Source organism: Paenarthrobacter sp. PPS72, from assembly GCF_048537125.1.
In the GTDB taxonomy this organism is placed as follows: domain Bacteria; phylum Actinomycetota; class Actinomycetes; order Actinomycetales; family Micrococcaceae; genus Arthrobacter; species Arthrobacter nitroguajacolicus_E.
Genome location: NZ_JBLYIE010000041.1, coordinates 1 through 57,671, shown reverse-complemented (window position 1 = coordinate 57,671; position 57,671 = coordinate 1). Strand labels below are relative to the sequence as shown.

General features: G+C 61.2%; 51 protein-coding genes (1 of these 51 running past the window's edge). 34 read left to right on the top strand and 17 right to left on the bottom strand.

All coding sequences use genetic code 11. The features are described 5' to 3' along the window. The 10 genes in view from ACLRGI_RS16905 to ACLRGI_RS16860 are tightly spaced (at most 57 nt apart) and all read left to right on the top strand, a layout consistent with a single transcriptional unit that may run on beyond the window. On the top strand, window positions 1-767 hold the 3' portion of the coding sequence (locus tag ACLRGI_RS16905; protein WP_419202722.1) for a DegT/DnrJ/EryC1/StrS family aminotransferase. Its footprint begins 397 nt before the window's first position; the window shows 767 of its 1,164 coding nt (coding positions 398-1,164); its start codon lies off the left edge, out of view; its stop codon occupies window positions 765-767. Beyond that, window positions 764-1,426, top strand: a complete 663-nt coding sequence (locus ACLRGI_RS16900) for an acetyltransferase (protein WP_419202721.1) — start codon at window positions 764-766, stop codon at window positions 1,424-1,426. Before ACLRGI_RS16905 ends, ACLRGI_RS16900 begins: the two co-directional genes overlap by 4 nt. Next, window positions 1,423-2,613, top strand: a complete 1,191-nt coding sequence (locus ACLRGI_RS16895) for a glycosyltransferase family 4 protein (RefSeq protein WP_419202719.1) — start codon at window positions 1,423-1,425, stop codon at window positions 2,611-2,613. Before ACLRGI_RS16900 ends, ACLRGI_RS16895 begins: the two co-directional genes overlap by 4 nt. Then, entirely contained in the window at window positions 2,610-5,168 is a 2,559-nt protein-coding gene (locus ACLRGI_RS16890; protein WP_419202718.1) for an oligosaccharide flippase family protein, read from the top strand. Before ACLRGI_RS16895 ends, ACLRGI_RS16890 begins: the two co-directional genes overlap by 4 nt. Beyond that, window positions 5,155-6,081 (top strand): DUF6492 family protein, encoded by a 927-nt coding sequence (locus ACLRGI_RS16885; protein WP_419202717.1) that lies wholly within the window; start codon window positions 5,155-5,157, stop codon window positions 6,079-6,081. Before ACLRGI_RS16890 ends, ACLRGI_RS16885 begins: the two co-directional genes overlap by 14 nt. Then, window positions 6,078-7,316 carry a CgeB family protein gene (locus tag ACLRGI_RS16880; protein WP_419202716.1) on the top strand — a complete coding sequence of 413 codons (1,239 nt, stop codon included), beginning with the start codon at window positions 6,078-6,080 and terminating at the stop codon, window positions 7,314-7,316. Before ACLRGI_RS16885 ends, ACLRGI_RS16880 begins: the two co-directional genes overlap by 4 nt. After that, entirely contained in the window at window positions 7,313-8,758 is a 1,446-nt protein-coding gene (locus ACLRGI_RS16875; protein WP_419202715.1) for an O-antigen ligase family protein, read from the top strand. The genes ACLRGI_RS16880 and ACLRGI_RS16875 overlap by 4 nt, the downstream gene beginning before the upstream one ends. Continuing rightward, window positions 8,746-9,624, top strand: a complete 879-nt coding sequence (locus tag ACLRGI_RS16870; RefSeq protein WP_419202714.1) for a chain-length determining protein — start codon at window positions 8,746-8,748, stop codon at window positions 9,622-9,624. Before ACLRGI_RS16875 ends, ACLRGI_RS16870 begins: the two co-directional genes overlap by 13 nt. 57 nt (window positions 9,625-9,681) lie before the next feature. Then, on the top strand, window positions 9,682-10,944 hold the full coding sequence (gene epsE / locus ACLRGI_RS16865; protein ID WP_419202713.1) for an exopolysaccharide biosynthesis GT4 family glycosyltransferase EpsE: 1,263 nt from the start codon (window positions 9,682-9,684) through the stop codon (window positions 10,942-10,944). Further along, a complete protein-coding gene (locus ACLRGI_RS16860; RefSeq protein ID WP_419202712.1) occupies window positions 10,941-12,275 on the top strand; it encodes a hypothetical protein in 1,335 nt (444 codons plus the stop codon). Before epsE ends, ACLRGI_RS16860 begins: the two co-directional genes overlap by 4 nt. Here ACLRGI_RS16860 and ACLRGI_RS16855 read toward each other — a convergent pair whose 3' ends face one another. From ACLRGI_RS16855 to rfbB, 4 genes are all read right to left on the bottom strand, one after another. Then, window positions 12,276-13,112 carry a glycosyltransferase gene (locus tag ACLRGI_RS16855; RefSeq protein ID WP_419202711.1) on the bottom strand — a complete coding sequence of 279 codons (837 nt, stop codon included), beginning with the start codon at window positions 13,110-13,112 and terminating at the stop codon, window positions 12,276-12,278. After that, on the bottom strand, window positions 13,109-15,037 hold the full coding sequence (locus ACLRGI_RS16850; protein WP_419202710.1) for a WecB/TagA/CpsF family glycosyltransferase: 1,929 nt from the start codon (window positions 15,035-15,037) through the stop codon (window positions 13,109-13,111). Before ACLRGI_RS16850 ends, ACLRGI_RS16855 begins: the two co-directional genes overlap by 4 nt. Before the next feature lie 173 nt (window positions 15,038-15,210). Continuing rightward, the gene (locus ACLRGI_RS16845; RefSeq protein WP_419202709.1) at window positions 15,211-16,620 is read right to left on the bottom strand and encodes a sugar nucleotide-binding protein; all 1,410 of its coding nucleotides are present in this window, start codon (window positions 16,618-16,620) and stop codon (window positions 15,211-15,213) included. Window positions 16,621-16,622: 2 nt separating this feature from the next. Continuing rightward, window positions 16,623-17,621 carry a dTDP-glucose 4,6-dehydratase gene (rfbB, locus tag ACLRGI_RS16840; protein ID WP_419202708.1) on the bottom strand — a complete coding sequence of 333 codons (999 nt, stop codon included), beginning with the start codon at window positions 17,619-17,621 and terminating at the stop codon, window positions 16,623-16,625. A gap of 53 nt (window positions 17,622-17,674) precedes the next feature. On the opposite strand from rfbB, the gene rfbA reads away from it, so the two are divergent. Next, window positions 17,675-18,541 carry a glucose-1-phosphate thymidylyltransferase RfbA gene (rfbA, locus tag ACLRGI_RS16835; RefSeq protein ID WP_419202707.1) on the top strand — a complete coding sequence of 289 codons (867 nt, stop codon included), beginning with the start codon at window positions 17,675-17,677 and terminating at the stop codon, window positions 18,539-18,541. Window positions 18,542-18,546: 5 nt separating this feature from the next. Here rfbA and ACLRGI_RS16830 read toward each other — a convergent pair whose 3' ends face one another. Beyond that, window positions 18,547-19,479 carry an aldo/keto reductase gene (locus ACLRGI_RS16830; RefSeq protein WP_419202706.1) on the bottom strand — a complete coding sequence of 311 codons (933 nt, stop codon included), beginning with the start codon at window positions 19,477-19,479 and terminating at the stop codon, window positions 18,547-18,549. 52 nt (window positions 19,480-19,531) lie between these two features. On the opposite strand from ACLRGI_RS16830, the gene ACLRGI_RS16825 reads away from it, so the two are divergent. Continuing rightward, complete coding sequence (locus tag ACLRGI_RS16825; protein ID WP_419202705.1) at window positions 19,532-20,365, top strand: undecaprenyl-diphosphate phosphatase; 834 nt, start codon at window positions 19,532-19,534, stop codon at window positions 20,363-20,365. 15 nt (window positions 20,366-20,380) lie between these two features. Continuing rightward, window positions 20,381-21,658 (top strand): cysteine--1-D-myo-inosityl 2-amino-2-deoxy-alpha-D-glucopyranoside ligase, encoded by a 1,278-nt coding sequence (mshC, locus tag ACLRGI_RS16820; protein ID WP_419202704.1) that lies wholly within the window; start codon window positions 20,381-20,383, stop codon window positions 21,656-21,658. 82 nt (window positions 21,659-21,740) lie between these two features. Here mshC and ACLRGI_RS16815 read toward each other — a convergent pair whose 3' ends face one another. Continuing rightward, on the bottom strand, window positions 21,741-22,646 hold the full coding sequence (locus ACLRGI_RS16815; RefSeq protein ID WP_419202703.1) for a PAC2 family protein: 906 nt from the start codon (window positions 22,644-22,646) through the stop codon (window positions 21,741-21,743). A 30-nt stretch (window positions 22,647-22,676) separates the two neighbouring features. Between ACLRGI_RS16815 and ACLRGI_RS16810 the strand changes: the two genes are divergently transcribed. The 18 genes from ACLRGI_RS16810 (at window position 22,677) to ACLRGI_RS16725 (ending at window position 43,448) form a co-directional block, all read left to right on the top strand. Then, window positions 22,677-23,489 carry an HAD family hydrolase gene (locus ACLRGI_RS16810; RefSeq protein WP_419202702.1) on the top strand — a complete coding sequence of 271 codons (813 nt, stop codon included), beginning with the start codon at window positions 22,677-22,679 and terminating at the stop codon, window positions 23,487-23,489. Then, a complete protein-coding gene (locus ACLRGI_RS16805; protein WP_419202701.1) occupies window positions 23,490-24,656 on the top strand; it encodes a site-2 protease family protein in 1,167 nt (388 codons plus the stop codon). A gap of 117 nt (window positions 24,657-24,773) precedes the next feature. Next, window positions 24,774-25,838, top strand: coding sequence for a tRNA (adenine-N1)-methyltransferase (locus ACLRGI_RS16800; protein ID WP_419202700.1), 1,065 nt, complete (start codon window positions 24,774-24,776; stop codon window positions 25,836-25,838). 97 nt (window positions 25,839-25,935) lie between these two features. After that, complete coding sequence (gene arc, locus ACLRGI_RS16795; RefSeq protein ID WP_419202699.1) at window positions 25,936-27,744, top strand: proteasome ATPase; 1,809 nt, start codon at window positions 25,936-25,938, stop codon at window positions 27,742-27,744. A 50-nt stretch (window positions 27,745-27,794) separates the two neighbouring features. Then, entirely contained in the window at window positions 27,795-29,414 is a 1,620-nt protein-coding gene (gene dop, locus ACLRGI_RS16790) for a depupylase/deamidase Dop (protein ID WP_419202750.1), read from the top strand. A gap of 118 nt (window positions 29,415-29,532) precedes the next feature. Then, on the top strand, window positions 29,533-29,736 hold the full coding sequence (locus ACLRGI_RS16785) for a ubiquitin-like protein Pup (protein ID WP_024816739.1): 204 nt from the start codon (window positions 29,533-29,535) through the stop codon (window positions 29,734-29,736). Between the two features lie 79 nt (window positions 29,737-29,815). Next, window positions 29,816-30,625, top strand: a complete 810-nt coding sequence (gene prcB, locus ACLRGI_RS16780) for a proteasome subunit beta (RefSeq protein ID WP_419202698.1) — start codon at window positions 29,816-29,818, stop codon at window positions 30,623-30,625. Window positions 30,626-30,627: 2 nt separating this feature from the next. Further along, on the top strand, window positions 30,628-31,335 hold the full coding sequence (prcA, locus tag ACLRGI_RS16775; protein WP_419202697.1) for a proteasome subunit alpha: 708 nt from the start codon (window positions 30,628-30,630) through the stop codon (window positions 31,333-31,335). A 1-nt stretch (window position 31,336) separates the two neighbouring features. Continuing rightward, a complete protein-coding gene (gene pafA, locus ACLRGI_RS16770) occupies window positions 31,337-32,701 on the top strand; it encodes a Pup--protein ligase (protein WP_419202696.1) in 1,365 nt (454 codons plus the stop codon). 128 nt (window positions 32,702-32,829) lie between these two features. Beyond that, window positions 32,830-33,762 carry an FKBP-type peptidyl-prolyl cis-trans isomerase gene (locus ACLRGI_RS16765; protein ID WP_419202695.1) on the top strand — a complete coding sequence of 311 codons (933 nt, stop codon included), beginning with the start codon at window positions 32,830-32,832 and terminating at the stop codon, window positions 33,760-33,762. A 68-nt stretch (window positions 33,763-33,830) separates the two neighbouring features. Further along, window positions 33,831-34,226 (top strand): FKBP-type peptidyl-prolyl cis-trans isomerase, encoded by a 396-nt coding sequence (locus ACLRGI_RS16760; protein WP_419202694.1) that lies wholly within the window; start codon window positions 33,831-33,833, stop codon window positions 34,224-34,226. 95 nt (window positions 34,227-34,321) lie between these two features. Further along, window positions 34,322-36,340: a helix-turn-helix transcriptional regulator gene (locus ACLRGI_RS16755; protein ID WP_419202693.1), complete on the top strand. Its 2,019-nt coding sequence runs from the start codon at window positions 34,322-34,324 to the stop codon at window positions 36,338-36,340. Window positions 36,341-36,349: 9 nt separating this feature from the next. Then, window positions 36,350-36,700 (top strand): hypothetical protein, encoded by a 351-nt coding sequence (locus ACLRGI_RS16750; protein WP_419202692.1) that lies wholly within the window; start codon window positions 36,350-36,352, stop codon window positions 36,698-36,700. A 36-nt stretch (window positions 36,701-36,736) separates the two neighbouring features. Continuing rightward, a complete protein-coding gene (tatA, locus tag ACLRGI_RS16745) occupies window positions 36,737-37,006 on the top strand; it encodes a Sec-independent protein translocase subunit TatA (RefSeq protein WP_419202691.1) in 270 nt (89 codons plus the stop codon). A gap of 6 nt (window positions 37,007-37,012) precedes the next feature. Then, complete coding sequence (gene tatC / locus ACLRGI_RS16740) at window positions 37,013-37,849, top strand: twin-arginine translocase subunit TatC (protein ID WP_419202690.1); 837 nt, start codon at window positions 37,013-37,015, stop codon at window positions 37,847-37,849. 24 nt (window positions 37,850-37,873) lie between these two features. Continuing rightward, window positions 37,874-40,849 carry a DEAD/DEAH box helicase gene (locus tag ACLRGI_RS16735; RefSeq protein WP_419202689.1) on the top strand — a complete coding sequence of 992 codons (2,976 nt, stop codon included), beginning with the start codon at window positions 37,874-37,876 and terminating at the stop codon, window positions 40,847-40,849. A 49-nt stretch (window positions 40,850-40,898) separates the two neighbouring features. Continuing rightward, entirely contained in the window at window positions 40,899-42,557 is a 1,659-nt protein-coding gene (locus ACLRGI_RS16730) for an amidohydrolase (protein ID WP_419202688.1), read from the top strand. A 147-nt stretch (window positions 42,558-42,704) separates the two neighbouring features. Then, the gene (locus ACLRGI_RS16725) at window positions 42,705-43,448 is read left to right on the top strand and encodes a polyprenol monophosphomannose synthase (protein WP_419202687.1); all 744 of its coding nucleotides are present in this window, start codon (window positions 42,705-42,707) and stop codon (window positions 43,446-43,448) included. A 99-nt stretch (window positions 43,449-43,547) separates the two neighbouring features. On the opposite strand, the gene ACLRGI_RS16720 is transcribed toward ACLRGI_RS16725, so the two are convergent. The 4 genes from ACLRGI_RS16720 to ACLRGI_RS16705 form a co-directional block, all read right to left on the bottom strand. Continuing rightward, window positions 43,548-43,895, bottom strand: a complete 348-nt coding sequence (locus ACLRGI_RS16720) for an RNA polymerase-binding protein RbpA (protein WP_011774875.1) — start codon at window positions 43,893-43,895, stop codon at window positions 43,548-43,550. Between the two features lie 258 nt (window positions 43,896-44,153). Continuing rightward, window positions 44,154-45,131, bottom strand: a complete 978-nt coding sequence (locus ACLRGI_RS16715; protein ID WP_419202686.1) for an SPFH domain-containing protein — start codon at window positions 45,129-45,131, stop codon at window positions 44,154-44,156. 92 nt (window positions 45,132-45,223) lie between these two features. Beyond that, a complete protein-coding gene (locus tag ACLRGI_RS16710; protein WP_419202749.1) occupies window positions 45,224-45,685 on the bottom strand; it encodes an NfeD family protein in 462 nt (153 codons plus the stop codon). 103 nt (window positions 45,686-45,788) lie between these two features. Further along, on the bottom strand, window positions 45,789-46,637 hold the full coding sequence (locus ACLRGI_RS16705; RefSeq protein ID WP_419202685.1) for a methyltransferase domain-containing protein: 849 nt from the start codon (window positions 46,635-46,637) through the stop codon (window positions 45,789-45,791). A gap of 68 nt (window positions 46,638-46,705) precedes the next feature. On the opposite strand from ACLRGI_RS16705, the gene ACLRGI_RS16700 reads away from it, so the two are divergent. Next, window positions 46,706-48,721, top strand: a complete 2,016-nt coding sequence (locus ACLRGI_RS16700) for a S9 family peptidase (protein ID WP_419202684.1) — start codon at window positions 46,706-46,708, stop codon at window positions 48,719-48,721. A gap of 22 nt (window positions 48,722-48,743) precedes the next feature. Here the strand turns inward: ACLRGI_RS16700 and ACLRGI_RS16695 are convergent, their stop codons facing one another. Beyond that, on the bottom strand, window positions 48,744-49,418 hold the full coding sequence (locus ACLRGI_RS16695) for a peptide deformylase (RefSeq protein WP_419202683.1): 675 nt from the start codon (window positions 49,416-49,418) through the stop codon (window positions 48,744-48,746). A gap of 53 nt (window positions 49,419-49,471) precedes the next feature. Here ACLRGI_RS16695 and ACLRGI_RS16690 point away from each other — a divergent pair, with 53 nt between their 5' ends. Then, window positions 49,472-49,879, top strand: a complete 408-nt coding sequence (locus ACLRGI_RS16690; protein WP_419202682.1) for a nuclear transport factor 2 family protein — start codon at window positions 49,472-49,474, stop codon at window positions 49,877-49,879. A gap of 17 nt (window positions 49,880-49,896) precedes the next feature. On the opposite strand, the gene ACLRGI_RS16685 is transcribed toward ACLRGI_RS16690, so the two are convergent. The 3 genes from ACLRGI_RS16685 to ACLRGI_RS16675 are packed head-to-tail and all read right to left on the bottom strand — an operon-like array spanning window position 49,897 to window position 52,905. Continuing rightward, complete coding sequence (locus tag ACLRGI_RS16685; RefSeq protein WP_419202681.1) at window positions 49,897-51,027, bottom strand: FAD-dependent oxidoreductase; 1,131 nt, start codon at window positions 51,025-51,027, stop codon at window positions 49,897-49,899. Further along, window positions 51,020-51,772, bottom strand: a complete 753-nt coding sequence (locus tag ACLRGI_RS16680; RefSeq protein WP_419202680.1) for a class I SAM-dependent methyltransferase — start codon at window positions 51,770-51,772, stop codon at window positions 51,020-51,022. Before ACLRGI_RS16680 ends, ACLRGI_RS16685 begins: the two co-directional genes overlap by 8 nt. Next, window positions 51,769-52,905 (bottom strand): type III polyketide synthase, encoded by a 1,137-nt coding sequence (locus tag ACLRGI_RS16675; RefSeq protein ID WP_419202679.1) that lies wholly within the window; start codon window positions 52,903-52,905, stop codon window positions 51,769-51,771. The genes ACLRGI_RS16680 and ACLRGI_RS16675 overlap by 4 nt, the downstream gene beginning before the upstream one ends. A 131-nt stretch (window positions 52,906-53,036) precedes the next feature. Between ACLRGI_RS16675 and ACLRGI_RS16670 the strand changes: the two genes are divergently transcribed. Beyond that, a complete protein-coding gene (locus ACLRGI_RS16670) occupies window positions 53,037-55,430 on the top strand; it encodes an ATP-binding cassette domain-containing protein (RefSeq protein WP_419202678.1) in 2,394 nt (797 codons plus the stop codon). Between the two features lie 234 nt (window positions 55,431-55,664). On the opposite strand, the gene ACLRGI_RS16665 is transcribed toward ACLRGI_RS16670, so the two are convergent. The 3 genes from ACLRGI_RS16665 to ACLRGI_RS16655 all read right to left on the bottom strand — a co-directional run bounded on the left by ACLRGI_RS16665 (window position 55,665) and on the right by ACLRGI_RS16655 (window position 57,579). Continuing rightward, window positions 55,665-56,045, bottom strand: a complete 381-nt coding sequence (locus tag ACLRGI_RS16665) for a CPCC family cysteine-rich protein (RefSeq protein ID WP_419202677.1) — start codon at window positions 56,043-56,045, stop codon at window positions 55,665-55,667. A gap of 77 nt (window positions 56,046-56,122) precedes the next feature. Continuing rightward, window positions 56,123-56,842, bottom strand: coding sequence for a hypothetical protein (locus tag ACLRGI_RS16660; protein ID WP_419202676.1), 720 nt, complete (start codon window positions 56,840-56,842; stop codon window positions 56,123-56,125). Between the two features lie 134 nt (window positions 56,843-56,976). After that, entirely contained in the window at window positions 56,977-57,579 is a 603-nt protein-coding gene (locus ACLRGI_RS16655; RefSeq protein ID WP_419202675.1) for a hypothetical protein, read from the bottom strand. Window positions 57,580-57,671: the final 92 nt, after the last annotated feature.

The following is a 57,671-nucleotide window of genomic DNA, read 5'->3' as shown; positions in this document are numbered from 1 at the left end:
CCGTGGACCAGGCCGGAGTCCCTGTTGACCTGGAACCCATTCGGGCCCTCTGCGATCCCCTCGGCATTACGGTGGTGGAAGACGCCGCCTGTGCCATTGGCTCCAGGTACCGTGGACAGCCGGTTGGTTTCAACGCCGAGTTGGCTGCCTGGTCCTTCCACCCACGCAAGATCCTCACCACAGGCGAGGGCGGCATGATCACCACACCACGCCAGGACTACAGTGACAGGGCACGACGCCTCCGCGAACACTCCATGAGTGTTTCAGCCGCAGACCGCCATGCCAGCCTGCTCGCCCCCGCGGAGGAGTACCTCGAGGTCGGGTTCAACTACCGCATGACCGACCTTCAGGCCGCCGTCGGAATCGTCCAACTTGGCCGCCTCAGTGCCGCCGTCCACCGGCGCCGCGAACTTGCCGCTACCTACGCAAACGCCTTTGCAGGAGTGGAAGGACTTCGCCTGGTGGGCGATCCGACGTACGGCCTCAGCAACTTCCAGTCGTGCTGGCTGGAGGTCGGTGAGGCGTTCCCGCTGGAACGGGACGCGCTCATGGCGCGTTTAGCCGCCGACGGTATCTCAGCCCGCCGCGGGATCATGGCTGCGCACCGGCAGCCTGCATACGCAGGCGCGGACACCGGCTCCGCCAAGCTGGATGCCACGGAGTGGTTGACGGATCACACGCTGATATTGCCCCTCTACCACCAATTGGCACTGCGCGATCAGGTTCGTGTCATCGATTCCGTGTTACGTGCGGCGGGAACGCCATGAGCGAGCTACTCCTCATCGCGGCAAGCGGCCTCGCCCGGGAGGTGCTTGCCATGGTCCGCAGCAGCGGGCCCTTCGACGTCATTGGGATTCTCGACGACGACGAAGACAAGCTCGGGCGCGTGGTGGACGGCGCCCATGTCCTCGGTCCCGTCCGGGAAGCAATGAACTACCCCCATGCACTGCTGCTGATCTGCATTGGATCCGGCAGCGGAAGGGAAAGTGTCGTGATGCGGCTCCGCGCATTGGGCCTGGCTGAAGACCGCTACGCCACCGCGATCGATCCGTCCGTGCATGTTCCCGAAGGCTGCATGATTGGGCGGGGAAGCATCCTCCTCGCCCACGTGAGCATGACCGCGTCGGTGACCATCGGCAACCACGTTGTGGCAATGCCCGGGGTTACGTTCACCCATGACGACGTCACCGGCGACTACGCGACGTTCGCCTCCGGAGTGTCGCTCGGCGGCAACGTCCACGTGGGCCGGGCCGCCTACATCGGCATGAATGCCAGCATCCGCGAGCGCCTGACCATCGGCGCGAAAGCCATCATCGGCATGGGCGCCGCTGTCCTTGCCGACGTCCCCGAAGACGAAACCTGGGCCGGTGTACCGGCCAGGGTGATCCGGCGGGGAAACACTCCGGAACTGGAGGGCATCCTGTGAAGCTCCTGGTATATCCCCACGAGTTGGCCATGGGTGGCAGCCAAATCAATGCCATAGAGCTGGCAGCCGCAGTCCGTGATAGCGGCCACGAGGTGGTGGTGTTCGCTACACCTGGTGTCTTGTTGGACAGGGTTGCGGAATTGGGACTTGACTTCATCGAAGCTCCTGTCAGGAGGCACGGTGTGGACCCGGCAACGGTACGGCGGCTTAATCGAGCTGTTAGCCGACGGAGAATCGACATCATCCACAGTTACGAATGGGCTCCTTCCTTAGACGCGTTCTTCGGGCCGGGTTTGGCGCTCGGTACCCCACTGGTGATGACGGTACTGTCGATGGACGTTCCCCGCTTTCTGCCAAAGACGGTTCCACTGATCGTCGGCACCAAAGGTTTGGCGGAGGAGCAGTCCGCGATTCGGCCGGTGGTGCACCTCATGGAACCGCCTGTGGACATTGACTTCAACAAGTCCCGCGGGATGCTCGCAGCCCGGCGGCAGCTGGGGATTGGGGAAAGAGAGCGGGTTGTCGCCGTGGTGGGCCGGCTCACCACCGACCTGGGCAAAGTCCAAGGTGTCCTTGCCGCCATTGGCGTCATGAATAGCTTGGCGGAGAACTTTCCGGTCCTGCTGCTTGTCGCTGGTGACGGGCCAGGCCTCCGTGATGTCCGGTCGTCCGCGAACGCAGTAAATGCTCACCACGGAAAAGTGGTGATCCGGGTCGAAGGGCTGGTCCGGGATCCGCGGCATATTTACGATGCTGCAGACGTAGTCCTCGGCATGGGCAGCTCTGCATTGCGTGCTATGTCATTTGGCAAACCGGTCATCGTGCAGGGAACTGACGGATTCTGGAGCCTGTGCACCCCGGGGAATACGTCACGGTTCCTGCAGGATGGCTGGTACGGAACGGGGAAACAAGAGGACCTGTTGGGTGCCCTTTCACGCCTCCTGGTCGACGAGCAGATGAGGATGGCATTGGGTGCCCACGGAAGGAAGCTGGTAGTAGAAAACTTCAGTTTGAACTCTGCCGCCCGTCGCTTACTGGGCGTCTATGAAAAGGCGGATTACCGTCGGCGGCCGGCCCAAATCGTTGGTGACTACCTGCGAACAGGCTTTGAGGTAGCAAAGTTCCGTGCATCCATTAAGCGGCAAGCCTTATTGCTGGCCGCCTCATCAGTCGGGCCCGCCCAATGACACAGACGCACCCTGAACTCGGCATGCAAGTCAAGCAAGGACTGGCCTGGAGCAGCGTCAGCAACCTCGTCCTGCGTCTGGGGAGCCTCGCTGTTGGCATAGCCTTGGCGCGGCTCCTTAGCCCCGAGCAGTTTGGAGTATTCGCCGTTGCTCTTACCGTGCAGACGGTATTGATGACCATGGCAGATCTTGGCATGAGCGCGGACCTGATCCGTTCCGAGGAACCCGAACGGAAAGCACCCACGGTTGCCACGCTGGGCCTGATTGCCGGAGCAACCCTTGCAGGTGCCATGGCCTTCTCAGCCCAAGGTACCGCGGAGCTCCTCGGCAGTCCTGCAGCCGGCCCAGTCATTGCCGTTATGTCCTGCTCGCTCTTTCTGGCCGGGGCGGGTGTCGTACCCTACGCATCGTTGCAACGCACTTTTGCGCAGCGCAAACTCTTCATCGTCGCGCTGGTTGATTTCACGGTTGGAACGGCCCTGGTCCTCCTCCTGATCATGCTTGGGTGGGGCGTCATGGCGCTTGCTGTCGGGCGCCTTATATCCCAAGCAGTGTCCCTGCTGGTGCAATTCCAGCTGGCCGGCACGCCTTTTCGCCTAGGATTCCACAAATCCTTGGCCCCGGCAATAATCTCGTTCGGCTTCCCGGTGGCAGGCGCCAACCTCTTGTCGTGGGCCCTTTTGAACGTGGACAACGTGGCTATATCCCGGCTCGCAGGTCCGGTGGCTTTGGGGTACTACTTTTTGGCCTTCAATATTTCTACCTGGCCAATGAGTGCACTTGGTCAAGTGGTCCGTTCCGTTGCACTGCCGGCATTCGCCAGGATTTCCAGCGGCAGGCGAAAGGGGAGCTTTGCAACGTTGCTGGGACCCGTGTGGGCCATAGCTTTGCTCGCCGGAGTCATGCTCGCCCTCCTTGCTGCCCCGCTCGTCGAAGTGATCTACGGGGATCGCTGGCTGCCAGCGGCCACGGTACTGGTTTGGCTCGGATTGTTCAGTTCATTACGCGTGGGTTTCGATCTCGCTGCCTCATACCTTCTTGCCCATGGCGCGGCAAGGGCAACCTTGTTCGTTCAGGTCGCCTGGATTGCCACGCTCATTCCAGCACTGGCCCTTGGCGTGCCCCTTGGAGGCATCGTAGGGGCAGGCGCGGCCCATCTGGCCGTCGCGTTGGTTGTCGTAGCACCTGCCTACGCAATTGCACTACACCGAAATGGATCGGACTTACGTTCGGCACTCCACAGCTTGTGGCCGCCGTTCATCGCTGCTGTGCCCGCTTCTGCAGCAGCTGCGGTGACCTCGCTGACATTCGAGGCTCCTGTCGCGGCGCTCTTCGCCGGGGCCGCAGTAGGGGCTGGGACATACTCACTGCTGCTGTGGCGTTGGTTTTCGCTGCGCCTGGGCGAAGTGCGTGCAATGCTGGCCGACGCCGAAGAAGGGCCAGCAAACGGAACGGGTACGCCCGGTCCGCCATCGGTCCCCATGAAGATCACGTGTCGTCCCCACCACCCTCCTTCGGAGGGAGCCACGGTGACAGTGATCATAACGTGCTTCAACTATGGCCGGTTCCTTCGCCAAGCCGTAGAGAGTGCACTCGCCCAAGACGGCGTCACGGTGGAAGTCATCGTCGTTGATGACGCCTCTACCGACGACAGCATCGCCGTTGCCCAAGAACTGGCAGCAAGCTCCCACCAGGTCCGGATACTGCGCCATACAAGTAATCAAGGCCCAGTGACCTCGTTCAACGATGGTGCCGTACTTGCACGAGGCGAGTTTATGGTCAGGCTTGATGCCGACGACGTTCTGACACCAGGATCCCTGCAACGCGCGGTAAACGTTGCACGTGCATATCCCTCTGTGGGCCTGGTGTACGGGCATCCCCTCCATTTCACGACCAGCGAGCTTCCGAGACCGCGGCTCACCACTAAGGCATGGACCGTGTGGCCCGGTCGGGAATGGCTCGAAGACAGGTGCCGGAATGGATTGAATGTCATCACCTCACCTGAGGCATTCATCCGACGATCTGTCCTCCAAACCATCGGCTACCAGGCACATCTCAAGCACACGCACGACATGGAGCTGTGGCTCAGGATCGCTGCCTTTGCCGATGTCGCCTATATACATGGTCCCGATCAGGCATGGCACCGTGAACATGCGGAGAGCCTATCGTCCATGGGGATCGACGAGCTGGAGGATCTCAAAGCCCGGCGATTGGCGTTCGACGAATTGTTCTCAGGCCCTGCAGCAGCTCTTCCCGAGGCGCCCGACTTCAAAGCCAAGGCCCATCGGGCCCTGGCGAACGATGCCCTCGCCCGGGCTTCCCACGAATACGACCGGGGGAGGGGGAGAGCTCACAAGTCCGAGGCCCTGGCAGCGCTCGCCGATGAACTCGTCGATGACCCCGAAGGGCTGGAGGTTTGGAACAAATATGCCAGGCGCCGTGCGTTGGGGCCAGCGCTGGCAAGCCAGCCCCTACGGTCAGGGCCCGCACGCCTGGCTGGCAGGATCCGGCACGAGCTGCAGATGCGGAGGTGGCATAACAGTGGTGTTTTTTAGCCCTCGAAGCGGTCCCGTCAGCGGGTCGCTCGCCGTAGTTACGCCCAGCTACGGACCCGATCTGGAACTCTGCAAGGACCTGAACCGCTCGGTTTTGGCGATGACAGCGGTGGATGTTGTTCACCACATTGTCGTGCCACGGAACGACCGGGGGGACTTCGAAAACCTAGCTGGACCACGGACCCAAATTCACGATGCACGGGAATACCTGCCAAGGACGTTCGTCCACATCCCGTGGCTCAACATGTGGATCAATGCCACACGGCCCTGGCCCCCGATTCGTGGCTGGATTTATCAGCAGATCATCAAACTGGCCGTCTGCGCGTCCCTTGACACCGATGGGGTGTTGCTTCTGGATTCGGACAGCGTACTGGTTCGGCCCACAACCTTGGACGCTTTCAGCGTAGAAGGTGAGGTTTGCATGTATCGAAAGCCACGGGGTGTTGACCACACGCTTCCTGGTCACAGGCAATGGCACATTTCCGGGCGCAAGCTACTGGGATTCCAGACGCCGCCTGCGGACGGCGATCTGACCGACTATATTTGCTGGCCGTGCCTATGGGAACCGCGAGTCGTCCGAGACTTATTGCTCCATATCGAGCGGGCCACCGGATTGGCTTGGCCGACGGCTGTAGGGAGTCAGCTTCACTTCTCCGAGATGATGCTCTACGGCATCTTTGTGGATGAAGTCCTGGGCGGCAAACGGGCGTCCACCACCATGCAGGGCACCGTCCACTCCGCGGAAGCAGCGCTGAGCGGGACTGAGATCCAAGAGTTGCTCCGTTCCGGACCGCAAGACGCCCTTGCTGTCATGCTGTCCGCAAAAGCCCACATTCCGTTGGAAACAAGACGGCGTGAGCTCAAGGAGTTCACAGACTACATCGACAAAACGGACAGGACGTCACAGCCATGAGAACCGGCACCCCTACAGTGCTCCATGCCCTATCCCGGCTCAGGCGCGACGGTTGGACCGGCCTCGGCATGCAGGCTCTACGGAAAGGTGCACGTGCAGCCATCGAAAAGTGGGGCCTTTCTGAACCTGATTTCCCCCTTCGCGAGGAAGACATCACGGATCCCGCCGGACTCGAACAGAACCACCGGTCCTCAGGCAAGACCGGCCCTCTGGTGATCGGCTGGGTATGTACCCCGCCCGGGCCTGGATCGGGAGGCCACACGACCTTCTTCAGGATGGTGAAGGCAATGGAAGACAGCGGACATCGCTGCATTTTATTCCTCTACGATCGCAACGACGATGATGTCTCACGGCACGAATCGCTCGTCCGCCGGCATTGGCCCATGTTGCGCGCAGAGATTCGCAGCGCCACTCGGGGCATGGACGGAGTGGATGCCCTCGTCGCGAGTTCCTGGTCATCGGCGCATGTCCTCGCAGCCCGTTCGCCACAAAACGTCCACCGTTTCTACTTCATTCAGGATTATGAACCCTACTTCTACCCACGCGGTGCCCTTTATGCCTTGGCAGAGGACAGCTATCGGTTCGGGCTCACCACCATAGCGCTGGGCGGCATGATCGGCGCGGTCCTAAAAACCGAACTGGGTCAACTTCCGGTTGCCACGGTTCCCTTTGGCTGCGACACGGAAACCTATCACCTGATTCAAGACGGGCATCCGCGAACGGGGGTGGTCTTCTACGCAAAGAAGAGGGTGGACAGACGTGGATACCTCATGGGCAAGATGGCCCTCGAGGAATTCCACACACTCATGCCCGACCAGGAGATTCATGTTTACGGCGATACCGTCTCCGGCTGGAACATACCTGTCACAAATCACGGGAACCTACCACCGCGGCAGCTCAACGTACTGTACAACCGCACCATAGCAGGGCTCACGATTTCCTTCACCAACGTTTCATTGGTCCCTGGTGAGCTCTTGGCAGCCGGCAACGTCCCCGTGCTCAACGAGTCCTCGTTTTCCGCGCAAGTGCTCAGCGACCCAGACGCTGTCTGGGCACCTGCATCGCCCGGCAGGCTCGCCTTGGCGCTCGCGGCGACAGTCAGCGAGCCTGACATTGAGAAACGGGCGCAGCGAATCGCTCAGCGCTCGCGCCAAGACTGGTCGTCTTCCCAAGCAGCGTTCACTTCCGTTGTGGAATCCGCGTGCGCTCATCGGCAGGAATGGGAATTGACATGACAAGCAGAAGGCCGTTGCATGTTTTCCTGAAAAGGCCAGCTGCCCGGTTTGAGGATCTGGACCTGAACCTGAAGAGCAACAACCATGTTGGTTTGCTGCTGAGAATGGCGGCTTTCGGAGTTTTTTTCTTCCCGTCCAACATGGTGGTAAAGCCGTTGGGGGCCATCGGGACCGTGCCGCTGCTCCTTGCTTTACTTATTCTGGCTGTGTGGCTGTGCTCCGTGCTGTTCGGCCTGCAGAACCCCCTCAGTACACCTCATCCCGGGCGGATCGGGCTGGTCCTGCTGTGGGTAGGGACATGCGTCTCCTACGCGGCACTGTATTCAGGGTATACAGGCGGTAGTTCCGTAACAGCGCGGGCAGCCGCGGACCGCTGGCTCATCTTGCTTCTTGCGAGCGCGGGCATCATTCTCGTCACAGCCGAGGCTGTCCGGACGCTCAACGATGCGATGTCCTTGTCGCGGGCAATCCTCGCTGGAGCGTTCTTTTGCTGCGTTGTGGCCGTCATCCAGTTCTTCTTCAGGGTTAACCCCATGGAGTGGATGCAGGCGGCAATGCCCGGTTTCACGGACAACGGAGGAAACACACCTTTCCAGATGCGCGGTTTCATGATGCGCGTATCCGGCAGCACCTTTCATTCCATTGAGTTGGCCGTGATTTGTTCTATGTTGCTGCCGCTCTCCATCTGGAGGGGAATTTATGACACAAGAGGACGAAAGTGGCTGCATTGGACTGGAACGTCCCTCTTGGTCTTTGCCATAGCATCCACGGTATCCCGCTCCGGGATTCTTGGATTGGCTACAGGCCTTCTTGTGTTCATACCCTTCCTGCCAAGAATCGCCCGCCGTTGGGCTTTGGTCGCGGCGCCCGCCGTAATTGCGGTTCTGTTCCTGGGGGTTCCGGGGCTGGTCGGTACCCTGACGGCATCGTTTACTGCAGGCGAAGATGATCCCTCAATTACGACGCGAACCAATAACTATCCGCGGGTGACTGCCATGTTTGCCGAGCACCCGTTCTTTGGTGTAGGTCCAGGCAACTACATGCCCACCAATGCCATTTACATCCTGGACAACCAGTATTTGAACTCCACTGTAACCATTGGTGTGGTGGGGCTGATTGGCTTGATTGCATACCTGGCAATACCCGGTCTTTCAAGCCTCCTCGCGGCCAAGGCATCACGCATTCCAGCACTCCGCTGCTTTGCGGCTGCCACATCCGCGGCCGGCCTCATCGCCGCTGTCTGCTCCTTGACGTTCGATTCAATGTCTTTCCCCGTCTTTGCCTTGACGTATCCCTTTTTCGTTGGATTGGCGGGAGCGGCATGGATCATGGTTCGACGAGAACTGGAGCTCCGAAAAGAAGTGCCATCAAGAATTGGCAATGGCCCGGTGCCGGCGGGATCTGCACCCAAAAACCCCGAGGGGGAGACATGGATCCAATAGCAGTAATCAAGACCTTATGGCACCACAAAGTATTTGTTCTGCCAGTCTTCTTTCTAACAGCTTTCGCAGCCGTTTATATGTACTCCTATGCCCCCCGCTCGTATGAGGCCATGACGACTTATGCAATCGTGAATCCCAAGATTCCTTCCTCGCAGGAGATCGAGAAGGACCCGGAACTTGGTTTACTTAATACCGACAACCCCTATCTGCGCTCAGCAGATTCATCCCTGATAACCCAAGTCATCACCACAAGGCTGAATGATTCATCCACCAGCACTGCCCTGAATAATGCCGGCTTGAGCACGGACTATAAAGTCGAGCGACCGTCGGCGGCGTTCCTGGTGGAAATAAGTGCCGTTTCAGAGACCGAGGACGTCGCGCTGAATACTGTCCGCACGCTCGGAACACGGCTCGAACAGGAGCTGCGTACCATTCAGACAATCAATGGCGCCTCGGACCAATACTTGTTCACCTCGCTGGTGGTCGCTGTGCCGGATAAAGCGACTGAACAGTTCTCGAGTCGTTTGCGTTCGCTGATTGTTGTCGTGGTAGCAGGGCTAGTACTCACACTGGGGGCAGTCTCGGTGGCACGTTCCGTGGAAGCTGCACGAGCGCGCGCACGAAGTGAGCGCCCGTCGTCCGAGCCCGTCCCGAGGAGGAGCAAGCACTATGGAAGCGAAATTCCGGACCCTAAAAATGGGCAACCTCCTGCCCTCCGCGAAGGAGCGGTTTCGGGACTGGAGACTCTAGTGGAAATTGACCTCCCCTCCGCGGAAAAGGAGCTCCTGCTGCGTCGTGCCCCTCTACGGGAAGCCGCCAATGGGGATGCGGCCAACAAAGTGGCGTCAAAAAGAAGCACTGTTTGACCCAACTAGCCCGTGGCACTGCAACGAAGGCACGACCCCGGCGAAGAAAGGTGGACCATGACTCGTTTCGGCTACTTCGTGCCCGAGTTCCCAGGACAAACTCATGGATTCTTTTGGCGTGAGCTACGCGCACTTAGGCGTTTGGGCCTTGAGCCGGAACCCGTCTCGACCCGCCCGCCCGTACATCCGGCCCTACCGCCTGAATGGGCACGCAATGAACTGGCGGCAACCTACTATTTGACGCCACCTCGGGTAACAACCTTCCTGGGAGGCAGCGCAAGAACCCTTCGCGCCCTTGCCGGCGGGAAGCTGCCTGCCATCGCTCGAAGCGCCTCACCTCCTCGCCATGCAGGCGAACCGGGTAATTCAGGTTCCCGCCTCCACGTTGCAAGGGCGATTGCCCTGTTGTGGGCCGGTGGGGAACTGGCGCGGCACTCAGAAGCCCGTGGTTGGGACCACATCCATGTGCACTCATGTGCCGACGCCGCACAAGTCGCTCTCTTCGCGCATGCGCTCTCCGGCATTTCCTATAGTCTGACGCTCCACGGCCCGCTCAGCGACTATGGGCCCAATCAGTTCCGCAAGTGGCAGAACGCCGATTTCTCCGTTGTCATTACTGAGCCGCTCATGGCCGAAGTGAGGGACGCCCTGGGCGGCCACTTGCCTGACGAATTACGGGTGGCGCCCATGGGCGTGGAGCTTGACTCCTTCTCAAGGTTGACACCTTACGAACCATGGCCAGGCATGGGCGAAGCCCGAATTTTCTGCTGCGGGCGGCTAAATCCCAGCAAAGGTCACTTCGATTTGCTCGAGGCCGTCAAGATCGTTCTAAGTTCCGGCGTTGATGTACGCCTGACTTTGGCCGGTGAGGATGAGCATGGTGGGGATGGCTTTCGTTTGGAGCTTGAGCGTCGCATCCGCGGGCTTGGCCTGGAAAACCATGTACGGCTATTGGGTGCCGTCCCGGAAAGCAGAGTACGGGACGAACTCGCTGTTGCTCACCTTTTTACGCTGGCCAGCCATTCAGAACCCTTGGGAGTCGCCATCATGGAAGCCATGGCCATGGGAGTACCTGTGCTGGCGACGTCCGCAGGCGGTGTCCCGGAGCTGGTGGTGCCCAATGTGAGCGGGGTCTTGGTGGAACCAGGCAACCCCGCGCGGCTTGCAGAGGCAATGATTGCCCTCCTTCGCGATCCCGGCACAGCAACGTCACTTGCTGAACAAGGCCGCTCCCGGATGGCACAAGCTTTCGATGTCCGCACCAGTGCGCTCGTGCTGGCAGAACTGATGGAATCGAGAAGCCGGAGAGGCACAGCATGAAGCCACAAACTGCATGGACCCTGGGAGTAGTTGCCTTGGCAAGCATCATCGTCGCTGTTGCCTCCGTTGGTGGTGGCGTGCCGCCTTCCCCGCCCGGGGCCGGACCAACCGGGGTCGGGCCGCTGCAAAGCACCGCTGCGGCGCCTGTGGTGCTTCGCCAAGTCGACGGGGGCCCCGCCTACTACGACAAGTTCAAGAATGGCCTCCCCGGAGATTCCTCGTATTTTCCTGTCGGTGTCTGGCTCGAGAGTGTTTTGGACAAGGGCAACCTGAGCATGGATGCCGAAGCTGGTATCAACACTTACGTTGAGCTGACGGCCAACTCAAACGTCCAACTAATTCATGAGTCCGGGATGTTCGCAATACCTTCCTTCCCACACGATGCCGCCGCAGGATACACACTCAGCGATGAGGTGGACATGTGGGCCGGCCCCGGCGATGCTCGGTGGACCGGCAATTATCCTGGCCAAGGACCCGTTTGCGCACCGGACGGCACGCCCTGTGGGTACACAATCCAAAAAGAGCGGCGCGCTCTCGCACCCCAAGGAACCATGCTCTACGCAAACTATGGCAAGGGAGTCACCTTCTGGGAATCTGACACGGTAGCCGGCAAATTCATCAACGGTCTCCAGGATGTGGTCTCTGCCGACAACTACTGGTTCACCGATCCCAATATCTGCGGAAAGGGCGAGGGCGGGGCCATTGTGGGCTATACCAGGGAACTGACCAGCGAGGAATGCCGGTTGGCAGCCAACTACGGATGGACCATAGAACGGCTGCGCAAACTTCAGGACCCCTCAGCGATGATTCCGGTCTGGGCGTTCATTGAAAATGGCCACCCATCAGGCGACGTAGACAACACTAAAACGATCACGGGCCCCGAGCTCCGCGCCGCCGCATGGAGCAGTCTCATCCACGGAGCCCGCGGGATCATCTACTTCAACCACAACTTCGGCGGCCCCTGCGTAACCCAACACGTCATAAGGGACTGCGGCAAAGACATAGTCCCCACGCTGACTACAGTGAACAAGCAAATCAAGGACCTCGCCCCTGTCCTCAATGCCCCCTTCCTCGACGGCGCCACCACAGCCACCGGCCCTGTGGACCTCAGCACGAAACTCCACAACGGCAAGGTCTACGTCTTCGCGGGAGCAAACAAGAACACCGGTGGAACCGCAACCTTTACGCTGAAATGCGGCGGAAGCACCGCCGTCGTCATCGACGAAAACCGCACCATCCCCATAGTGGACGGAACCTTCACAGATACCTTCGTCGACGGCAACGCAGTCCACCTCTACAGCATCGAAGGCGGCAGCAGCTGCGGCTACTGACTAACGGCTGCTGTCGTCCCGCTCCCAAGCGGCCACCATGGTGCGTGACACCCCCGGACGACGGCGGCCCGCACCAGCGAAGACCACATAAACGGCGGCGTCGAACGCCGTCAACGGCCCCCGGACCGAGGCAAGCAACTCACGCACAGTGCGTCCAACAGAAGCTCCTCCCGAAACGCGATCCTGCTGCGCGTTGCCCCGATACGTGCGCCGAAGAACGGACAACAAGGCCCGGCATGTCCGTGGTGTCCGGACGACCACGGGTTCGGTAGCCAGCACTGCCTTCTCGTCGGCGGAAAAGAGACGGTCCACATAATAGTCATCACCGGTAAGGGCAGGAAAAGTCCCCAGACGCTCATGCCCTGAAAAACTCAGTGCATACGCCCCTGCACCCCAAAGCCTCTGGGCGTTGCCCGGTATGCGGGTCCGTGCACGGTAATAGGCCTTTACCAAAGCGGAAGCGCCCTGGGTGTCATATCGAAAAGCAGGACGGGCTGCCAACAGGGAGGTACCTTCCAGAGCAGCAAAGACCGCACGAAGGGCGGCGGCGCTGACCTCAATATCAGCGTCCAGGTAGAGGCGCGGCCAACGCTGCGTGGCCCGGTCGGCAGCGTTCAATGCCGCAGTCTTGGATGCCTCCGAGACCTGGACCACATGAACACCCATGCACCGGGACGCAATATCGGCAGTCTCATCCACGCACCCGTTACAGGCCACAACGACATCAACCGTGCCCCACTCGATGACCTCCCTTAGCGCCCCTAGCGTCCTGCCGATAACCCCGGCCTCATTATGCGCCGGAATGATGACTGCACCGGAGGGATGGGACCCGGTCATGGCACGGAGACAGTCGAGCTACGCGTAGCGTGGGGCAGCGTCACCCAACGACGCCGACTCAAAACCGCCAACGCCGCCTCCCGATGACCAGGCTTGTTGATCCGGGCAACCTCCGCGGCCAGCACAACACCCCGGAAGGTCAGCGCCCGGCCACGCCCAAGATACTTGGCCGCATAGCGGACCCGGTTGACCGACATCAAAGCAGTCAACTGCGGCGACGTGCCCGACCCCCCACGCTCATGCGACATTCTGGCACCCGGCTCAAACCAGATGGAAAAGCCGGAATTCCTCAACCTGTGGCAGAAGTCGGTTTCTTCCGAATATAGAAAGAACTGCTCATCCCAGGCACCCACCGCCCTGGCTGCCTCAGCACTGATCAGGAGCGCCGCACCCGTCGCCCAATCAACCCGATGCCCGTGCAGATAACTCTCAGGATCAAAGTCCATCTCCGACAACCACCCAGGTCTGGCCTGCAGATGACTTCCCAACGCCGCGTCACCCAGCGCTCGCAGAACACCGGGTTCCCGGCGCAGCGATGGGTAGACACTGCCGTCGTCGTCCAGAAGGACCGGCACCACCATCCCGGCACCCTGGTGGTTCATACGCTTGAGCATGGCGGACACTGCGCCAGGTTGCACCCGCAGATCCGGGTTCAGGACCAAATAGCTTCCAGCATCCCCGGCTACGGACAACGCTGCGTTGATGCCGCCTGCATACCCGAGGTTTCCTCCCGTTCGAACCACTGTGATGTCGGGATGCAGTGAAAGTTCAAGAAGCGTGCTGTCATCGGGGGAGTTGTCAGCCACCACCACTTTGATGGAAACAGCCTCCGCCTCTTCCCGGAGGCTGTCGACCAGGGGCCCGACGTCGTCCGCGTTGTTGTAAGTGACTACAACGACGGCGACATCGGCCCTCTCGGCAAGCGCGACGAATGATCCCGGAGCCCGGCTGGGCGCAGGCTCCGGGACGGAGCTGGCTTCGATGGCCACAGCCCTTGCCAGGGCACTGCTGGCGGCCGCGTCACGGCTGCTTGCCGTACGTAATTTCACGTAGGCCTCCGGCCCTTCCACCAAGTAGCGGCGGGCCAACCGGCGCGGCTCAAGCATGAGGCGCCAAGCCCATTCGAGGCTATGCGCGCTGGCCCAAGCGGGGGCGCGGCGGACGTGACCGGCCAGGAAGTCCACCACGGCACCGAAGGCCAGCAAGACCTTGGCGCCGGTCAAGTGACCGTATTCGGATATCCACAATTCCTGACGGGGTTTTCCCAAACCCACCACCAACACATCCGGGGCAGCCTCCCGAATCTCGTCGGCGAGCTTGCGGGAAGCTGCGGTGTCGCCCAGCGTGGACCTGGCAGGAGCCCACCATCCCACCACCTTCAGTTCAGGCCGCTCCGCTGCGAACCGCCTCGAGATCAGTTCCTGGGTTTCCTCCGAACCGCCCAGGAAACCAAGGCGCAGTCCCCGCAGAGTTGCGCCATCCAATAGGGGATGAATAAGGTCGCTGCCCGCGAGACGGGGCCATGACTTCGAGGTGAGGCGCGTAGCTTCAGTGGCCAAGGGCGCTCCATCGATCAACGTCAGCCATTCAACCGGCCCCGGCGGGTCCAAAGTGCCCATCCAGCGGCTTCCGGCTCCGAAATGCCTGACGTGGTCCAAATTCGCGGAGCAAACGCCCAAGGGTGGCCCCTCCATGGAACTGGCACGGTCCAGGATTTCCCGAAGCGCAGCGTCGGCGTCCATGAGTTTGACCGGAACCCCACCCAGGCTCACCCAAGGCGCTTCGGACGCGGGCACCTCGGAGCCAACCACACGTGCAGGAGGCTGAAGGCGGAGGGCGCCGGCGGCAACACCGCGTCGCTGGTCAAGGTGGGGGACGGCCCTGTGGAGGAGATCTCCGGCGGGCACAATTTTCGGTAGCAGCATTCTCGGCTCCAGCTCAAGGCATCACCATGTGGCCGACGACCCGAGGCTGCTGCACTGCCTGGATCGTCGGTGGCGGACCTTTGCCGCCGTGTCAACATGTTCACTTGAGTTGTCTCCCGGCCTCCTGCAAGAGGCTGCCGTAGGGCTACTTTAGGACGTTTAGCCGGTCTCCGCTAGAGTTCCAGGCCTCTGAGGTACTCAGCCAGGCGTGGAGTTGCCGCGGGCGGGTCAAAACCGGTGGCGCGGATCCTGGACAGGTCAAGGACACTGCTAGGTGGTCTCGGAGCAGTGTTGGGCTTCGCGTATTCTGCGGTCCTGACGGGTTGTACAAGAAGTGGATCAACACCATAAAAGCCGTAGATGTCGCGGGCTACCTCATACCAGGACTGCGCTTCACCGCTGTTGCTGAGGTTGTACGTCCCATAGGGCGCCCTGCTTCGGAGCAGGTGACGAATGCCCGCAGCGATGTCGGACGCGAAGCTCAACCGTCCCCGTTGGTCATCCACCACTGATGGTGAGGCCCCCTTGACGGCCAGTGTAGCCATGGTTCGAACAAAGTTCTTTCCGGCGCCCACCACCCAGCTGGTCCGCACAATGTAATGCCGGGGCACTGTGCCGGCGGCAAGGTCGCCCGCGGCCTTGCTCTGGCCATAGACCCCCAGGGGACTGGGAAGCTCATCTTCGAAGTGAACTTCTGCTGTGCCGTCGAAAACGTAGTCGCTGGATACATGGACCAATGTCAGTGAATGCTCGACGGCGGCGCGCGCCAAGCGCGAAACGGCAGCTGCGTTGATGCTCCAGGCGGCTGCACGGCCTTCCGGAGATTCGGCGGCATCCACTGCGGTGAACGCGGCCGCGTTGATGATCGTGGAGTAATCGCGCCAGTTGCGTGCCCGGTAGGACGCGTCAGCGGCGATGTCGAACTGCGTGCGATCGGCGAACTCCACCATCGGGTCGCCCGCGAAGGCACTCCGGAGGGCTGTACCCAGCTGGCCGTCCGCTCCAAGGACCAGCGTCCTCCGTCCCCGCATGGGAACAACGTCAGCCAACCGCGGATGCTTCCTGTCCTGTGCAGAGAGTATGGACTTCTCAAGGGGGATCGGCCACCGCACGGCTACGCCTTCATCGGCGAGGTTGAGGAACGTGTACTCCTTCTGTGCCGCCGCGCTCCAGTGATCATTGACCAGGTACGTGTACGCCGTGTCGTCATCCAGCGTTTGGAATGCGTTGCCCACGCCACGGGGGACGAAAACGGCGTCCTGGGGCGTCAGTTCTGCGGTAAACAGTGTTCCGAAAGTCGGGCCCTCGCGCAGGTCGACCCATGCGCCGAAGATCCGGCCGGAGGCCAAGGAAACGAACTTGTCCCAGGGTTCAGCATGAATGCCCCGCACAGTTCCGCGGGCTGCGTTGAAGGAGATGTTGTTCTGTACCGGACCGAAGTCGGGCAGCCCGGCATCCAGCATCTTGGTCCTATGCCAGTTCTCCTTGAACCAACCCCTGCCATCCCCGTGGACAGGCAGCTCAAACAGCAGCAGACCAGGGATGGAGGTGGTCTTTGAGCGCAGCTGCCGTCCCGGTTCCACGCTTAGTGCCCTTGACCGGCGTATTTGGACTCCGTGGCTTCCTTTTGCGGACGCCACCAGCTTTCGTTGTCCCTGTACCACTGCACTGTGTCAGCCAGCCCGGCGTCGAAGTCCGAATAGCGCGGCGTCCAACCGAGCTCGCGTCGAAGCTTGCTTGAATCGATGGCATAACGGAGGTCGTGACCGGGCCGGTCGGTTACCAGGTCATAGGCATCGCGGGCCTGCCCAACAAGGGAAAGCAACATCTCCACTACCTCGCGGTTGGAGCGTTCGCCGTCGGCGCCGATCAGGTAGGTTTCGCCCAAGCGACCACCCTCCAATATGGCCAGGACTGCGGAAGAATGGTCCTCCACATGGATCCAGTCGCGGACGTTCCGTCCGTTGCCATAAAGGCGTGGACGGAAACCGTCAAGGATGTTGGTGATTTGCCGCGGAATGAACTTTTCCACATGTTGGTAAGGCCCGTAGTTGTTGGAACAATTACTGATGGTCGCCTTGAGGCCAAATGAGCGAACCCAGGCGCGCACCAACATGTCAGAGCCCGCTTTCGTGGCGGAATACGGACTTGTGGGACGGTAAACGGAATTCTCCGTGAACCGGTGGGGATCATCCAAGGCGAGGTCTCCATAGACCTCGTCCGTGGAAATGTGATGGAAGCGTGTTCCGCATTTTCGTGCAGCTTCGATCAGGGTGAACGTACCCAGCAGGTTCGTGTCCAGGAAAGGCCGGGGTTCCTCCAACGAATTGTCGTTGTGCGACTCGGCAGCAAAGTGGACAACCGCGTCCACCGAAGATGTCAATACGTCCACCACGGCACTATCGCAAATGTCACCCTCGACAAACTCAAAACGGTCAGCGGGTAGTCCCGACAGCGATTCAATGTTGCCCGCATAAGTCAGTTTGTCCAAGACAGTGACATGGAGACGGGTGTGCTCCATGATGAAGTGAACGAAATTGCATCCGATGAATCCGGCCCCGCCGGTGACAAGGATTCTCTGCATGGCCATAGCGTAACCGTCGAATACGGCGATGCGCAGCGGGAGAGGACAGCTAAATGCGAGGAATTATTCTGGCCGGCGGAACAGGATCCCGGCTCCATCCCATTACGCTCGGAATAAGCAAGCAGTTGGTGCCTGTTTTCGACAAACCGATGATTTATTACCCGCTGTGCACCCTGATGCTGGCTGGCATCCGCGACATCCTGGTCATCACCACCCCCGGCGATTCCGCACAGTTTCGGCGGCTCCTTGGTGATGGTTCCCAGTTCGGCATAAACCTAAGTCACGCAGAACAGCCCACCCCCGACGGCCTCGCCCAAGCCTTCATTCTGGGGGAGCGGCATATCGGTGGCGGCAAGGTGGCTCTGATCCTGGGGGATAACATTTTCAACGGTCCCGGCATGGGCAACCAGCTACGCCACTATGCCGATGTGGACGGCGGTGCAATCTTCGGATACTGGGTCAAGGACCCGTCCGCCTACGGCGTGGTGGAATTCGACGACGACGGGATGGCCGTCTCCATCGAAGAAAAGCCTGTAGCTCCCAGGAGCAACTATGCAGTTCCCGGGCTCTACTTTTATGACAACAACGTGGTTGCCATGGCCAAGGACCTGGAACCGTCTCCGCGGGGGGAGCTGGAGATCACCGATATCAACAGAAAATACATGGAGCTTGGTCGACTGCATGTGCAGAAGTTCCCGCGGGGGACCGCTTGGCTGGACACGGGCACATTCAGCGACCTGAACGATGCGTCAAACTATGTTCGCACCACTGAAAACCGGCAGGGGTTGAAAATCGGTGCCCCGGAGGAGGTCGCCTGGCGAATGGGTTACCTCAGCGATGATGAGCTCCGCCAGCAGGCTTCCAAGTTGGCTAAGAGCGGCTATGGCAGCTACCTGTTGGACATCCTGGACCGCCGATGAGCGAACTACGCTGCTGAAACGTCCTCCAGGGCTCGCGCAATCTCAGCCGGCAGAACCGTCAATTGAGCGTCCAGGAGTTCCTTGAGCTGAACGGCGTTCCTGGGGCCAATGATGGTAGTCGCGACACCCGGCCGGGAAAGCAACCAGCTGAGGGACACGTCCATAGGTGTCCGGCCCAGTCCGCGGGCTGCCATTGCCACAGCCTCCACCACACGGGATGCCTTCGACTCGAGATACGGCTCGATGTAACCAGCCAAGCGACCCTGCGCGGCACGGGAGTCGGCAGGGATTTGGCCACGGTATTTGCCGCTGAGTACTCCACGGCCCAAAGGCGCCCATGCCATCAGCCCCAGCCCGGCGTCTTCGACTGCAGGGATGAGTTCTTCCTCGGCTTTGCGTTGAACCAGGGAGTATTCGGACTGGTTGGCCACGAGAGTGAAGCCGGCCACGGCCGCTGCCTTGGCCGTCTGCCAGCCGTTGTAATTGGAGATACCTACGTAGCGGGCCCGTCCGCTTCGCTGGGCCAGTTCCAACGCTGAAAGAGTCTCGTCCAAGGGGACGTTCGGATCCCACTCGTGGGCGAACCATATATCGATGTAGTCGGTGCCGAGCCTGGCGAGGCTGGCATCAAGAGCTGACAGCATCGCCCCTCGGGAAGCGTTGACGCTGCGCCTGGAGTCCGAGGACGACACGCCGGCCTTAGTGGAAATCACAATCTCGGAGCGGGCCACCACATCGCCCAGCATGGATCCCAACATAGCCTCAGCCCGGCCTTGCGCGTAAGACGCTGCCGTGTCCACGACGGTACCGCCGGCGGCAACGAATCCGCGGAGTAGTTCGGCAGCGTCGTGCTCGTCTGTCTCCTGGGCCCAGGACATGGTTCCAAGGGACAAAGAAGACACACGGAATCCACTGTTTCCGACATAACGCTGCTGCATAGAAGTTAGCTTACGGGGAGTTAGAGGACTTCATGACGTAGGGTCTATTCACGTGAACTGGATAGAAGCTGCCTTGCTGGGCCTGGTGCAGGGCCTCACCGAATTCCTCCCGATTTCCTCGAGCGCGCACCTGCGGATTGTTGGCTCATTCCTTCCGAATGCCGCAGACCCCGGTGCTGCCTTCACGGCCATTACGCAGTTGGGAACTGAAACCGCCGTAATCGTCTATTTCTGGCGTGACATTGTGAGGATCGTCCGGGCGTGGTTCGGCTCCCTCACGGGCAAGGTGGAACGCAACAATCCGGATGCCCGCATGGGGTGGCTGGTCATCCTGGGCAGCCTGCCCATCATCGTCCTGGGCTTGTTGTTCCAAGACCAGATCGAGTCGGTGTTGCGCAGCATGTGGATCGTTGCCACCATGCTGATTGTGTTCGGCATGATCCTTGCTGTTGCCGATGCCATTGGCCGGCAGGAGAGGGATCTCACGCAACTGACCTACAAGCACGGCATCCTCTACGGCTTCGCGCAGGCCATGGCCTTGATCCCCGGTGTCTCACGTTCCGGCGGCACCATCACAGCCGGCCTCCTCATGGGGTACACCCGTGAAGCAGCAGCCCGATACTCCTTCCTGCTCGCCATACCAGCTGTGTTCGGCAGTGGTCTTTATCAGCTCTACAAAACAGTGACGAACGAAGGCCTTGCCGGTCCCTACGGTCTTCCGGAGACTGCGCTGGCCACGGTGATCGCTTTCGTGGTGGGTTACATCATCATTGGCTGGTTCCTCAAGTTCGTCTCCACCCGCAGCTACCGGCTCTTCGTTTGGTATCGGATCCTGCTGGGCTTGGCCTTGTATGTCCTGCTCGGTTTCAATGTCATCAGTGCCTAGCACTAAGGTTGAGTCGTGAAATCGTGGACCTCCCGCCCTGTTCCTGAGCTGCCCGGCAGCCTGCCGCAACTACGGCTGTATGACACAGCCCTGGGCCGTGTGGTGGACGTTGAGAGACAGCCGGAGCAATCGATGTACGTCTGCGGCATCACTCCGTATGACGCTACGCACATGGGGCATGCAGCCAGTTATGTGGCCTTCGACCTCCTGAACCGCGCCTGGCGGGACGCCGGCGTCCGTGTGTCGTACGTCCAGAACGTCACGGATATAGATGATCCCCTCCTGGAGCGTGCCACAGCCACTGGCGTGGACTGGCGCGAACTGGCCCAGAGCCAGATCGAGCTGTTCCAGACAGACATGGACGCGTTGAACGTCCTCGCTCCAAACCACTACATCGGCGCTGTCGAGGCCATCCCGGACATCGTGCCCGCCATCGAGCAGCTTATTGCGGACGGTGTGGCCTATCGCGTTGACGGCTCCGAGGGCGAACCCGACGGCGATGTCTACTACGACGTCGAGACGGCCGGCAAACGCTCAGACGCCACCGATGCCTGGACGCTGGGTGACATCTCAGGTCTGGGTGAAAAGGAAATGCTGGAGCTTTTCGCTGAGCGCGGTGGCGACCCCGCGAGACCGGGTAAGCGCCATGCCCTGGATCCCTTGCTGTGGCGCGTCGCACGTGACGGCGAACCCAGCTGGCCCGGAGCTACCTTGGGTGATGGCCGGCCAGGCTGGCATATCGAATGTACGGTGATCGCTCAGAAGTACCTTCCGGCCCCCTTCACTGTTCAGGGTGGCGGCTCGGATCTGGTTTTCCCGCATCATGAAATGGGAGCCGGCCACGCCTATTCCTTGTCCGGCGTCCCGCTCGCCCGCCACTATTCGCACGCTGGCATGGTGGGGTTGGACGGCGAGAAAATGAGCAAGTCCAAGGGCAACCTGGTTCTTGTCTCAAAGCTGCGTGCTGCCGGTGAAGAACCTGCGGCCATCCGCCTTGCCATCCTTGCCCACCACTACCGATCGGACTGGTCCTGGACCGATCCGGAATTTGCCGAAGCCAAGGAGCGGCTCACGCGGTGGCGTGCCGCCTTGAATCATGCACCTGCTGGATCCTCTGCAGCCCTGATAACAGCCATGCGTCACGAACTCGCCAATGACCTCAACGCTCCCGGCGCGATTGCCGCCGTCGACGCCTGGGCTGAGAAAGCTGTTCGCTCCGGTGCGGAGAAGTCAGCGCATGACACGGCCCTCGTTACCGACGCCATCGATGCCTTGCTTGGGGTTGAGCTCTAAGCCACCCGCAAAAACCAGCAACGGCCCTGACACGATGTCAGGGCCGTTGCTGTTCTCGCCGACGCTAAGCCAAGCGACGACTCTAGGGACGTTCTTTGCCGCGGCGCTTTAGGTACCGCTCAAACTCGCGGGCAATGGACTCGCCGGACGCCTCCGGCAGATCCGCTGTGTCCTTTGCTTCTTCCAGTTGCCGAACATAGGCTGCGATCTCAGGGTCCTCTGTTGCGAGCTCATCCACGCCGCGCTCCCAAGCCTCCGATTCTTCAGCCAATGCCTGGCTGTCCAAGGGAACTTGCAGCAAATCCTCGATCTTGTGCAGGATGGCGAGCTGCGCCTTGGGGGATGGCGGCTGGGCGACGTAGTGCGGAACTGCCGCCCACAGGGAGACCGTCGGCAGCCCCGCCAGCATGGCGAACTCTGCCAGCACGCCCACGATGCCCACTGGTCCTTCGTACTGTGACGCCTCCAGGTTCAGGCGCTCCCGCAGGGAACTGTCCTCCGTGGTGGTGCTGACCGGAATCGGACGGCTGTGAGGCACATCGGCGAGTAGCGCGCCCACCAAAATCACCGAGTCCACCTTGAGTGCTTCTGCATGGACAAGTAATTCGGTGGTGTACGCGCGCCAGCGGTACGAAGGTTCAGTGCCCAGGACGAGGACCACGTCCACGTTGCTGTCCGGAACTTCAGCCTTGTAAATCCGCGTTGACGGCCATTTCACCTTACGGGCGCCCGAGGATGTACGCCTTACTGTGGGCCGCGTGAACTGGAAGTCGTAGTACTCCTCGGCGTCCACAGTGGCAACCTTCTTGCCGCCCCAAAGCTTGTTCAAGTAGTGCAGCGCATCGCTGGCGGCCTCACCGGCGTCATTCCAACCCTCAAACGCGGCGAGCATTACGGTGACACGCTGGCCGTCCGCCGGTTCCTTAAGGAAACGCTCGGGCTCCGCAGTGATGTCCTGTCCTTCGGGGGTCCCGTCAACACTGTTCATCCACTCACCCTACGTCCAAGACCCTTGTGGATGCATGGCATTTCACGCCGAAGCGTGTCCGGTATTCGCGCACAGCGGAACAGGCGAACGGCCGCCCGCAATGTTCCACGTAGACTGGAAACCATGCATTCGTTACCCAGCCAGCCCCTCCTCAAAGCCGTGCTCTGGGATATGGATGGCACACTCGTGGACACCGAGCCCTACTGGATAGCCGCCGAGCGCGCGTTGGTGGAATCCCATGGCGGCACCTGGTCCCATCAGCAGGCCATGCAATTGGTGGGTCAGTCGTTACTCCACTCCGCAGCTGTCCTGCAGGCCGCAGGCGTCAGGCTTGAGGCGCGTGAAATCGTGGACACCCTGAGTGCACAAGTCATCGAACGGGTCCGCAAAGAAGTGCCGTGGCGCCCCGGCGCCCGCGAACTACTGGACGAACTCCACACGGAAGGCATCCGCTGCGCCCTCGTGACCATGTCCGAAGGCCCCCTCGCTGGCGTTGTGGTGGAGAGCCTTCCCAAACCCTACTTCGAGTTCATGGTGACCGGCGATACGGTGACCAACGGGAAGCCGCACCCGGAGGCCTACCTCACCGCCGTGGAACGGCTCCGGGTTGAGGACCCGTCCGTAACGATTGACCACTGTGTTGCCTTGGAGGACTCCGTCCCAGGTGCCACAGCCGCCATCGCGTCAGGCGTGGTCACGGTAGGAATTCCCCATCAGGTACCCCTCCCGGAAGACCCTCGAATGATCATGTGGCCCACTCTGGTGGGTCGTACCATACCGGATCTCCAGCAGCTTGTGGCGGACCGCTTCGCCGCAGCAAACCTGCTTGAAGGGGCCAGCTAGGTGAGCAGTCCCTCCACACCGCATCACTCACACAGCAAAAAGCGGGACGGCATTCCTCTGGGACGAATCGCCGGTATACCCGTTTATCTGGCATATTCATGGTTTGTCATCGCAGCCTTTACCGTGTTCGTTTACGGCCCGGTACTGATGGACTACATGCCCTATCTGCATAACTGGGCATACTTGGTGGCTCTGTGCATTGCCCTGTTGCTCGCCATTTCTGTGCTGATCCATGAACTTGCGCACGCGCTCAGTGCAAAAGCCTTCAAATGGCCCACCGAAAAGATCGTGCTCAATCTTTGGGGCGGACATACGCAATTCGAGAACTTCACGGCTTCGCCGGGCAGGTCGGTCCTTGTCGCCTTGGCCGGCCCCATTTCCAACTTCGTCGTAGCCGCGGTCATGTGGGCTGTAATGTCCGCCGACCTGCTCACCGGGGTAGCAGCCACCCTGGGCGACATCCTGATGCGGGCAAACCTCCTGATCGGCATCTTCAACATTCTTCCGGGGATGCCACTGGATGGTGGCCGATTGGTGGAGTCGGCTGTATGGAAAGCGACCGGCAGCCAGGACAAGGGCACCATCGCCGCAGGATGGTCGGGACGGGTCATCGTCGTAGTGCTGGTCATTTGGTTTATCGGCCTGCCACTGATCAGCGGCGCATGGCCGGATCTCACCTTTGTTGTGATCACCGTCCTCGTGTGTGGTTTCCTCTGGATGGGCGCCTCGAGTTCCATCCATCACGCGAAGCTCCGCAGCCGTCTCTACCTCGTGAGCGCCGCCGGCCTGGCAGAGCCTGCAGTGGGCGTACCGAATTCGGCCACAGTGGCAGACGTCCTGGACATTTCACCGGCCGGAAGTCCCGCCGTCGTGATTTGCGGTCCGGACGGCAAACCTCAGGGAGTGGTGGATCACGGCGCAACGCTCGGTGTGCCCGCCGCAGCTGCGACGACGACGCCCGTTACCGCGGTGGCGCACGCCCTGGCCGCCGGAGCCTACGTCCCTGAATGGTCCAAGGGTCAGGAATTGATCCAGTACCTGGCTCGCCTGGAGGGCGGCGAATACGCTGTGGTTGACCACAACGGAATCGTCACCGGGCTTCTTCGCCAGCAGGCCGTAGTGACGGCCATAACAGGTAAGGAAGCACGCAGGAGCGGGCGCGCCTGACTGCCTTGCCGGTAGAGTTGCATGCCTGCGGTTATACAAAAGAGACCCAGCGATTTTTTGGCGCCCACCAGCCGGTCACACATTGCGGCCCAGCCGTACAGGAGCGAGGAACACCACATGAGCAGCGAAACCGCCGCCCCCGCAGCAAGCACAGGCACTGAAGAGCCAGCCACCGGACCGGCCGTTCAGCCCACCGGTGCTGCACGACGCCGCGGGCCGTTCCGTGTGGGCGAACGGGTCCAGCTCACAGACGAGCGCGGGCGCATGAACACCATCACCTTGGAAGTGGGCGGTGCTTTCCATACACACCGCGGCTTCCTGAACCATGATGAAATCATCGGCAAGGTGGATGGCTCGGTGGTCAGCAACAACGTGGGCCAGCAGTACCAGACGTTGCGGCCGCTGCTCTCTGACTTCGTTCTTTCCATGCCTCGTGGTGCGGCAGTGGTTTATCCCAAGGATGCCGGCCAGATTGTCACCATGGCGGATATCTTCCCGGGCGCACGGGTTGTGGAAGCCGGAGTGGGCTCCGGAGCCCTCTCCATCTCTCTGCTGCGCGCAGTCGGCGACGGCGGCTACCTCCACTCCTTCGAGCGCCGCGAAGAGTTCGCGGACATTGCCAGGGGAAACGTTGAGACTATCTTCGGTGGCCCCCATCCCGCATGGCAGATCTCCCTGGGTGATTTCCAGGAAGAGGTAGTCAAGGCCGAGGCCCCGGGTTCGGTAGACCGGGTGGTGCTGGACATGCTCGCTCCATGGGAGTGCTTGGACGCTGTTGCCACTGTCCTGGCGCCCGGCGGCGTCTGGATCAACTACGTGGCAACCGTCACGCAATTGTCCCGCACCGCCGAAGCAATCCGTGCTGATGGCCGATTCACAGAGCCGGATGCTTGGGAGTCGATGGTTCGCGGCTGGCACCTTGAAGGCCTTGCGGTCCGGCCGGACCACCGGATGGTGGCCCACACCGGATTCCTGCTGGTTACCCGGCGTCTCGCCGATGGCGTCACCGGAATCTCGGTGAAGCGTCGGCCTTCCAAGACCGAATTCAGCGAGGAAGACCTCAATGCGTGGACCCCCGCAGCAGTGGGGGAGCGCTCCGTGTCTGACAAGAAACTGCGTCGTGCAGCACGTGATGCAATCGCCGGGACCAACGTTCAGGATGATCCTTCAGTCACAAACTGACAAAGGTCACAATAGGGTTCGCATTCCGAATGTCACCAAGCACCCTGAGCTTTTCGGGACTAAGGTCTTGTTAAGCGCAGGAAGGGGCTGATGAATCGTGGATACGTCAAACAACGACCTTGGACGGCCGACGCCGGAAGATGCAAACGACGCAGCGGAGAATACGGCAAGCCGGGGGCTTGGCGCTGTTCAACCGCCGGAGACCTCGAGTGAACTGACTGTTGCGGAACGGCAGATCAACATCCTTCGGGACAAGCTTCGCCACATCGACCGCCAGTTGGCAGCCGCAACCCAGAACAACAGCAAACTTGTCAGCATGCTGGAAACGGCGAAGGCTGAAATTCTTCGCTTGAAGGGCGCCCTGGAGCAGGAGGGCCAGCCTCCTTACAGCTTCGGTACCGTGGTGCAGATCAACCCACGGAAGCAGCCGGCCGCCGGCAGCTCAGGGCAGGCCGCCACCGAAGAGTCCGTGGATATTTTCAATGCCGGCCGGAAAATGCGTGTGGGTGTCAGCCCGCTCGTGAACCTCAACCAGCTCGCCGTCGGACAGGAAGTCCTGCTCAACGAGGCACTGCTGGTGGTGGCAGGACTCGGCTACGAACGTGCCGGCGAACTGGTCACCCTCAAGGAAAGGCTGGGCAGGGACCGGGCGCTTGTGGTTGGCCGCGCCGACGAAGAGCGCGTGGTCCGGTTGTCCGGGGCACTCCAAAGCGTTCATCTGAAAGTGGGCGATGCGTTGTCGCTCGATTCACGGACGGGCTACGCACTGGAAAAAGTCCCTCGCGCAGAGGTGGAGAACCTCGTACTGGAAGAAGTCCCGGACATCACTTACCAGGATATCGGTGGCCTTGGCCCGCAGATTGAACAGATCCGCGACGCCGTGGAGCTGCCATTCCTCCATCCGGACCTCTACCGCGAGCACGGGCTGAAGGCCCCCAAAGGCATTTTGCTTTACGGACCTCCGGGTTGCGGCAAGACCCTCATTGCCAAAGCAGTGGCGAATTCCCTCGCTGCACGGGCTGCTGAACGAGCCGGCAATACCGATCTCAAGAGCTACTTCCTGAACATCAAGGGTCCCGAGCTCCTGGACAAGTACGTGGGTGAGACCGAACGGCATATCCGCCTGATCTTCTCCCGTGCCCGTGAGAAAGCCTCGGATGGCAGCCCCGTGGTGGTCTTTTTCGACGAAATGGACTCTCTGTTCCGCACCCGGGGTACAGGTGTCTCGTCCGACGTCGAAACCACCATCGTTCCGCAGCTGCTCAGTGAGATCGATGGCGTGGAGCGCTTGGATAACGTGATCGTCATTGGTGCCTCGAACCGTGAGGACATGATCGATCCCGCCATCCTTCGCCCCGGCCGCCTCGACGTGAAGGTCAAGATTCAACGACCCGACGCCGAAGCCGCGGCCGATATCTTCGCGAAGTACATCACCACCGACCTGCCTTTCCACCCCCAGGATTTGGCGGAGTATGGCGGCGACGTTCAGGCCACAGTGGATGCCATGGTCCAGCGCACGGTGGAGGCCATGTACTCCACTGAGAAGTCCAACGAGTACCTCGAAGTTACCTACGCCAACGGCGATACAGAGATGCTGTACTTCAAGGACTTCAACTCCGGCGCCGTGGTCCAGAACGTCGTGGACCGCGCCAAGAAATACGCCATCAAGGATTTGCTGACCACCCAACAAAAGGGTCTTCGGATCGATCACCTGCTTCGGGCCGTTGTGGATGAATTCCGCGAGCACGAGGACATGCCGAACACCACCAACCCGGATGACTGGGCGAGGATTTCGGGCAAGAAGGGCGAAAGGATCACCTACATCCGAACCATCGTTCAGGGCAAGGCAGGGCAGGAGCCTGGAAAGTCCATCGAAACCACCGCCAACACGGGTCAATACCTGTGACAGCAAAGCCCGAGGGTTCACCCGCAGAGAAGCTTCCCGCAGGCGGCGCCATGCGCGTCATGGGCTCGGAAACTGAATATGGGATCCATGCGCCGTCAGCGCCGGGAGCCAACGCCACCATGATGTCCGCCAGAATCATCCAGGCGTACGCAACCGTCACCCGGCAACGGGCAGCCGGCGGGGCGGAGACGCGGTGGGATTACACGGACGAGGAACCGCTGCACGATGCCCGGGGTTGGACGGTGGATAGGGCAGCGGCAGATCCCAGCCAGTTGACGGACCAGCCGCCAGTGCTCGACGCCGAAGCTGTCGCACTGGCCTATGGCCGCCAGGAATTGGAACTCGACGGCGCGGACGAATCCGGTTCCCTGCTGATGAACATGGTCCTCGGCAATGGCGCCCGCCTTTACGTTGACCATGCGCATCCTGAGTACTCCAGCCCCGAGGTCACCAACCCACGCGATGCCGTGGCATGGGATGCCGCCGGTGACCTGGTGGCATTGGCCACCGTCCGGAAGGTCGCCTCCGATACCGCGCTTCCGCCGATCAACCTCTACAAGAACAACACCGATAACAAGTCCGTGTCCTACGGCTCGCATGAGAACTACCTCATGCCGCGGTCGGTGCCGTTCGGGGACATCATCCGTGGATTGACTCCTTTCTTCGTCTCGCGCCAAGTCATCTGCGGTGCGGGGAGGGTTGGGATAGGGCAGGACAGCTCAACGCCCGGCTATCAGATCAGTCAACGGGCGGACTTCTTCGAAGCAGAGGTGGGCCTGGAGACAACCATCCGGCGCCCCATCATCAACACGAGGGACGAGCCTCATGCTACGGCGGACAAGTACCGCCGCCTCCACGTGATTATTGGGGACGCCAACCTCAGCCAAGCCTCCAATTTCCTGAAGTTCGGAACCACGGCCATGGTCCTGAGCCTCATTGAGGCAGGACAGGCGCCGAGGATCGAGATCCACGAGCCGGTGCAGGCGCTCCAAGCCGTCAGCCACGACACCACATTGGCCGTCACGGTCAGGCTTCTGGACGGAAGGCGGGTGACCGCCCTCGATCTTCAGTGGATGTATTACGAGGCGGCCGCCAAGCTGGCCCAGGAGACCGGGGTGGCGGATTCAGTGACCGGAGACGGTCATACCCACCAGGTCCTGTCTCACTGGGAATCCACCCTGACAACTCTCGGCACCGATCCTGATGCTGCTGCCTCGTCGGTGGAGTGGGTGGCCAAGAAATCCCTGTTGGAAGGTTACCGAAACCGCGACGGATTGGCGTGGGACGACGCCAGGCTCGGCTTGGTGGATCTTCAGTGGTCCGACATTCGGCCCGAGAAAGGCCTCTACTACAGGATGCTCTCAAGGGACCGGATGAGGCGCATCGTCGACGACGGCGACATCACCCGGGCGGTAACCGAACCGCCGTCGGATACGCGCGCGTACTTCCGCGGCCGGTGCGTTTCCAGGTTTGGCAAGGATGTTGTTGGTGCCAGTTGGGACTCGGTGATCTTCGATGTTCCGGGGCTGGGGAAACTGCAGCGGGTGCCTACACGAGAGCCCTTGAGGGGTACGCAAGCGCTAACCGGCGCCCTCTTTGACCGCCACACGGACGCCGCCACATTCTTGGCCGAATTGTTGGGTCAGGCCCCGCCACCGGCCAGGAGTTGAGGGTTGCACGCCGCAGGAACATTCGTGCTTGGCCAAAGCCATCCGCAGCACCGGTCAGCGTGGCAATATGGCATTAGGAAGTCTCCGTTTTCAGGAGACTGACAGTAGGGAGAAGAAAATGGCAGCACAGGAGCAACAGCAACCGCAGTCACGGGAAACCGAGACCGAAGTGGACGTACCGGAAGCACCACCGGCGGCCCCGGAGGCGCAGGCCTCGGACGCGACGCAGGGTGTGGATGACCTCCTCGACGAAATTGACGGCGTTCTCGAATCCAACGCCGAAGAGTTCGTCAGGGCGTTTGTCCAAAAGGGCGGCCAGTAGGCGGACCCGCCAGAGGATGTACTGCCCGGTCGGCGTGAGGCCGCCGGGCATCGGAATGCAGAGTCGAAGGAGTGCAGCAATGCAGGACCCATCAACCGGCCCCCTGGCCACCCAGGCAACGTCTTCTTTCACGGAGCATCTTCAACGCTCGCGTCCCGAACTCCTTCCGTTCAATCAATCGTTACCCGCCGGCACGGTCCCGTCCTCCCCGCATGCCACCACCATCGTGGCTTTGACCTACGCCGGGGGCGTGCTGATGGCCGGGGATCGCCGGGCCACCATGGGAAACATCATCGCCAGCCGGCACATCGAGAAGGTTTTTCCGGCTGACGAGTACTCGGTCCTGGGCATCGCCGGGACCGCGGGCTTGGCAATCGACATCACACGGCTTTTCCAAGTCGAGTTGGAGCACTACGAAAAGATAGAGGGCACCCTCCTCAGCCTCGTGGGCAAGGCCAACCGCTTGGGCGCCATGATTCGCGGAAACCTGCCCATGGCTATGCAGGGGATGGCGGTCATTCCATTGTTTGCAGGCTTCGACCACGTCTCCGGTGTGGGCCGATTGTTCTCCTATGACGTCACGGGCGGCCGTTACGAAGAGCAGGAGCATCATTCCGTTGGTTCCGGTTCCGTGTTCGCGCGCGGGGCCCTGAAGAAACTGTGGAAGCCGAACTTGTCTGAAGAGAGCGCCGTGGCAGTTGCCGTAGAGGCGCTCTATGACGCCGCGGACGACGACTCCGCCACGGGCGGCCCTGACCCCGTCCGTCAACTGTGGCCGGTGGTGTATACCGTAAACCGCTCCGGCAACCGTCGAGTCCCTGAACGGGACCTGGCCGCGATAGCCGGTGCCATCGTTGAATCGCGCGCTGCCGCCGGACGGGAGGCCTGAACATGACCCAGCAGTTCTACGTCTCTCCCGAGCAGCTGATGAAGGACCGTGCGGATTTCGCACGGAAGGGCATCGCACGCGGACGTTCCGTAGTGGTCATCAGCTGCGCTGATGGCATCGCGCTGATCGCCGAAAACCCTTCACCTTCCTTGCACAAGATCGGCGAAATCTACGACAAAATCGCTTTCGCAGCGGTGGGCAAGTACAACGAATTTGAAAGCCTTAGGCAAGCCGGGGTTCGGTACGCCGACGTCCGCGGATACTCCTATGATCGCGAGGACGTGACCGCGCGCGGCCTTGCCAGCGTTTACGCGCAGAGCCTTGGAGCGGTGTTCACGGCCGAGCAGAAGCCGTTCGAGGTGGAGTTGGCCGTGGCCGAGGTCGGCTCCACGCAGGAGCAGGACCACCTGTACCGGCTGACCTTCGATGGATCCATTGCCGATGAGAACGGCTTCGTGGTCATGGGCGGGCTTGCGGATCAAATTTCCGACGTCGTCAGCGGGGCTTGGGAGGCGGAGCTCAGTTTGGCGGGGGCCATGCGGTTGGCACTGCATGCCTTGGCCACCAACAAGGAAGTCGAAGAACTGCCCGCTACCGCCGTTGAAGCCGCGGTGCTGTACCGCGCCTCGGAGAGCAACCGCGGATCCCGCAGGGCGTTCCGGCGGCTGTTGCCGGATGACATGACCCGGTTGCTCACAGAGGAGAGCTGAGATGGATAAACGGATATTTGGCATCGAGACGGAATTCGGAATCTCCTACTCCAGTCCGGATTCACGTCCGTTGGCTCCTGAGGAAGTTGCCCGGTACCTGTTCCGCAAAGTGGTCAGTTGGGGCAGGTCTTCCAACGTTTTCCTTACCAACGGTTCACGGCTGTACCTTGATGTGGGCTCCCACCCTGAGTACGCCACGGCCGAGTGCGACGACCTCGCCCAACTCATCGCCCACGACAGGGCAGGCGAGCTCATCCTGGACGACCTCGTGGACGAGGCACAGGCAAGGCTCGCGGCGGAGGGCTTCAATGGCACCGTTTACCTTTTCAAGAACAACACGGATTCGGCGGGGAACTCCTACGGCAGCCACGAGAACTACCTCATACCGCGTCGAGGAGAGTTTTCCCGCCTTGCCGAGATACTGATTCCGTTCCTGGTCACCCGGCAGCTGATCGCCGGCGCCGGCAAGGTATTGAAGACCCCGCATGGTGCCACCTTCGCTTTCTCCCAGCGCGCCGACCATATCTGGGAAGGCGTGTCGTCGGCGACTACCCGCTCCAGGCCCATCATCAACACCCGGGACGAGCCCCACGCGGACGCAGAGTTCTACCGCCGCCTCCACGTGATCGTGGGCGACTCCAACATGTCGGAAACCTCCGCCCTGCTCAAGGTAGGCACCGTTGACCTCATCCTCCGCATGATCGAGGCCGGCGTGATCATGCGTGACATGCGCATGGAGAACCCCATCCGCAGCATCCGCGAAATTTCCCACGACCTCACTGGGCGGGCACTGGTCCGCCTGGCGAACGGACGGCAACTCACCGCACTTGATATCCAGCGTGAGTACCTCAACAAGGTCACGGACTTCGTGGCCACGAACGGTGCGCACAACGCCCACGTACCTCTCATCCTGGACTTGTGGGAGCGGACCCTGAATGCGATCGAGAGCGGCGACACCAGCACCATCGACACCGAAGTGGATTGGGCCATCAAGAAGAAGCTCATGGACGGCTACATGCGCCGCCATGACCTCAGCCTGGATTCACCGCGCATTGCCCAACTGGACCTCACTTACCACGACATCTCCCGGAAGCGCGGCATCTTTTTCCTCTTGCAGGCGCGCGGCGCAGCACGCAGGCTGGTCACCGAAACAGAGGTCAAGGACGCCGTGGACGCACCGCCCCAGACGACCCGCGCCAAGCTGCGGGGAGACTTCGTACGGAGAGCGCAGGAGCTTGGCCGCGACTACACCGTGGACTGGGTGCACCTGAAACTCAACGACCGCGCGCACCAAACGATCCTCTGCAAAGATCCGTTCCGGAGCGTCGACGAACGTGTTGATGCCTTGCTGGACTCCATGGGGTGACGGGCTTTTAAGCTGGCTCCCAGCTTCGCGGGCTATTCTGGATAGTGGTCTCTTCCCGAGATCCACCCTGCTTGGATGCGCTACGCGCCTTTCCGAGTGTCCCTTTGCCCCGACGAAAGTGTCTTTTTGTGCGCCGACTCCTAGCAATTCTCCTCCCCGCCCTGCTGCTCATTACCGCCTGCGGTGGGGAAAGCACTCCGGCCGCCGAGCCCACCAGCAAATCAGTGGGTGACGTCTCCAAGCTCGACTCCCTGAAGGTGACGGACAACGGCAATGACAAAGCCCCGGGCATCGAATTTTCCAAGCCCCTGGCTGTGACCGGACCCACCGTCAAGGTTGTCAGCGAAGGTGACGGAGACCCCGTCAAGATGGGTCAAATCGCAGACCTCGTCTTCGTCGCAGTAGATGGCACCGATGGCAAGACGCTTGAGGACGGTTACACGCAGGGACCCCAGCCTATCGAGCTCTCCGAGCAGATGAAGACCGGCAATGAACTGATCTTCGACGCCATCATCGGCGCCAAAGTAGGAAGCCATGTAGCTATTGCCGCTCCAGGCAACTCCTCAGCCACGGCACCTGCATCCACCCAACTGGTGGTCTTCAAGATCGCCTCCGCCAAGGACGCCCCCGGTCTGTTGAGCAAGGAAGAGACCGATCAGCTGGATAAAGACGGCAAGCTTCCCAAGGTGACCTTTGATGACAAGGGCGTACCTTCTGTGGAGATCCCCAAGACCGACGTTCCTGCCGGCCTTTCGGTCAGGGTGCTCTCCGAGGGCTCCGGCGAGGAGCTGAAAAACTCTGACACGATCGATGCAAACTACACCGGCTGGCGCTGGGAAGACAGCACCAAGTTCGACTCCAGCTATGACCGCGGAAAGGCCGCTACGTTTGGCCTGAACCAGGTCATCAAGGGCTGGACGCTTGGCCTCACTGGACAGAAGGTGGGATCTAAGGTTCTCCTGACCATCCCCACGGATCTCGCCTATGGTGCAAACGCCGCTGCCCAGGGTAAACCTGCGGGCCCGCTGGTCTTCGTCGTGGAGATCACCGGCAAGAAGTAAGACCCCGCCCGGGTTCTCGCTAAGCTGGTTCCTGAAAATCCCTTCGTCCCCCTCACTAAGGAGCAACCATGTCATTCGGTCAGCGTGACTTCGACCGCACCAAGCCTGAAATCGACTTCCCGGAAGGCGATGTCCCCACGGATCTCGTGATCACGGACCTGATTGAGGGCTCCGGCCCCGAGGCCAAGGTCGGCGACACCGTGTCCACCCACTACGTGGGCGTTGCCTGGTCCACGGGCGAGGAATTCGACGCTTCCTGGGGTCGCGGCGCTCCGCTCGACTTCCGCGTCGGCGTCGGCCAGGTCATCCAGGGCTGGGACCAGGGCCTGCTGGGCATGAAGGTGGGCGGCCGCCGCCGCCTGGAGATCCCCTCGGAACTCGCCTACGGCTCACGTGGCGCAGGTGCAGCAATCCAGCCCAACGAGGCCTTGATCTTCGTTGTCGACCTCGTGGCTGTGCGCTAGGACTTCTGCTTCCCACAAGGCGCGTTACCATCCGTTTTTACTGGTTGGTGACGCGCCTTGCCGCTTTCACGCTGGTTTTTAGTAACGTAGCAAGCGTGTCCGCATCCCGCACTGAACGTCTCCTGAACCTTCTCCTGGCTTTGCTCAATACCAAAGTTGGCCTTTCCCGTGCCGTGCTGCGCGAAAAGGTTTATCACGATTCAGCCGAGAGTGACGTCGCCTTTGGGCGGATGTTCGAGCGCGACAAAGTGGATCTCAAGCAGTTTGGCTTCGAGATCGAGACCTTGATGGATCCCCGCAGTTTCGGCGCAGACGATCCCGCCTCGACGCGTTACCGTATCGGCAAGGACTCCAACCGGCTTCCTGACGTGAGCTTGACGCCTGCGGAGAGCACGGTGCTGTTGCTCGCTGCACAGCTGTGGGAACGCGCTGCGCTGGGAACGGCAGCGGCCAACGCCGTCCGTAAGCTGCAGGCCGCAGGAGGCTTCATCGAGGTGGACCTCCCCGCGGGGGTTCAGCCCCGGATCAAACCTGCAGGACAAGCCTTCGACGACGTCGTTACGGCTATGCACGGGAGGAATCCGGTCCGCTTCGGCTACCTGGCGGTCAGTACAGGACGGGAAGAAGTCCGCGAAGTGGAGCCGTGGGGACTGGGCAGCCGCTTCGGTCAGTGGTACCTCGTGGGTTTTGACCGGGGGAGGGGCGCCAAAAGACTCTTCAGGCTCTCGCGTATGACCACCGCGGTCAGCGTCGTCACCACAAGCAGCTTCCAACCACCCGAAGGTTTCAACGCCCGGGCAGAGCTGGACGCCCTCAATGAACTTCCCCTCCAACAGGCAACCCTGGACGTGGACAAGGGCAAGTTGCTTGCCTTGCGCAAAAGGGCCGTCTCCGTCGAAGCATCCCCGGAGGAGCGCCAACGCGACCGCGTAACGGTGGACTTCCGGGATCCCGAGCAACTGGCCGAGGAGTTGGCATCCTACGGCCCCCACGTCAAAGTGGCGGGCCCCGCAGAACTACGCGCCGCCGTCGTACGCCGGCTCAAAGCTGCCGCAGACTTTGATGACGTACCGCTTGTGCCCATTGAATTTCCTGAAGCCGGGCGCGCTGTCCGGGCACGAAAGCGCACGTCCGAAGACCAACTGGCCAGGATGCTGCAACTGGTTCCGTTCCTGGTCCACCACCAGGGCCTGCACATCCAACAGGTGGCTGATCACTTTGGCATCAGCCGCAAGGCGCTGATCGATGACCTCAAGATCCTCATCTGTTCAGGCCTGCCCGAGGGCTACCCGGACGACCTATTGGACATCCAGTGGGAGAACGATCACGTGTACATCTCCGAACATCTCGATTTGAATCGTCCGGTACGTTTCAGCGAAGACGAAGCCGCAGCGTTGCTGACTGGCCTGGCCATGCTTGGGGACCTGCCGGCGCTGGCCGGAATGGCGGAAGATGAGTCCGGAAACGCACTGGAATCGGTCACCATCAAGCTGACAGGTGCTGCCGGGCAGGCTGCACGACTGGCGGGTTCAGTGTCCGGCCAGTCGGTAGCGCCTGAACAATCCCAGGCCTTTGCAGCCATTACTCAAGCGATCCGGGAGGGCCGGCAGTTGCGGCTCAGTTACTTCTCGCTGCAACGCGATGAAGTGACTGAGCGTGACGTGGACCCCTTGAGGCTCTACTCGCTGGATAATACCTGGTACTTCGAGGCGTACTGCCACAGTAAGGCGGGAATCAGGAACTTCCGACTGGACAGGGTAGAGACATTGGCGCCCAACGGCCGGGCTGTGTCCACAGCGGCAACTGCCGGGCAGGATTTTCCTGCCCGGTTGTTCACGCCCAGCGATGATGACGTGCTGGTGGTCCTCCAACTGACCCGTCAGGGCGCGGGACTGGCTGACGACTACTACGCCGAGCGAACCGCCCGGTTGTCCGACGGCGGCCTGCTCGCCGAAGTGCGGTTTGGTGACCCAGGGTGGCTGCCGATGTTCGTTTCACAGCATGGGGGTTCTGTTCGGATTTTGGATCCCCGGGACCTGCGAGAGGAAACCCGTGCATGGGTTGACGCGGCGATCGGGCAGTATGGCTCACCTTCCGGCACCAAGGCTGGCTAGACTACTCAAATGCCTTGGTGGTTCTGGATCCTGTTATGGATCGCGCTCATAGCCCTTTCGTTGCTCCTTCATCTGACATTGGGCTACCGCCTGTACCGGAAATTCATGTCAACTGTTCATGAACTGGGTGCCGCAAGTAAACGCTTCAGCAACCTTGCTCCTGGCCCGGAAACCTCCGACCTTGAACCTGCCGGACTCCGACCCGAACCGGGGTCCGCAATTTTTGCCTCGCCGGAGCAGATGCGTCATGATTACCTGACGGCCAATGCCTTCCGTCAGGAAGTTCGTCGTCAACGGCGCGTCAAGCGCAAGGCAGAACGGGGCCAACCCCAATCCCTGCACGACATTGAATTCAGATAGACGTAGGATGTATCCAAAAGGAAAGGACCTCCCCACATGAGGCTCGAAGGCTGGCATCTCATCATCATCATCGTCCTGGCTCTGGTGCTCTTCGCAGCGCCGAAGCTGCCGTCCATGGCGCGCAGCATTGGGCAGTCGATGCGTATTTTCAAGTCCGAAGTCCGGGAGATGAAGAAGGACGGTTCTTCCGAAGCCAAGGACTCCCAGGACGCTTCCGACCCCGTCGAAGGCAAGGTCGTAGGCCACCCCAACGTCAAGGCCAACAACAACGGCGAGACTGACGTACCGCCCTCCAACCGCGTCTAAAGAGAAGTGGTAGAGACGAAGGGGCGCAAGGCCAACCCCGAAGCCCGGATGGCGCTCCTGGACCACCTTAAGGAGCTGCGAAACCGGCTCTTCAAGGCTGCAATCGGCGTCATCGTGGGGACAGTGGCGGGTTTCATTGTTTATCAGCCTCTTCTGGAAGCCCTGATTAAGCCGATCAAGGACCTCAACGAAAAAGAGGGACGCGCTGCCACGCTGAACTTCGACGGCGTCGCCAGCTCGTTCGACCTCATGGTGCAGGTGTCCGTCTTTCTCGGCGTCATCATCTCCTGCCCCGTCTGGATCTACCAATTGTGGGCGTTCATCGTCCCGGGTCTCCACAAAAAGGAGCGACGCCTGGCTTTGGCCTTTGTGGCAGCCGCTGTCCCTTTGTTCATCGGAGGCGTTCTGCTTGCGTGGCTCGTGCTGCCCAACGCTGTCCGGGTCCTGACAGACTTCACTCCCATAGGTGCCTCAAACTTCATCACCGCTCAGGTGTACCTGGCATTCGTCCTCCGGCTCCTGTTGGCCTTCGGTATCGCCTTCCTGGTCCCTGTGGTGCTGGTGGGATTGAACCTGGCTGGAATCGTGAAGGGCAAACAGCTCATCAAGAGTTGGCGAATCACCATCTTCCTGGTGTGCTTGTTCGCTGCGATGGCCGCTCCGGGCGCTGACGCCATGAGCATGTTCTACCTGGCAGCCCCCATGTTGCTCCTGTTCTTCGCAGCCATCGGTGTCTGTGTCCTGAATGACCGGCGTCGTGAACGCCGAGCCATCAAGAAGGCAGCAGAGACCGAAGCCACTGCCGACATCGCAACCCCGGCCACTGATCTGGAGAATCTCTAGACCTTGGGCCACTAGGCTTGATGCATGTCTTCCTTTTCCGGGTCTTCATCGCCATCAGACCGTTACCAGGCGGCAGCACAGCGGGCTGCTGAGTCGAAAACCTACCTCGGCGCATTCTCCCGGTCCCTGGAGTTTGAACTGGACGACTTCCAACGAGAGGCGTGCCGGTCCCTCCAGGAGGGACGCGGCGTTCTGGTGGCTGCCCCCACCGGCGCAGGCAAAACAATCGTTGGAGAGTTCGCGATCTTCCTGGCTTTGGAACGCGGACTGAAGGCCTTCTACACCACTCCCATCAAGGCCTTGAGCAACCAGAAATACTCGGAGTTGGCAGCGAAGTACGGGGCCGCGAACGTTGGCTTGCTGACAGGGGACACCACCATCAACGGCGATGCTCCCGTAGTGGTAATGACCACCGAAGTTCTTCGGAACATGCTTTACGCCGATTCGGAAACCCTCGGCGATCTGGGGTTTGTGGTGATGGACGAAGTCCATTACCTGGCCGACCGCTTCCGCGGTGCCGTGTGGGAAGAGGTGATCATCCACCTGCCCAGCGAAGTGCAGGTTGCCTCTCTGAGCGCCACGGTTTCCAACGCGGAAGAATTCGGCGCTTGGCTGGATACCGTACGGGGCGATACGGACGTCATCGTTTCCGAACATCGTCCCGTGCCGCTGTGGCAGCACGTCATGGTGGGTCGGGAGATAGTTGATCTCTTTGCCGGCGACACCACCTTTGACGAAATTGCACCGCAGGCGCCCGGCATGCAGGAAACCGAAGCGCCGGAACTTTCCGAAGCCGATGAGGTGGTGTCAGAGCCGGCGAGCACTGAGCGGCCAAAAGTCGCTGCCAAGCGTGCGTCCGCCGGTACAGTTCGCCAGGCGGTCACTGGTCCCGAGTTCGAAGTGAATCCTGATCTGTTGGCAATGGCGCGTTCCGAGAGCCGGATGAACATGAGCGGCCGATTTGGCCATGGTGGCCGCAGCCGTCGGCGCCAGGACCGCTATCGCGATGAGCGGCAGCAGTCCGAACAGCGCAGTCCCGTGCGAAAAGCGAGCCGCCCCCAAGTCGTTGAGAGCCTCCGGCGCCAGGACCTCCTGCCTGCCATCACGTTCATCTTCTCCAGGGCCGGCTGTGACGCAGCCGTAGCCCAGTGTGCAGCATCAGGACTTTGGCTGACCAGTGAGCGAGAACAGCAGATCATTGCCCAGCGCGTGGACGAGGCAAGCCACGAGATTCCGGCGGATGACCTCGACGTCCTCGGATTCTGGGGCTGGCGCGACGGACTCATCAGGGGCTTCGCTGCCCACCACGCAGGCATGCTTCCTACGTTCAAGGAAGTAGTGGAAAAGCTCTTTGCCGACGGCTTGGTCAAGGCAGTCTTCGCCACCGAAACGCTGGCTCTGGGCGTCAATATGCCCGCACGCTGTGTTGTTCTCGAAAAGCTGGAAAAGTTCAATGGTGAGGCGCACGTCAACATCACGGCGGGGGAGTACACCCAACTCACAGGTCGGGCCGGACGGCGTGGCATCGACGTTGAAGGCCATGCCGTCGTGCTGTGGCAGCCTGGAACCGATCCGGCTGCCGTGGCAGGCCTGGCCTCGCGCCGCACTTACCCCCTGAACTCCAGTTTCAGGCCCACGTACAACATGAGCATCAACCTGATTGCCCAGTTCGGGCGGGTCCGTGCCCGTGAAATTCTTGAGTCCTCGTTTGCCCAATTCCAGGCGGACCGATCCGTCGTGGGCCTTGCCCGGCAAGTTCGGGGACGTGAAGAGTCGCTGGCAGGCTACGCCAAATCCATGCAGTGCCACTTGGGCGACTTCACCGAGTACGCAAAACTCCGGCGTGAACTCAGTGATGCCGAGAATTTTGCCGCCCGGGACCATCAGCGCGCCCGTAAATCGCATGTGGCGGATTCCCTGGCACGCCTGATCCCCGGCGACGTCATCAGCATCTACAGCGGCCGTCTCGCGGGACACGCCGTTGTGCTGGAGGTGGACCGCAATGCCCGCGAGCCAAGGCCGTCCGTACTCACCTCTGACAACCAACTGCGACGCATTGGCGTCCACGACCTCGACGGTCCGGTGTCTCCGGTGACGCGCATCCGTATTCCGAAGTCCTTCAATGCAAAGGTTCCCAAATCCCGTAGGGATCTCGCTTCGTCCATGCAGCACGCCATCAGTGAGGACGCACCGCACAGCCGCCGTAACAGCAGGCACGAAGATTTCGGCCTCGGGGCCCGCCTGCCTGATCAAGAGAAGAAGATCGCGGATCTTCGGCGAGCCCTCAGGGCTCACCCGTGCCATGGCTGCAGCGAACGGGAGGATCATGCCCGGTGGTCGGAGCGCTGGTGGAAGCTGCGCAGGGAAACCGACGGCTTGGTCCGGCAGATCCAAAGCAGGACGAACACCATCGCCAAGACTTTTGACCGCGTCTGCGATGTCCTTTCCGTTTACGGTTACTTGGAGACCTCCGACGCCGGGCATGTCACCATCAGCACCGACGGGCAGCGGCTTCGCCGGATCTATGGTGAGAAGGACCTGCTCATTTCCCAAACAGTTCGGCGCGGTGCCATCAACGACCTCGACGCCGCCGAACTCGCATCGCTTGCAAGCACCCTGGTTTACCAAGCCAAACGCGAAGACCGCGGGCTGCGGCCCCGGATGCCCAGCATTGCACTGGAATCAGCCGTGGACATCGTCATCCGCGAATGGTCCCAACTGGAAGATACCGAGGAACGCAATAGGCTCCCGCTGACGGGCGAACCGGAACTTGGGCTCATGTGGCCCATGTACAAATGGGCCAAGGGCCGGCATCTTCAGGACGTGCTCAGCGGGACCGACCTCGCTGCCGGCGACTTTGTCCGCTGGGCCAAGCAAGTGGTGGATCTCCTTGACCAGCTGGCGAAGATCCCGCAACTGGACCCCCGCTTGGCCCGCATTTGCCGCGAGTCCATCGATTTGGTTCGCCGAGGCGTGGTGGCCTACTCCACGGTGGCTTAACGCGCCCCTTTACTCATTGACAGTTTTCAACGCTCGAGGAGCACAACGCATGAATCAGCCAGGCGTGCCAGCCGGCCAAGACCGCCCCACGAAGGACCGTAAGGTCACGATGTACCGCAACGGTTCGATCTATACCGCCGCGGATCCCTTTGCGACCGCCATGGTGGTGGACGGCGATACCGTAGCCTGGGTCGGTTCAGAGCAGGCGGCCACCTCCATCGCTGACTCGTCCATGGACATCATGGACCTCCGCGGAGCCCTCCTGGCGCCGGGGTTCGTGGACTCCCATGCACACCTGACGGAGACAGGCTTGGCCCTGTCGGGACTGCAGCTCACGGCGGTGCGCTCGGCCAAGGAACTGCTCGACGCCGTTTCCTCCGCCAGCGGCACAGGCACGGTCCTGGGCCATGGTTGGGATGAAACCACGTGGCACGATCCCACACTGCCCACGCTGGAAGAAATCGAAAGGGCCTCTGCCGGGCGACCCGTCTATCTGTCACGCATCGATGTCCACTCTGCCCTGGTTTCCTCCTCATTGGTTGCGGCCGCAGATTTGGATGGGCTTGATGGTTTCTCCGGGGAAGCCCGCGTTGTACGTGCGGCACATACTGCCGCCCGGCTGACAGCAAGGAAGTTCCCGGAGGCCGAACGGCGCGGATACCAGAAATTGGCACTGGAGGAAGCCGCTGCCAACGGCTACGTCGCCTTGGCGGAAATGGCTGCACCGCACATTGGCGGGCCCGAGGACCTGAGGGCAGCCACGTCGTGGAACGACAACTGGAACCAGCCGGAGGTGCTTCCCTACTGGGGCGGGTTGGCCACCTCGGCGGAGCATGCCCAAGCCATTCTCGACGGTTTGGGTACGAGGGTCCTGGGCCTCGCCGGTGACCTTAACATTGATGGTTCCATCGGTTCCCGCACAGCAGCCCTCCTGGACGACTACTCCGATGCTCCGGGACAACGCGGCAGCCTGTTTCTGTCCGTGGATGACGCGGCCAAACACCTCGTGGCCACCTCCCTCATCGGTGTCCAGGCCGGCTTCCACGTTATAGGTGACGCCGGGTTGGGGGCAGTGCTGGATGCGCTCGACGCGGCGGCTTCAGAGGTAGGGGAGCAGCGTATCCGGGCAGCCGGCCATCGGCTTGAGCACGTGGAAATGGCTGATCAGGCCGCCATCGACCAGCTGGCGAAGTACTCGGTGTCGGTCAGTGTTCAGCCTGCTTTTGACGCCGCGTGGGGTGCAGCGGGTGGTGTTTACGAGCAGCGCTTGGGCGGCCGCCATAAAACGATGAACCCCTTCGCTTCCTTCTACGCAAGCGGCGTTCCCGTTGCTTTCGGCAGTGACAGCCCGGTGACGCCTCTCCGCCCATGGTCGAGCGTTCGAGCCTGCCTGGAACACAGCAATCCCGAGCAAAGAATCTCGGCGCGTGCCGCATTCCTGGGCCACACCCGCGCGGGATGGCGCGCAACGAGAAACCGAAACCCCCTGATGGGCCAGTTGGTCCCTGGCGCGCCAGCCAGTTTCGCTGTCTGGGAAGTGGACGAACTGATGGTCCAGGTCGCTGATAGCCGCGTACAGTCGTGGAGCACTGATCCGCGGGCGCGGACACCCCTCTTGCCGGCCTTGGATACCGGGAGTGACCCCCGCTGCTTGCAAACAGTGCGGGAGGGACACGAGTTGTTCGCCCACGAGTCTTTGAGAGTGTAGAACACACCGTTCACCTGCCCCTGTGTGTCCGGCACCACAGGCGCCCATTGAATCCTTGTCGACGTCCTATAATGGAGAGTTGCGCCAGAACGCCAGCCGCGAGGCTGCTCCGGCACACTGACCGCTCCATCAAGGAAAGGCCTCTTCTTGCGTGTCCTGACGATCATTCCCACCTACAACGAGCTGGAATCGCTCCCCGTGACATTGGGACGGCTGCGCGCAGCAGTACCTGAATCCGATGTCCTGGTGGTCGACGACAACAGCCCTGACGGCACGGGAAAGCTTGCCGATGGTTTCGCGGCAGAAGACAGCCAAGTGCACGTTCTGCACCGCAAGGGCAAGGAAGGCCTTGGAGCCGCCTACATCGCCGGCTTCAAGTGGGGACTGGCCGCAGGCTATGACGTCCTGGTTGAAATGGACGCCGACGGTTCCCATAAGCCGGAACAGCTGCCGCTTCTCCTCGACGCCGTGAAGGACGGGGCAGACCTCGCCATGGGCTCACGGTGGGTTCCGGGTGGCAGCGTAGTTAACTGGCCGCTTTACCGCCAGGCAATCTCCCGCATCGGGAGCACCTACGCCCGGATCATGTTGGGCGTCAAGATCAAGGACGTCACCGGGGGCTACCGCGCCTTCCGCCGAAGCACTTTGGAGGCCCTCAACCTGGACGAGGTCGAGTCGGTGGGCTACGGCTTCCAGGTTGACCTTGCGTGGCGGGTGGCGAAGCTTGGCCTCCGCATTGAAGAACGGCCCATCACCTTTGTTGAGCGCGAGCTCGGGGCATCCAAGATGAGCGGCAACATTGTGGTGGAAGCCATGATCAACGTCACCAAATGGGGACTCGCAGCACGTTGGGAAAAGCTCACCCGCAAGTCGCCTGCTGTGGCCAAGTAGCACATACTCCCAGCCAGTAACTCCGCACTTTCGGCACACAGAAAGGCCGGGCCCGATTCCCAGGGGGAACCGGACCCGGCCTTTTGAGTCGAAGGCCGACTATGCGGAGCGGCGCTCTCCACGGCGCTCACGCAGGATGTTCAAACGATCCTCAAGGATCTGCTCCAGCTCGGGAAGGCTGCGGCGTTCCAGGAGCATGTCCCAGTGGGTGCGGACGGCTTTCTCGTTGGCGTCCACAGGTCGCTCGCCATCAACCAGCAGTGCTTCCTTGCCGGTCTTGGAAACCCAAACGGGGGGAATTTCGGCTTCGGAGGAGAAGGTCACGAAGACCTGCTCGCCGTCCTCGCAACGGTACTCGACCCGCTGGCGCGGTGCCGGTTCAACGCCGGATTCTGTTTCCATGCTTTGGGCGCCAAGACGCATACCCCGCAGGCTGCGATCGCTCATGATTACTCCCTCTGTCTGTTCGCGGAGCAGGAACTCCGCGCTAGCCGTAAGCCGTTTTCACGATCCTTACGGACTACTTCTGCACACCTTGCATCACTAATTGCAACGCCTGGCCAAGCTTTAATGTTCCATCCACGCTGAACCAGCCGGACAAATATCCCATTATACGCGGATCAATGGCCACTACTCAAAAAGGCCCACAAACGACGAGCGGCCAGCCTGACCGGCTGACCGCTCGCGGACCCTGCAGATGGTGGATTATTCAGCTGGCCGCGGCTGCGGGGCTGCTCCCGCCGGCTCTGAAGTCTTTGGCGCTTCGCTGTTCCCGAAGAGGCCGACGGGGGAGTCCCCGTTGTTGCCTCCAAGGGCGCCGCCGATGCCCTTGAGTGCTTCGCCGACTTCGCTCGGAATGATCCAGAGCTTGTTCGAGCTTCCCTCAGCGATCTTGGGAAGTGTCTGCAGGTACTGGTATGCAAGGAGCTTCTGGTCCGGGTTGCCCTTGTGGATGGCGTCGAAGACCTTCTGGATGGCCTGGGCTTCACCGTCAGCCCTCAGGATGGCCGCTTTCGCGTCACCTTCAGCCGCAAGGATGGCAGCCTGTCGCTGGCCCTCGGCGGTGAGAATTTGCGATTGCTTGGTGCCTTCAGCAGTAAGGATGGCTGCACGACGGTCCCGCTCTGCGCGCATCTGCTTCTCCATGGAGTCCTGGATGGAGTGGGGCGGATCAATCGCCTTCAGCTCCACGCGGGACACGCGGATGCCCCAGCGGCCCGTCGCTTCGTCCAAGACACCACGCAGCTGGCCATTGATCTGGTCGCGGGATGTGAGGGCTTCTTCGAGGTTGAGCCCGCCCACTACGTTTCGAAGCGTGGTGGTGGTCAACTGCTCCACGGCTTGGATGTAGTTGGCGATCTCGTACGTGGCAGCCCGGGGATCGGTGACTTGGAAGTAGACAACGGTGTCAATCGAAACCACCAGGTTGTCCTCGGTGATGACAGGCTGAGGCGGGAAGGACACCACCTGTTCGCGCAAGTCGAGAAGCGGCAGCAGCCGGTCGACGAACGGGATCAGGATGGTGAGTCCCGGGTTGAGCGTCCGCTGGTACTTGCCGAGTCGTTCAACGACGCCGGCACGCGCCTGCGGGATGATCCTTACCGAGCGGACCAACACGATGATGACAAAAATGACGAGAACAACCAGCACGATTGCTGCTGCTGTTCCTCCTAAGCCGTCCATACATCTCCTTCATTCCCCAATTGCGTGGCTTGATGCGGCTGGACCCGGGCAGGCTGCCCGGGTCGGCAACCGCTGTAATTCAAGGGCGCTCCTTAGCGCGGGCTGTTCTCGGCGGTCGAGGCAACTACCGCCGTCGCGCCGTCGATCCTGGTGACCTGGACCGTTGAACCGGCGTCAAGGACACCGGCGGTGCTGCGGGCGCTCCAAACGTCTCCGCCGATCTTGACCAGTCCACTGGTTCCGCTCACGGCCTCAATGACGAGGGCGGATTGACCGATGAGTCGGTCGATATTGCTGCGCTGTTCTGCCGGCCCTTTATGCAGATGCTTCATGGCGACGGGACGGACAAAAACAATCATGAGGAGGGAGACCACGGAGAAGATCACGATTTGGAGCCAGAAATCGGCCCCCGCGAAGTCGGCGATCAACCCGGCCAGGGCTCCGCCGCCCAGCATGATGAAGAAGAGGTCGAGGGTCAGCATCTCCACCACCGCGAACGCGAGGAAGACCGTGAGCCAGAGGGCCCACCAATTCTCGCCGAGCCATTCAAACATCATTTCCCCCTTGGTCCCGGATCCCGCGAGCGGGATCACAGTCACTGTTCCTCCATCCTAGCCCGACGTTTCATTCCACGTCAGGACGGGGCGGATTCACTCCTCAGGACACGGTGAATTCACTGATCCGGAACTTCGCTGTGGCAGCCACAGGACCATCCAAGATGGCCAATTCTCCAATCTGCAGATGGTGCCCGGCCGGACCCATGAAGGCAAGGTCTGCTACCTCGGGTCCGCTCAGCGCCAAGGGAAGATCAAGGTTTTGGCTTCTCCCTGAAACGAAATGACCCCGCATGGAGTCCGCAAGCCGCTCTTCTTTGGCCTCCTCAATGTTGAGCATGCCTGTCCGCGCTGCGATCTCAGCGAGGTGGCCGGGCCTGGGCGTGACCACGATCAGTGAGCCTCCCGGTCGAAGCACCCGGCCGAACTCGGCGGGGTTTCGCGGGGCAAAGACCACCATGACCACGTCCGCAGTGTTGTCCGCCATGGGCAAGGGGCGCCAAATGTCCCACACAAGGTTGACGGCATCCGGATTGAGCCGGGCAGCCCGTCTGAGGGCGAATTTGGATATGTCCACCCCGATTCCCCTCGCCCCGGACCTCTCAAGGACTGCCTTCAGGTAATGGCCGGTACCGGTACCGGCGTCGAGGACCAGTGCGTCGGGGCCTTGCAGCGATCGGCGTTGCAGCGATCGTGCGGCTGCCTGGGCAACAGCCTCGGCGAGGCCGGAGTAGTGTCCGGCCTCCAAGAACCTGTGTCGAGCGGCCACCATCTCTGCCGAGTCGGATTCGAAGACGGTGCCTTTCCCTGTAAGGAAGTTGAAATAGCCTTGTTTTGCCGCGTCGAACAGGTGCCCGGCCATACAGGCGAGAGTCCGCTGCCGGCCCTCCGTGAGGTGGAACGCCCCTTGGCAAACAGGACAGCGGAGGGCAGCAACGGCTTCGGACAACATGGCTCCAATCCTACGGCGGGCGGAGTGTCAGGTGCCTGGTGCGCACCGGCCGGGCTAGGCTCACCAACGTGAAACCCGAGCAACTGCACCTGCTGAACTCCGTGTCCGCCCCGGCAATCCACCCCGATGGCAGCAAGGCGGTGGTATCTGTCACGAGGCCGGATTTTGCTGCTGACAACTACGTTGGTCAGCTGTGGAGTGTTCCTTTGGACACCAGCAAGCATCCGCGGCGCATCACGCGCGGCTTCCGCGACAGTTTCCCGGCGTTCTCTCCCGACGGCCTGGTCCTGGCATTCCTCAGGAATGACCCGGAGGGTAAAGCACAACTGTTCGTCGTGGAGGCCGCAGGCGGCGAACCACAGCGGATCACGGATCAGCACACCGGCGTGGGTGGATTCGTCTGGGCCCCGGACTCCCACCGCATCGCCTTCGAGGCCCGTGTGCCGGAACAGGGCCGTTACGGCACAGTGGACGGGGTCACCTCGGGTGGAGAAGACCCCCGGCTCATCACGGCCAACCAATACAGGATGAACGGCCTCGGATATACCGCCGACCAGCGTCAGCAGTTGTTCGTCGTTGAAGTTCCGGAGTTGGGTGGCGAACCGGTAGTTGTTCCGCGAGGGAGGGCCTCCCACGAACAGCCCACGCGGGAGGTTACGGGGGTTCCTGCTGCAAAGCAGGTCACCTTCGGCGACTCCGACCACGAGTCGCCGTGCTTTTCAGCTGACGGCACCCACCTCTACTTCATTGCCGCCCTCCATGAAGGACACGACCACGACCTCGTCACCAGCGTTTACAGGATCGGCGCCGACGGCGGCCAGCCGACCGTCGTCGAACCTTCCAACAAGAAGCTGCAGACCGTCACGTCCGTGCGGGTCTCCACGAATGGCAGTTGGCTGTTTTACGTTGCCCAGGACCTGGGTGACACCGGAAAGGATTTTGTGGCCAGGAATGCCGTCCTGCATGTCATGCCCGTTTCCGGGGGAGAAGCAGTGGCCCTGACGGACGTGGAACATTTGGATGTGGCTGGACCGCTGGAACCCAGCGGTCCCACCAGCATGCTGGTGCTCAACACGGCGTTGGGAACTGTCGAACTGCTGGACGTCACGGCGGAAGGCGCCATCACACCACTGGTTCACGGCGCCCGTGTAGTTATCGGGGCAGCCGTGGCCGCCAACGGTGAAACCGCAGTGAGTTTCTCTGATGCTTCTACCGTGGGTGATGTGGCATCACTGGAACGGGGAGAGATCCGACTTCTGACGGATTTCTCCGCCGCCTTGCGTAACAACTCACGGGTCACGGAACCAGTGGACTTCCAAACCGGGTCCACCGACGGGCATCTCGTTCACGGCTGGGTGGTATTGCCTGATGGCCCGGGACCGCACCCTGTTCTGCTCACCATTCACGGCGGCCCGTTCTCCCAGTACACGGGTGCATTCTTCGACGAAGCGCAGGTATATGCTGCCGCCGGGTACGCGGTGGTGATGTGCAATCCACGCGGGTCTTCCGGTTACAGTCAAGCCCACGGACGCGCCATCAAGGAACGCATGGGAACCCTGGATATGCAGGACGTCCTTGCGTTCCTGGACGCGGCACTGTCCTCGTTCGATACCTTGGATGAAGACCGTGTGGGGATCATGGGAGGTTCCTATGGTGGCTACCTGACCGCGTGGACCATTGCCCACGATCACAGGTTCAAGGGGGCTGTTGTGGAGCGAGGCTTCCTGGACCCGGTCAGCTTTGCGGGTTCGGCAGATATCGGTTGGTTCTTCGGGGCCGAATACACCGGTGGAACCCGGGAACAAAGGGAAGCCCAAAGTCCCATGGCGGTAGTCTCGCGTGTGGATACACCTACCCTGGTGATTCACAGTGAGAACGATCTACGGTGCCCCATCGAACAGGGTCAACGCTACTACGCCCACCTGAAGGCCCAGGGCGTTGAGACTTCGTTGCTGATTTTCCCCGGGGAGGACCACGAGTTGTCACGCTCCGGAACGCCTACCCACCGGAGGCAGCGCTTCGAGTACATTCTCCGCTGGTGGGCACAGCACCTTCCAACGGAAGGCAATCGCTTGGAGGACTAGGTTCTCTTGTCCGGATTCGGCGTCAGCGAAGGAATCCAAGGGCCCGGCGGGCCTCGTCAATTTCCGGAGCGAACCACCGGGCGGAGTGCTCAGCATTGCTGGACAGTGACCGCAGTTCGGCCCGGTCCAGGTACAGGACGCCATGGAGGTGGTCCGTTTCGTGCTGCACTATGCGGGACTGCCAACCCGAGAACCACTCTTCCACGGGCTCGCCTGCGGGATTGGTGTAGCGCAACTCTATATTCCTGTGACGTGTCACCACCGCTTGGTATCCGCTCACGGACAGGCAGCCTTCATAGAACGCGGCAGCCTCAGTTCCGAGTGGGCGGTACTCCGGGTTAATCATGGCGAAGAATTCAAGCTGTTCCCTGTGCCGGACCGAGGCCGACTCCGGATCCACCTCATATTTGTCCTCCAGGACGGCCAGTTGCAAGGGAATGCCCAGCTGTGGGGCGGCCAGTCCAACACCCGGGGCGTCCAGCATGACGTCCCTCATCCGCTCAATGAAAGCCGCCAACTCGGCATCGTCAATCTGGCCGTCGTACGGGGCCGCCAACTGGCGCAACACGGGGTGCCCGGCTTGCACGATCGGCGGGAGTCCTTCTGCATCAAGCAACCGACGGACAGCGTCACGTATTCGGGTTGGGTTGTAGTCCGTGGCAGGGCTCGTGGCCTCAGGATGAGGTTGGTGCGTCATACAGTGAGCCTAACGCGATCAGGGCATTCGTGAGCGTGGGCTAGGCTCGATAAATGATCGATTCCACGCCTTTGGATTGTGTACTTGGGTTTGTTCGAACAGTTGAAGCCGGCGGTGGGGCTGCTGAACTACGGCCCTTCCTTGCCGACGACTTCCAGCTGACGGAGTGGCCGCACGCCTTGTCCAAAACAGGCTCCATCCGCAACCTGGCCGAGACCCTGACCGGCGCCGACCATAGCAAGGACATCGTTTCCGATCAGCGATTTGAAATAGTCCGCTCAACGAGCCAGGACAACCGGGTGGTGCTGGAGATGAATTGGTCGGCCACCCTGCTTCTTGACCTTCCGCACTGGGACCGCGGCGATACCATCAGGGCCAGGAGCACAGCTGTCTTCGAGCTGCGGGACGGGCTGATCATCAGCCAGGACACCTACGACTGCTACTACACGACGCCGGAATAGCCAACGTCCCGGCATGTCTAACGCATGGTGAAGCGCCGCTCTACCAAACCTGCTACAACCGGAAGTTCCAAGGCACGGGCAAATAGCCTGTTCCTGGCATCCATGGCCGCAGGTGGCAGTGGTCGTCCCAGCGCCATGTTGAGCCCGGCCTGCCTGGAAGCCCGGAGCGCCGATTTCCGGCGTGTTCTTTCGAAGCTCTCCAGCGCACGCCCCACATCAGCTCCCCTCAACGAGGCATCCACAATGGGGGCCAGTGCAGCGGCGTCCAACCAGCCAAGGTTCATGCCCTGCCCGCCGATAGGGCTGATCTCGTGGGCGGCGTCCCCCAGCAACACCACTCTGCCGTGAACCATGCGCTGAGCCAGCCGGGATTGCACTTCGAAAGCGCTAAGCATCGTATTGCCGGCCACATCCAGCGCCTCACCGGTCCTGGCGGTGACCAAGTCAGCCAACCCCTCCGCCGTCGGGTCCTTGAGCCGTGCGCCCAGCCTGACGACCCATCTGCGGACACCTCCGGGCAGGGGAAAGGACTCCACAATTCCTTCTGGTTCCAAGTACAAGACGGCGTCGGAGCCATGCCGGGTGTTATCCGGAAAATCGCCCATGATGTAGCAGTCCGGATAGCTGCGGGATGGTGCCCCGGGCAGGAAGTGCCGGCGGATGGTTGAATGCGCTCCGTCGGCGGCGATGACCAAACGGGCCGCCACCTCCAGGCCTCCGCCAGGTGTGTCGGCGCGGACACGTAAGGTAGGACCGGCGTCGTTGATCTTCCGGACATCAACACCCCGCAAGATCGCCCCGCGGTCCAGACCAAGCACCGCCCGCTCCAGGACTTCCTCAGTGACCGTCTGCGGAACCGCAAGGATATAGGGAAAGGCAACGTCGCCGTCGAAAGCGAGCTCGGCCACGCGTTGCTGCCGGCTGTAAGCCACGCCCCGTTTGATATGGACTCCGGCAGTTGTCAGTTGCTCGGCAACTCCAGCACGTGCCAGTTCCGCCAACGCCGGTGGGTGGATTCCGATGGCACGCGAACGGTTGCTCCTGCAGTTCCGGCGTTCGAGGATGCGGACGCGATGCCCCCGCTGAAGCAACAGGAGCCCCATGAACAGGCCAACAGGACCGGCGCCAACTATCACGACGTCAGGCACGATCCTCCAGGTGTTGTTCGACATCAAGCTTGGGACGCCCGCGAACCCGCCCTTCATGCACAAGGAGATGGTGCCATGGTCCGTTTCGCTCCACTGACCAAGAGGCCGGAACAGCAGCTCTCAGTTCCGCCGCAGTGTAGCTGCGCCTGATGGACGTCAAACCATCCCCGCAGATATACGACCCCACGCCCAGGGGCCAAAAGCCCGCCATGAACAGCAGGTAAGCGGTGCTGCTGCGATTGAGGTCGTTATGGAGGCAAAGCCTTCGGCTCAGCGCCTCCGAATCGTGGAGGACCGCTGCAAGTTGCCCGGGGTCCAGGTGATGGAGGATATGGTTGGAGATGACGACGTCGAACTTCCGGCCTTCTGCGACGAGTTCGGAACTGTGCGCCTTTCGGTAGCTGACGCCCTCCACGCGAGTGGCCCGGGATGCGAAGGCGAAAGCCCTGTCGTCCGGGTCGATGGCGGTCACACTCAGCCGAAAACCATCGCGCCCGGCCCATAGCGCAAGGCTCCGTGCCACATCGCCGCTGCCACATCCGATGTCCAACAACGACACCGTACGGTTGGCTGCCAACAGCGGGCGCAGTCTCTGGAGATAGGTGCTGTGCCATCGCGATAACAATCTGTTCACCACCGGAAAGCGGGCGTAGGTCCTGTTGAGGCGCCCGGGATCACAGTCGGCCCGGTCCATCTCCTCGACTGCCTGCACATCTCTCTCTCGGAGGAAGCCCCAAGGACTCACAGGGCAGGGGAGACCAGTGTAAAGAGTCCAGTCTCCACCGTTAGCCCCGGCCCGAACGCCATGGAGCAAATGCGCTCCTCACGTTCACTTGCCGGCCGCTCCAGCATGTGCTTCAGGACGAACAACACAGTAGCGCTGCTCATGTTCCCATAGTCCCTCAGTGTCTCCCGCGCCGGAACCAATTGCTCCGGGGTAAGTTCCAACTTGGACTCCACCTTGTCCAGGATGCTGCGGCCTCCGGGATGTATGGCCCAGTGGGTGATGTCGCGGTAGGGGAGTCCCGCCAGAGAAGTCTCCTTGGCGAGAAGCGGCTCCAGTGCACCAGTGATGTGTTCCTCAATAATGTGCGGGACGTACGATCCCAGCACCATTTCGAATCCTTCGTCGCCTATGTTCCAGGCCATGGCTTCTTCGCCCACAGGCGTCAGGACGGTCTCAAAGTGGTCCAGTCGGATGGCCGGCTCCGGCCCTTGCAGCTCCCGGGCGGTCACGACGGCGGCCGCTGCGCCGTCCCCGAAAATGGCCGATCCCATGATCGTGTCGGGGTCGTTCGAGGTCCGCACGTGCAAGGAGCAGAGTTCAACGCAGATCACCAGGACCACCGCTGTTGGGTCAGCGACACAGAACTGTTTGGCAGCCTTGAGGGCAGGGAAAGCTGCATAACAGCCCATGAATCCGAGGTGGTACCGCTGCACCGAGGGGTTGAGTCCCAAGGCCCTGACCACCTTGTAATCCGGACCTGGGTTGAAGAATCCTGTGCAGGACACGGTGATGACATGCGTGATGTCGTCCAGGTCGATTCCGGATGCCTGCGCCACTGCAGCCTTGCCTGCCTCCACGAACAACTTGGTGGCCTCCGTCGCGAAGATCTCGTTCCTGACCTTTGTGCTCGGGCTCAGGACCCGATTGGTGTCGGGATCAAAAAATTGCGGATTTTCGGGATGTGCATCAAGGCTAAGCTCCGCTACGGCGGTGTAGCGGGTGTCTATTGCTGCTGAGTCGAAACAAGTATTGACCAGTCGCGTGCCCAGCCGTGTTAGTCCGGGCTGGGATGCGAAAACGTCACGGGCCTGCTGCTGGACGAGTATGGTCTGCGGAACGGCGGTTTCAAGGGACCTCATGTATACCGGCATGCTTCATTCTTAGCGAGTAAACCTAGGAAGACAATGGCAGAATCAAACGTACTGACCGTTGCCGGTCAGTACGAGCAAGGCGACGCCGACGGGGGACTGTTGGGCAGCGCCGCCTAACAGATGGAGAAATCATGACTGTCGACACGAGCAGGGACACGCAATCTTCGGGGTCCCATGTTGCGGATACCCACGACTTAATCCGGGTGCAGGGTGCACGTGAAAACAACTTGAAAGACATCAGCATCGAGATCCCGAAGCGCCGGCTCACGGTCTTCACCGGTGTCTCCGGCTCCGGGAAGAGCTCCCTGGTCTTCGCAACCATCGCCGCAGAGTCGCAGCGCATGATCAACGAAACGTACAGCGCCTTTGTGCAGGGCTTCATGCCATCCCTTGCCAGGCCCGACGTCGACGTGCTGGAAGGCCTGACGACGGCGATCATCGTGGACCAGGAGCGGATGGGCTCCAACCCGCGTTCGACCGTTGGTACCGCCACGGATGCCAATGCCATGCTGCGGATCTTGTTCAGCCGCCTTGGCCAGCCGCACATCGGGTCGCCAAATGCCTACTCCTTCAATGTGCCCACGGTAAAAGCCAGTGGCGCCATCACTGTGGAGCGCGGTGAAGGCAAAACCAAGACCGAGAAAGCCACCTTCAACCGGCTGGGCGGCATGTGTTCCCGTTGTGAGGGCATGGGCTCGGTCAACGACTTTGATCTCACGGCTCTTTATGACGACACTAAATCCCTCAGCGAAGGCGCCCTCACCATCCCCGGCTATACGATGGACGGCTGGTACGGACGCATCTTCAGCGGCTCAGGGTTCTTCAACATGGACAAGCCGATTTCCAAGTTCACCAAGAAGGAACTCCACGACCTCCTTTACCGTGAGCCCACCAAGATCAAGGTTGAGGGCATCAACCTCACGTACGAAGGCGTGATCCCCAAGATTCAGAAGTCTATGCTCAGCAAGGACGTGGACGCCCTGCAGCCACACATCCGCGCTTTCGTGGAACGGGCCATTACCTTCACCACGTGCCCGGAGTGCGACGGCACCAGGCTGAGCCCGGAGGCGAGGTCCTCCAAAATCAACGGAAAGAGCATCGCGGACGTCTGTACCATGCAGATCAGTGACCTCGCCGACTGGGTTCGCGAACTGGATGAGCCCTCCGTAGCCCCCTTGCTCAAAGGCCTCCAGCATCTCTTGGATTCATTCGCCGGAATCGGATTGGGTTACCTCTCCCTTGATCGGCCCGCCGGCACGTTGTCCGGGGGAGAGGCCCAACGGACAAAGATGATCCGGCACTTGGGGTCTTCCCTCACTGACATCACCTACGTTTTTGACGAGCCCACCATTGGCCTGCACCCCCATGACATCGAACGCATGAACCAGCTGTTGCTACAGCTTCGGGACAAAGGCAACACAGTGCTGGTGGTGGAACACAAGCCGGAAACCATCGCGATCGCTGACCACGTGGTTGACCTGGGACCCGGCGCCGGTACCGGCGGGGGAACAGTGTGTTTCGAGGGGGACCTTGAGGGTCTGCGGGGGAGCGACACCATCACCGGACGCCACCTGGATGATCGGGCGTCCATCAAGGACAAAGTCCGGTCCGCCTCCGGTCACATGGAAATCCGGAATGCCTCAACAAACAATCTCAAGAACGTCGACGTCGACATCCCCCTTGGGGTTCTCTGCGTCCTTACCGGTGTGGCCGGCTCAGGCAAGAGCTCTTTGATACATGGTTCCGTGGCCAAGCGTGATGGCGTCCTGGTGATGGATCAAGGCGCTATCCGGGGATCCCGTAGAAGCAACCCGGCCACCTACACCGGGCTCCTGGAACCCATCCGCAAGGCGTTTGCCAAGGCCAACGGCGTCAAGCCCGCACTCTTCAGCTCCAACTCGGAGGGCGCATGCCCAACGTGCAATGGAGCGGGTGTCATCTACACGGATCTCGGCGTAATGGCCACTGTCGAATCACCCTGTGAAGAGTGTGAGGGAAAGCGCTTCCAGGCTTCAGTGCTGGAGTACCGGCTGGGGGACCGGAATATTGCAGAAGTGCTTGCAATGTCTGTCGATGAAGCTGAAGTCTTCTTCAGTGCGGGCGAAGCGCGGACCCCCGCCGCCCACAAGATTCTCGATCGCCTTGGCGACGTCGGACTGGGCTACCTGACGCTCGGTCAGCCCCTCACCACATTGTCCGGCGGTGAGCGGCAACGGCTCAAGTTGGCGACGCAGATGTCCGAAAAGGGAGATATTTACATTCTCGACGAGCCGACAACCGGCCTGCACCTGGCGGACGTCCAGAACCTGTTGGGCATGCTGGATCGCTTGGTTGAGTCCGGAAAATCCGTGATCGTGATCGAACACCACCAAGCCGTAATGGCACATGCCGACTGGATCATCGACCTTGGACCAGGTGCCGGACACGACGGCGGCAAGATCGTTTTCGCTGGAACACCGGCTGAGCTCGTGGCCGGAAAGGCCACGTTGACGGGCAAACACTTGGCGGCGTACGTCTCTCAATAGCAAGCCGCGTTGTTGTGGCCGATCCAATGGCCACAACAACCCCATACGACCTCGCTCCCAAACTGGCATGCGCGGGTGTTCATGGGCCGGGAGTAGCTGACATGGAGGATACTGCTGCAGTGTGCGAGTCATGAAGCTGCAGCATCCAGTCGGGCCCAGCGCGGACCTGAGTCTGCTCCTCACCGATCCGTGCGATAATCCAGCTCCTCCGCCGGCGGAGCCCCAGGATTAAGTTCAGCCAGCGGGGCTGTCTGTCTGGACCGGATTGCGCCAGTAGTAGTAGGTGGTCAAATCGGCGGCATACGTCCCTCCGTAGTCGACTCCCTTCCGAGGCTGCTGCATATCGTCGGTTGCGGGGTCGAGGGGACGCCAATCGAGATCGCGGACGTATCCGAATTGCTCGGGGTTGGTGAGCGGCCGTTCCCAAACGGGAGGATGGGCATACTCGTGCTGGCATTCGATGAGGGGTGCGTTGGCTCCTCCCGTTGTCGGGAATCGCAACTGCGAGACGTCGTCCTCCCAGCCACAAACCGGGCAGATCTCATACGCCCCGGGTTGCTCGTCAAAGACGAGATATCCGCAACACGGGCAAGGAAAGGGGGGAGCGTCCGACATCTAGCCAGTGTGGCATGCTCCTGCACCAGCCGACTTTCATTCGACGGCATTCATCGAACCGGAGGTGCGGTGACAGGTTAGCCCCCGCGGACCGCGGCGATGTATTGCGTGTAGGCGGCGGCCGAGTCGGTCGCGTGGCGTTCGATGGTCGTGGGGGAGTAGCCGAGGGTTTCGGCGATGATGGCAACGGGTGCGAGTTTGGTGAGTTCGTGAAGTGTTCCCAGCCGTGCGGCGCGGGTGCTGAACAGCGTGCTGAGGCGCGTTGTGAGGTATCCGGGGTTGATGTGTCGCCCAGGCGAGGATCCGCGGAATACCCACCTGGTATTGGGGTGTGAGGCGGTCAGGTCATGCTTTGGGTTTGCGGCGAGTTCGCGCCACGGCTGGGCCAAAGGCTCCGGCAGGGCGATCTGGATCGACCCGAGCTGGATGGTGACCAGTTCTTCGGTGATGGTCACGTCGTCCCAGGTTAGCCGTGCGATGTTTTCAGCCTGTTGTCCGAAGACGAGGACGAGGATCGCGGCGGCCCTGTCACGTGCTTCGAGTTCGTCGGCGTCGATGACTCGTTTGAGTGCTTCGTCCTGCCCGGGCTTGGCGAGTCTTGGGCTGGTGCCGCGGCGGTGCGGAACGATGGTGAGACCGGCTGGGGCGACTTTGGCCTTAGTGGCCCATTTGAGAAAGCGCTCCGCGATGCGCCGGGTTGTTGGCCCTTCGGCTTGCCATACGTCGAGGTGAGATTGTTGCAGGTCAGGCAGTTTGATGTCATATCCGGTGAGCCAGTTGAGCAGGTCGATGGCCACGGTGACTTCCTGTTTGGCGCGTAGGAAGTGCCTCGGGCTACTTCGTCCATGTGGTTCATCCGTCGTTGGTGGTGCCATCGGTGTAGCGGCGGATCACCTCACGGTTCTGCGGGTCACTCACTCGTTCGAGGGTTTCAGCCGCCCAGCTGTCGTAGCGGATCCGGAGTTCGTCGCGTTGGGGGAGGACCCCGTGTTCTGTGAGGAGTCCGCGGACGTAGTCGCGGGTGCGTGAGTCGGGGCAGTTCGTCGAAGGTTTCGTGGGTGATCTTTGGTGCGACCGCGAGATTGCGGAGGAACAAGGTGACGTGCTTTTGGCGGATCCAGGTCATGCCGCTGTTGGCCCGTTTCATGGACTTCAGCGCGGCCGCCAGCGGGATCAGATCGTTGGCGATGGCTCCCGTGGCCGGGTCGGTGAGCAGGTCATCTACGACATTGCCGAGGACGCAGGTCCAGCAGCGCCCGCCGCTGTGGAGTTCGTCCTCGGCTCCGCAGGTCTCGCAGTCGATGTTGAGTCGGATGCCTGAGCATCGACGGCACGCGGGTTGGTTATCGATGAGGCCGGGCAGGACGCCTTCGTGTCCGCAGGCGCAGATGCCGCGGGTGCGTTTGGCTTGCTGGTAGCAGTAGCCGCAGACTCCGCCGTCGGGCCATCGTGCGACGGTTTGGTGGTGCTGGCCGCAGCGGTTGCAGGGGACCGGCCAGCGGATGGGGTCCCCTGGTTTGCGTGGCTTACTCACCGTCCTCAGGCGTGACGAGGCGGATGCGCTTGGCTATGGTGAGTTCTCGCACCCACTTCTACTCCCGTTGTTTGACTGGCAGCGGGACGTGT

What these genes read in the sequence shown, in the direction of transcription:
- ACLRGI_RS16900 (WP_419202721.1), top strand. Translation starts at nt 764, where the DNA reads ATGAGCGAGCTACTCCTCATCGCGGCAAGCGGCCTCGCCCGGGAGGTG.
- ACLRGI_RS16890 (WP_419202718.1), top strand. Translation starts at nt 2,610, where the DNA reads ATGACACAGACGCACCCTGAACTCGGCATGCAAGTCAAGCAAGGACTG.
- ACLRGI_RS16880 (WP_419202716.1), top strand. Translation starts at nt 6,078, where the DNA reads ATGAGAACCGGCACCCCTACAGTGCTCCATGCCCTATCCCGGCTCAGG.
- ACLRGI_RS16875 (WP_419202715.1), top strand. Translation starts at nt 7,313, where the DNA reads ATGACAAGCAGAAGGCCGTTGCATGTTTTCCTGAAAAGGCCAGCTGCC.
- ACLRGI_RS16870 (WP_419202714.1), top strand. Translation starts at nt 8,746, where the DNA reads ATGGATCCAATAGCAGTAATCAAGACCTTATGGCACCACAAAGTATTT.
- epsE (WP_419202713.1), top strand. Translation starts at nt 9,682, where the DNA reads ATGACTCGTTTCGGCTACTTCGTGCCCGAGTTCCCAGGACAAACTCAT.
- ACLRGI_RS16860 (WP_419202712.1), top strand. Translation starts at nt 10,941, where the DNA reads ATGAAGCCACAAACTGCATGGACCCTGGGAGTAGTTGCCTTGGCAAGC.
- ACLRGI_RS16855 (WP_419202711.1), bottom strand. Translation starts at nt 13,112, where the DNA reads ATGACCGGGTCCCATCCCTCCGGTGCAGTCATCATTCCGGCGCATAAT.
- ACLRGI_RS16850 (WP_419202710.1), bottom strand. Translation starts at nt 15,037, where the DNA reads ATGCTGCTACCGAAAATTGTGCCCGCCGGAGATCTCCTCCACAGGGCC.
- rfbB (WP_419202708.1), bottom strand. Translation starts at nt 17,621, where the DNA reads ATGCAGAGAATCCTTGTCACCGGCGGGGCCGGATTCATCGGATGCAAT.
- rfbA (WP_419202707.1), top strand. Translation starts at nt 17,675, where the DNA reads ATGCGAGGAATTATTCTGGCCGGCGGAACAGGATCCCGGCTCCATCCC.
- ACLRGI_RS16830 (WP_419202706.1), bottom strand. Translation starts at nt 19,479, where the DNA reads ATGCAGCAGCGTTATGTCGGAAACAGTGGATTCCGTGTGTCTTCTTTG.
- ACLRGI_RS16815 (WP_419202703.1), bottom strand. Translation starts at nt 22,646, where the DNA reads ATGAACAGTGTTGACGGGACCCCCGAAGGACAGGACATCACTGCGGAG.
- ACLRGI_RS16810 (WP_419202702.1), top strand. Translation starts at nt 22,677, where the DNA reads ATGCATGGCATTTCACGCCGAAGCGTGTCCGGTATTCGCGCACAGCGG.
- ACLRGI_RS16800 (WP_419202700.1), top strand. Translation starts at nt 24,774, where the DNA reads ATGAGCAGCGAAACCGCCGCCCCCGCAGCAAGCACAGGCACTGAAGAG.
- dop (WP_419202750.1), top strand. Translation starts at nt 27,795, where the DNA reads ATGCGCGTCATGGGCTCGGAAACTGAATATGGGATCCATGCGCCGTCA.
- ACLRGI_RS16785 (WP_024816739.1), top strand. Translation starts at nt 29,533, where the DNA reads ATGGCAGCACAGGAGCAACAGCAACCGCAGTCACGGGAAACCGAGACC.
- prcB (WP_419202698.1), top strand. Translation starts at nt 29,816, where the DNA reads ATGCAGGACCCATCAACCGGCCCCCTGGCCACCCAGGCAACGTCTTCT.
- prcA (WP_419202697.1), top strand. Translation starts at nt 30,628, where the DNA reads ATGACCCAGCAGTTCTACGTCTCTCCCGAGCAGCTGATGAAGGACCGT.
- pafA (WP_419202696.1), top strand. Translation starts at nt 31,337, where the DNA reads ATGGATAAACGGATATTTGGCATCGAGACGGAATTCGGAATCTCCTAC.
- ACLRGI_RS16760 (WP_419202694.1), top strand. Translation starts at nt 33,831, where the DNA reads ATGTCATTCGGTCAGCGTGACTTCGACCGCACCAAGCCTGAAATCGAC.
- ACLRGI_RS16750 (WP_419202692.1), top strand. Translation starts at nt 36,350, where the DNA reads ATGCCTTGGTGGTTCTGGATCCTGTTATGGATCGCGCTCATAGCCCTT.
- tatA (WP_419202691.1), top strand. Translation starts at nt 36,737, where the DNA reads ATGAGGCTCGAAGGCTGGCATCTCATCATCATCATCGTCCTGGCTCTG.
- ACLRGI_RS16735 (WP_419202689.1), top strand. Translation starts at nt 37,874, where the DNA reads ATGTCTTCCTTTTCCGGGTCTTCATCGCCATCAGACCGTTACCAGGCG.
- ACLRGI_RS16730 (WP_419202688.1), top strand. Translation starts at nt 40,899, where the DNA reads ATGAATCAGCCAGGCGTGCCAGCCGGCCAAGACCGCCCCACGAAGGAC.
- ACLRGI_RS16720 (WP_011774875.1), bottom strand. Translation starts at nt 43,895, where the DNA reads ATGAGCGATCGCAGCCTGCGGGGTATGCGTCTTGGCGCCCAAAGCATG.
- ACLRGI_RS16715 (WP_419202686.1), bottom strand. Translation starts at nt 45,131, where the DNA reads ATGGACGGCTTAGGAGGAACAGCAGCAGCAATCGTGCTGGTTGTTCTC.
- ACLRGI_RS16710 (WP_419202749.1), bottom strand. Translation starts at nt 45,685, where the DNA reads ATGTTTGAATGGCTCGGCGAGAATTGGTGGGCCCTCTGGCTCACGGTC.
- ACLRGI_RS16705 (WP_419202685.1), bottom strand. Translation starts at nt 46,637, where the DNA reads ATGTTGTCCGAAGCCGTTGCTGCCCTCCGCTGTCCTGTTTGCCAAGGG.
- ACLRGI_RS16695 (WP_419202683.1), bottom strand. Translation starts at nt 49,418, where the DNA reads ATGACGCACCAACCTCATCCTGAGGCCACGAGCCCTGCCACGGACTAC.
- ACLRGI_RS16690 (WP_419202682.1), top strand. Translation starts at nt 49,472, where the DNA reads ATGATCGATTCCACGCCTTTGGATTGTGTACTTGGGTTTGTTCGAACA.
- ACLRGI_RS16675 (WP_419202679.1), bottom strand. Translation starts at nt 52,905, where the DNA reads ATGCCGGTATACATGAGGTCCCTTGAAACCGCCGTTCCGCAGACCATA.
- ACLRGI_RS16670 (WP_419202678.1), top strand. Translation starts at nt 53,037, where the DNA reads ATGACTGTCGACACGAGCAGGGACACGCAATCTTCGGGGTCCCATGTT.
- ACLRGI_RS16665 (WP_419202677.1), bottom strand. Translation starts at nt 56,045, where the DNA reads ATGTCGGACGCTCCCCCCTTTCCTTGCCCGTGTTGCGGATATCTCGTC.